Genomic DNA, 57,671 nt, shown 5'->3' on the forward strand with positions numbered 1-57,671 from the left:
GACTGTCCCCGGACGGGGAGACCGTCGTCGGCTACGTCGGCCGCATCGCGCCGGAGAAGCAGGTGGAGCGGCTGCGGACGCTGCGCGGCGTCGGTGGCGTCTCGGTCGCGATCGTGGGAGACGGTCCCGCGCGGGAGGCGGTCGCCCGCGAACTGCGCGGGGTGAACGTCCACTGGCTGGGCCGGCTCGGCGGGGACGACCTCGCCGCCGCCTACGCCGCCTTCGATCTGTTCGTGCACACCGGCTCCGAGGAGACCTTCGGCCAGACGGTGCAGGAGGCGCACGCTTCCGGGCTCCCCGTCGTCGCCCCGCGCGCCGGCGGACCGATCGACCTCGTCGAGCACGGTGTCGACGGTCTGCTCTACCGGCCGTCCGACGATCGGGCCCTGCGCGCGGCGGTCTCGATGCTCGTGCAGGACGGGGCCCTGCGGCGGCGGATGGGGGAGGCCGGCCGCCGAGCGGTGCTCGGCCGCAGCTGGGATGTCGTGTGCCGCGAACTCACCGGCCACTACGAGCACGTCATCGTGGACGCGGTCGCCGCGGCCGCCGCGAGCGGCGTACAGCCTTCCACGGGGTCGCGAGCGTACAGTTAGGTGGCCCATCCGGGCCGTCCACCGTCGTTTGCGACGTCCGCTCCTGGAGCACCCTGGAGGTGACCGATGGCCAACCAGAATCGACGCGGCATCCCGATGCCCTTCGTGACGCGCACCCGCCGGGTCGAGCCTCCGTCTCCGCGGGTCGTGCAGCAGCCGCAGGAGGCGGCGCCCGGGCGCCGCAGCATGGTCGACAGCGCGATCTACGCGAACGGCGTGCGCGTCGCGTCCCCGACGACGCTGGCCGAGACGTACGCCGCGCTCGACCGGACGCCGGGCGGCGTCGCGTGGATCGGCCTCTACCGGCCCACCGAGCAGGAGCTCATGTCGCTGTCGGAGGAGTTCGAGCTCCACCCGCTGGCGATCGAGGACGCGATCGTCGCCCACCAGCGCCCGAAGCTGGAGCGGTACGACACCGTCCTCTTCGTCGTGCTCAAGGCGGCCAACTACCTGGACGTGCCCGAGGAGGTCGACTTCGGCGAGCTGCACCTCTTCGTCGGCCCGAACTTCGTCATCACCGTCCGACACAGCGAGTCGCCCGACCTCTCCCACGTCCGGCAGCGGATGGAGGGCGAGCCCGAACTGCTCGCGCTCGGCCCGCAGGCCATCCTCTACGCGATCATCGACGCGGTCGTGGATGCGTACAGCCCGGTCGTCGCCGGTCTCGCCAACGACATCGACGAGATCGAGACGCAGGTGTTCGGCGGGGACGCGCTGGTCTCCCGCCGTATCTACGAGCTGTCGCGCGAGGTGATCGACTTCCAGCGGGCGACGCATCCGCTCTCCGCGGTGATGCTCGCGCTCGAGCGCGGCTCGGCCAAGTACGGCGTGACCCAGGAGCTGGAGAGGCGCCTGCGCGACGTCGCCGACCACCTCACGCAGGTGAACGAGCGCGTCGACGGATTCCGCTACCTGCTGCGCGACATCCTCACGGTGAACTCCACGCTCGTCTCCGAACGCCAGAACGAGGAGATGACGCGTCTGGCACACTCCAGCAACCGGCAGGGCGAAGAGGTCAAGAAGATCTCGTCGTGGGCGGCCATCCTGTTCGCGCCGACCCTGATCGCCGGCATCTACGGGATGAACTTCACCCACATGCCCGAATTGGAGTGGCCCCTCGGCTACCCGCTGGCGGTGCTCGCGATGGTCGGGCTGAGCGGCCTGCTGTACGGGATCTTCAAGAAGCGCGGCTGGCTCTGACCGACCCTCCCCGAACGGGTGACAGCGTGCTCGAATGAGCGCGTGCCAATCGCGTGAGCGTTTGTAACGCTTGCATGAAGAAGCCGGATTTTCGAACGGAGCGGTTCGTCACATTCGGTAACGTGAACCGCACAAGCCTGCGAGCACCCGCACAGGCTTACGCATCTTGGAGGAACAACCTTGTCAATCACAGCCCGAAAGGCCGGTCTCCTCGGCCTCGCGGCGGTCGGCGTCATGTCGCTGCTCGCCGCCTGCTCGGCTGCTCCGTCGGACAACTCGACCGGTGCCGCGAAGAGCGACTTCCTGCCCTGCATGGTCTCCGACTCCGGTGGATTCGACGACCACTCGTTCAACCAGCTCGGCTACGAGGGTCTGCAGCAGGCCGCGAAGTCGCTCAACGTCACGCCGAAGTCGGCCGAGTCGAAGAGCGAGAACGACTTCGCCCCGAACATCCAGAGCATGGTCGACGCGAACTGCAACCTCGTCGTCACCGTCGGCTTCCTGCTCAAGGACGCCACCGAGAAGGCCGCGAAGGCCAACCCGGACGTGAACTTCGCGATCATCGACGACAACGAGATCCAGGCGAAGAACGTCAAGCCGATCATCTTCGACACCGCGCAGGCCGCGTTCCTGGCCGGCTACGCGGCCGCCAGCTACTCGAAGACCGGCATCGTCGGCACCTTCGGCGGCATGCAGATCCCGACCGTCACCATCTTCATGGACGGCTTCGCCGACGGCGTGAAGTACTTCAACGACCAGAAGGGCAAGTCGGTCAAGGTCGTCGGCTGGGACGTCGACAAGCAGAACGGCTCCTTCACCGGTGGCTTCGACGCCAACGAGACCGCGAAGAACACGGCTCAGGGCATCATCGACCAGAACGCCGACGTCATCATGCCGGTCGGCGGCCCGATCTACCAGTCGGCCGCGCAGGCGATCAAGGACTCCGGCAAGCCGATCGCGATGATCGGTGTCGACGCCGACGTCTACGAGTCCGACCCGACCGTGAAGGACCTGCTCCTCACCTCGGTCATGAAGGGCATGAAGCCGGCGACCAACGACGTCGTCACCCAGGCTGCCAAGGGCAAGTTCGACAGCACCCCGTACGTGGGCACGCTGAAGAACGACGGTGTCGGCATCGCGCCGTTCCACGACTTCGAGTCCAAGGTCGACTCGGGTCTGCAGGGTGAGCTCGACAAGATCAAGGCCGGCATCATCGACGGCTCGATCAAGGTCACCTCGCCTTCGTCGCCGAAGCAGTAATCAGCGACAGAACGCTCGACGGGGAGGTCAGCCACGGCTGGCCTCCCTGTTGCGTTCCGCTCTTGTCATCGCTGCTCATCTGCGCACACACTGACAAATGTGCAAGCAGGTATCGTGAAGACGCGCGTCGAGGCCACCAGCCGTTCCGCGCTGTCTTCGCTCACGGGCGAGTAGAGAAGGAAACCCACCCGAAATGAAGCTCGAACTCCGCGGCATCACCAAACGGTTCGGTGCCCTGGTCGCGAACGACCACATCGACCTCACCGTAGAACCCGGCGAGATCCACTGTCTGCTCGGCGAGAACGGCGCAGGCAAGTCCACCCTCATGAACGTGCTCTACGGCTTCTACCAGGCCGACGAGGGCGAGATCCTGCTCGACGACGTCGTCCAGCACTTCTCCGGCCCGGGCGATGCCATGAAGGCGGGCATCGGCATGGTGCACCAGCACTTCATGCTCATCCCTGTCTTCACGGTCGCAGAGAACGTCATGCTCGGCCACGAGCAGACCAAGTTCGGCGGCCGCCTCGACCTCAACGCCGCTCGCGCGAAGGTGCGCGAGATCTCGGCGCGGTTCGGGTTCGACGTCGACCCGGACGCGCTCGTCGAAGACCTGCCGGTCGGCGTCCAGCAGCGCGTCGAGATCATCAAGGCGCTGTCGCAGGACGCGAAGGTGCTCGTGTTCGACGAGCCGACCGCCGTCCTGACCCCGCAGGAGACCGACGAGCTGATGGCGATCATGCGCCAGCTCAAGGAGCAGGGCACCGCGATCATCTTCATCACGCACAAGCTGCGCGAGGTGCGCGAGGTCGCCGACCGCATCACGGTCATCCGCCTCGGCAAGGTGATCGGCGAGGCCGAGCCCACCGCGACCAACGTCGAGCTGGCGTCGATGATGGTCGGCCGCGCGGTGTCGCTGACGGTGTCGAAGGAGCCGGCGACACCCGGCGGTCCCGCGCTCGTGGTCAAGGACCTCTCGGTGATCGACCAGATCGGCCAGATCGTCGTCAACAACGTGAGCTTCGAGGTCCGGGCGGGCGAGATCCTGGCCATCGCGGGCGTGCAGGGCAACGGGCAGACCGAGCTGACGGAGGCGATCATCGGCCTCCAGCCGCGCGTGCAGGGCGAGATCCTGCTGGACGGCACGCCCATCCAGGGTCACAGCGTCCGCAAGGTGCTCGACGCCGGGGTCGGCTTCGTGCCAGAGGACCGCAACGAGGACGGCCTGGTCGGCGAGTTCACCATCCAGGAGAACCTGATGCTCGACCGCTCGACCGGCGACCCGTTCGTCAAGGGCGGCAACATCCAGTTCTCCTACCTCAAGGACTTCGCCGAGGAGAAGGTGCGCGAGTTCGACGTGCGCACCCAGTCCATCGACACCAAGGTCGGCCGGCTGTCGGGCGGCAACGCGCAGAAGGTCGTCCTCGCCCGCGAGCTGAGCCGCGAGCTGCGGCTCTTCGTCGCTGCGCAGCCGACCCGCGGCCTCGACGTCGGATCGATCGAGTTCGTCCACAAGCGCATCGTCGAGACCCGGGATGCGGGCGTGCCCGTCATCGTCGTCTCGACCGAGCTGGACGAGGTGGCCGCGCTCGCGGACCGCATCGCCGTGATGTACCGCGGCGGCATCGTAGGAATCGTGCCGGGTGACACGTCTCGTGACGTGCTCGGCCTCATGATGGCCGGCGAGACGCCGGAGCAGGCAGGAGCAGCAGCATGACCGGGACCGACACGGCGCCGGCCCAGCCCGTGAACCCGCAGACGCCGGCCCCCGCGCCCGCCGGCGACAAGGACGACTCGCGCTGGAACCAGGCGATCCGCGACATCATGGGCGGTCCGGTGATCATCTCGATCCTGGCCGTCGTGCTCGCGCTGATCGTCGGCGCGATCCTCATCGCGATCACCGACCCCGGGGTGCAGCGCGCGGCCGGGTACTTCTTCGCACGCCCCGGCGACACGTTCTCGGCGATCTGGACCTCGGTCTCGAACGCCTACGTCTCGATGTTCCAGGGCGCGATCTACAACTTCCGCCGCCCGTCGTTCGCGGCCGGCATCCGTCCGCTGACCGAGACGCTGACGTTCGCCACTCCGCTCATCGTCAGCGGTCTCGGCGTCGCCCTGGCGTTCCGCGTCGGCCTGTTCAACATCGGCGCTCAGGGCCAGATCCTCATCGCGGCCGCCGCGTCCGCGTGGGTCGGGTTCTCGTTCAACCTGCCGCCCGTGATCCACCTGGTGCTCGCCGTCGTCGCGGGCATCGTCGGCGGCGCGATCTGGGCCGGCATCGTCGGCGCGCTGAAGGCGCGGACGGGCGCCCACGAGGTGATCGTCACGATCATGCTCAACTACATCGCGTTCTACCTGATCGCGTACATGCTGCGCACGCAGGGACTCCTCCAGGCGCCGGGCTCGAACAACCCGAAGGCGCCGCCGGTGAAGGCGAACGCGATCTTCCCGCCGCTGTTCGGCGAGCAGTACAACCTCACCTGGGCGTTCGTCGTGGTCATCGCCGCGACGGTCTTCGTGTGGTGGCTGATCAACCGCTCCAGCCTCGGCTTCCGCTTCCGCGCGGTCGGTGAGAACCCGAACGCGGCACGCGTCGCGGGCATCAACGTCAAGAACATCTACCTGTACGCGATGCTCATCGCGGGTGGCCTCGTCGGCATCGCCGGCGCCAGCCAGGCTCTCGGGGTGTTCCCGCAGGGCATCAGCTCCGGCGTGGATGCGGGCATCGGCTTCGACGCGATCACCGTCGCGCTGCTCGGCCGGTCGCGGCCGTGGGGCGTGTTCATCGCCGGTCTGCTGTTCGGGGCGCTCAAGGCCGGCGGCTACACCATCCAGGCGGCCAACGACATCCCGATCGACATCATCCTGATCCTGCAGTCGCTGATCGTGCTCTTCGTCGCGGCCCCGCCGCTGGTGCGCGCGATCTTCCGCCTCCCGACACCGGGGAGCACGCCCCGGAGACCGCGTCCCATCGTCACGAAGGAGGTGGAGGCCAAGTGAGCACCACCGCCCCCGTCGTCCCCGACTCCTCGCCGATCGTCCTCGAGAAGGCGGAGATCCGCTCCTGGAAGGCGCCGATCGCGCTCGCGGTCTTCGTCGTCATCAGCTTCGTGCTGTTCTTCGGCTTCGCCCGGCACGGCCAGAGCACCTTCCGGTTCTCGGAGACGTCCGACGTCGTGAAGATCGCGAACCTCACGGTCGACACCTTCGTCACCACGACGATCGTCACCATCCTGCTCATCGTCCTGACGGCGCTGAGCGCCTGGTACTCGTACCGCGCGCAGAAGACGCCGATCTGGCTCGTCATCGTCTTCGCCCTGCTCTTCATGTTCGGCTTCCTCGCCTGGGCCGGATCGGGCGAGCTGCCCGTCCCGGTCACCGGCCTGCTGCTCGGTACGATCAGCCTCTCGGTGCCTCTGGTCTTCGGCGCCCTCGGCGGCGTGATCTCGGAGCGCGGCGGCGTCGTCAACGTCGCGATCGAGGGCCAGCTGCTCGCCGGCGCCTTCGTCTCGGCCATGACCGCGACGCTCACAGGCAGCTGGGTGGTCGGCCTGCTGGCCGCGCTCGTCGCGGGCGTGCTCGTCTCGTTCGTGCTCGCCGCCTTCTCGATCAAGTACCTGGTCGACCAGGTCATCGTCGGCGTGGTGCTGAACGTGCTGGTCACCGGCCTCACGAGCTTCCTGTACTCGCAGGTGCTCGCCGGCAACCCGCAGCTGCTCAACCACCCGCCGCGCCTGCCGGAGTGGCCCATCCCGGTCCTCAGCGAGATCCCGATCATCGGCCCGGTGCTGTTCCGCCAGACGATCATCGAATACCTCATGTACATCGCGGTCTTCGCCGTGTGGTTCGGACTGTTCAAGACTCGCTGGGGCCTCCGCCTCCGCTCGGTCGGCGAGCACCCCGAGGCCGCGGACACCGTGGGCATCAACGTCAACAGCACGCGGTTCTGGAACGTCTCGCTCGCGGGCGCCGTCGCCGGCCTCGGTGGCGCGTACTTCACGCTGGGCTCAGTGGGAGCGTTCTCGAAGGAGATGACCGCCGGCCAGGGCTTCATCGCCCTCGCCGCCGTGATCTTCGGACGCTGGGACCCGATCCGCGCGACCCTCGCCGCCCTGCTGTTCGGTTTCGCGTCGAACCTGCAGAACGTGCTCGGCATCATCGGCTCGCCGGTCCCGAGCGAGTTCATGCTGATGCTGCCGTACGTCGTCACGATCTTCGCGGTCGCGGGCCTCGTCGGGCTCTCGCGGGCCCCGGCCGCCGACGGAAAGCCGTACATCAAGTCATGACCGAGCTCCCGAACGCAGAGTCCATCGACTGGGAGGCCCTGCGCGCCGCCGCCACCGACGCCATGCACCGCGCGTACGCCCCCTACTCGAACTTCCCGGTGGGAGCGGCCGCGCTCGTCGACGACGGACGCATCGTCAGCGGCTGCAACGTCGAGAACGCCAGCTACGGCGTGACGCTGTGCGCCGAGTGCGGCCTGGTGTCGTCCCTCGCCATGACCGGCGGCGGCCACCTCGTCGCCTTCACCTGCGTCGACGGCGACGGCGCGACGCTCATGCCGTGCGGCCGCTGCCGCCAGCTGCTGTACGAGCACTCGGCCGAGGGAATGCTGCTGGAGACCGTCTCCGGCATCCGCACCATCGACCAGGTGCTGCCCGACGCGTTCGGGCCGCGCCAGCTCGCCGCCTACGCGGCCGAGCACGAGAACGACTGAACAGGAACACCTTCGTGACCGACCTTGCAGGAGAGGTCGAGGCGTTCGACGCCGTCGACCTGATCAGGACCAAGCGCGACCGCGGCGAGCTCAGCACCGCCGAGATCGACTGGCTGGTGGACGCGTATACGCGCGGCTACGTCGGCGACGAGCAGATGTCGGCGATGACCATGGCGATCTTCCTCAACGGGATGACCCGCCGTGAGATCAAGGACCTCACCCTCGCGATGATCGCGTCCGGCGAGCGGATGGACTTCTCCGGCCTCGGCAAGCCGACCGCCGACAAGCACTCCACCGGCGGCGTGGGCGACAAGATCACCCTGCCGCTGATGCCGCTGGTCGCGACCTTCGGCGTGGCGGTCCCGCAGCTCTCCGGCCGCGGCCTCGGTCACACCGGAGGCACCCTGGACAAGCTGGAGAGCATCCCGGGCTGGCGCGCGAGCCTCAGCAACGCGGAGATGTTCGCGCAGCTGCAGAACGAGGGCGGCGTCATCTGCGCCGCCGGCTCCGGCCTGGCGCCGGCGGACGGCAAGCTCTACGCGCTGCGCGACATCACGGGGACGGTCGAGGCCATCCCGCTGATCGCATCCTCGATCATGTCGAAGAAGATCGCCGAGGGGACGAGCGCGCTCGTGCTAGACGTGAAGTTCGGCTCCGGCGCGTTCCTCAAGGACATCGAGCGCTCCCGCGAGCTCGCCCGGACGATGGTCGAGCTGGGCCGGGACGCGGGCGTCGCGACCTCCGCGCTGCTGACCGACATGAATGTCCCGCTGGGCCTCACGATCGGCAACGCGAACGAGGTCCGCGAGTCGGTCGAGGTGCTTGCGGGCGGGGGACCGGCCGACATCGTCGAGCTGACCGTCGCCCTGGCGCGCGAGATGCTGACCCTCGCCGGGCGCCCGGACGAGGACGTCGAGGCGGCCCTCAAGGACGGCCGCGCGATGGACAAGTGGCGCGAGGTCATCCGCGCGCAGGGCGGCGACCCCGACGCGCCGCTGCCCGTCGCGACGGACACGCACACGGTCGTGGCGGACGAGGACGGCATCCTGGTCGAGCAGCAGGCCCTGCCGTTCGGCATCGCCGCCTGGCGCCTCGGCGCCGGCCGCGCCCGCAAGCAGGACCCGGTGCAGCACGCCGCGGGCATCGACCTGCACGCGAAGCCCGGCGACGCGGTCCGCAAGGGCCAGCCGCTGTTCACCCTCTCAGCGGACGAGCCCGCCCGCTTCGAGCGCGCGCTCGAGGCGCTGGAGGGCGCCTACCGGATCGCGCCGACGGGCACCCCGTTCGAGCGCGGCCCGCTGATCGCCGACCGGATCGCCTAGGGTTGACCTCATGAGCGACGCCTGGAACGAGTACGCGCTGGCCGACGGCACCGAGATCCGTCCGCTGCCCAAGGTCTCCCTGCACGACCACCTCGACGGCGGCCTCCGCCCGGCGACGGTGCTCGAGCTGGGCGCCGAGATCGGACTGGAGCTGCCGGCGCAGGATGCGACCGAGCTCGGCCGCTGGTTCGCCGAGAAGTCGAACTCGGGCTCGCTGGTCGAGTACCTGAAGACGTTCGACCTCACCACCGCCGTGATGCAGACCCGCGAAGGGCTCAGCCGGGTCGCCCGGGAGTTCGTCCAGGACCTCGGCGACGACGGCGTCGTGTACGGCGAGATCCGCTGGGCGCCGGAGCAGCACCTGAGCCGGGGGATGTCGCTCGACGAGACCGTCGAGGCCGTGCAGGAGGGTGTCGAGCAGGGCATCCAGGACGTGCGGAACGCCGGTGGACGCATCCGCGTCGGCCAGCTGGTCACCGCGATGCGGCACAACGACCGCGGACTCGAGATCGCCGAGCTCGCCGTCCGCCACCGCGACCGCGGCGTCGTCGGCTTCGACATCGCCGGCCCGGAGGCGGGCTTCCCGCCCTCGAACCACCGCGCGGCGTTCGACTACCTGGCCGCGCAGTTCTTCCCGGCCACCGTGCACGCGGGCGAGGCGGACGGCCTCGACAGCATCCGGAGCGCCCTGCTCGACGGGCGCGCCCTGCGGCTCGGCCACGGCGTGCGCCTGGCAGAGGACATCACGATCGAACGCCAGGACGACGAGAACACCTATGTCACGCTCGGCAACCTGTCCCAGTGGGTAAAGGATCGCGAGATCGCGCTCGAGACGAGCCCGACCTCCAACCTGCAGACCGGCGCCATCGCGGCCTGGGGCGACGACATCCTCGACCACCCGTTCGACCTGCTCTACCAGCTGGGCTTCCGGGTCACCGTGAACACCGACAACCGCCTGATGAGCGGCACGACGCTGACGCGTGAGCTCAGCATCCTGGCTGACGCCTTCGCCTACGACCGCACCGACCTGGAGATCTTCCAGCTCAACGCCGCCGCGGGCGCCTTCCTCCCGCTGGAGGAGCGTGAGGAACTGGCCGAGATCATCACAGCAGGTTTCGAGGGTTCGTGAACCCCCGGGCGCTACTGTAGAAATATGTCACTGCCACCGCTGCCTGATTCCGCCATCACCGTCGGCGCGCACGCCGACGACTGGCGTCGGGCGGTCGAGCTGGCCGGTGAGGCGCTGGCACGGTCGGGGGCCACGGAGCAGGGCTACGCGCAGCGGATGATCCAGGTGATCGAGGAGTTCGGCGCCTACATCGTGATCGCGCCCGGCCTCGCGCTGGCGCACGCGCGCCCCGGGCCCGACGTGAACACGGACGGCCTGTCGGTCGTCACCCTCGACGACCCGGTGGTCTTCGGCCACCCGCACAACGACCCGGTGTCGGTCGTTCTCGGGCTCGCGGTGTCCACACCCGAAGCGCACGTGACGAGTGTCGCCGAGCTCGCGAACGTCTTCAACGACCCGGAAGCGATCCCTGCACTGGCTGCGGCGACCGACGTCGCCGACGTGCAGCGCATCCTCACGCTCAGCGAAGAAGAGGCGTCGCGGTGAAGATCGTCGCGATCTGCGGCGTGGGTGTCGGCACCTCCGGCATCCTGAAGGTGAACGCCGAGCGCGTGCTCGACCGGCTCGGGATCGACGCGGACGTGACCGCATCCGACGCGGCCCACATCGGCGAGGCGGCGGCGGACGCGCAGGTCGTGCTCACATCGCCGGAGCTGGTGGACCGGATCGGCAAGACGAACGCCGACGTGATCGTCGTGCACAACTACTTCGACCTCGAAGAACTCGAGCAGAAGCTCGACGAAGCCCTGGGCTAACCGCGCAGCAGCGCTTCGATCAGACCGGGGAACCGCTGGTCGAGCTCGTCTCTGCGGAGCTGGATCTCGTGCGTCCGGCCGCTGACGATCGTCCGGGTGACGCCGGCCTCGCGCAGCGTCTTGAAGTGGTGCGCCATGGTCGACTTCTGCACGTCGACACCCCACTCGGTGAGCGTCTTGGGGTGCGGCCTGCCGTCGGCCAGGACCCGCACGATCTGGAGCCGGATGGGGTCGCCCACCGCGCGCAGCACGTCGACGAGCTGCACGTCCTGGATGTCGGGGCTGGGATAGTCGGTCATGCTCACCACAAATTGTTTGACAATCATCGAACAATAGTCGTACCTTAACGGTATGACGTTCGTCGAACAATCGTACCGCAAGACCCTCCCGGCTCTGCTGGTACTCGCTCTGGGGCTCTTCGTCGTCGGCACGAACGCGTTCGTGATCGCCGGCCTGCTGCCGCGCGTCGCCGCCGGGCTCGGTGCCACCGCGACGCAGGTCAGCTGGTCCATCACCAGCTACTCGCTCGTCGTGGCCGTCGCCGCCCCTGCCGTCTCGATCCTCCTCCCGCGCGTCCCGCGGGCGACCCTCATGGCCGCAGGCCTCGCGGTCTTCGCCCTCGGCACCGCCGTCTCCGCGCTGGCGCCCGACCTCACGGTGTTCATCGCCGGCCGCACGTTCTCCGGCCTCGGGGGAGCGGCCCTCGTCCCGACGGCCACCGCGGCGGCCGCATCCCTCGCCCGTCCGGAGAAGCGCGGCCAGGCCCTCGCCATCGTCGGCGCCGGCTTCACTCTGGCGACGGCCGTCGGCTCGCCGCTCGGCACCGCGCTGGGCGGTATGGCGGGCTGGCGCTTCGCGCTGTGGTGCATCGTCGGGATCGCCGCGGTGCTCGTGGTCGCCATCCCCCTGGTGGTGCGGGACGTGCCCGTCCCGCCCGCGGTAACGCTCAAGCGACGGCTCGCCCCGCTGGCCGACCTGCGCATCGTCGCCCCGCTCGGGACGACCCTGCTCATGATCGCCGGGTTCAACATCGTGTACATCTTCTCGGCGGCCGTGACCCACGCGTCCACCGGAGGTTCCGGGACCCTGCTCGCGGTGCTGCTGCTGGCCTACGGCGTCGCCGGGATCGCGGGCAATGCGATCGCCGGGCCGCTCACCGACCGGTTCGGCAGCCGTCCGGTCGCGCTGACCGCGCTCGGCGCGCAGGCGCTCACGCTCGTCGTGCTGGCGTTCTCCGAGGCGTCCTTCGTGGCGACCATCGTCGTCTTCGCGGTCTGGGGCGTCGCGGCGTTCGCGATCGCCATCCCGGTTCAGCACAGGCTCGTGCACGTCGACCCGGGCAGCGCCGCACTCGCGCTGTCCTGGTACTCGACCGCGATGTACGTCGGCATCGCCATCGCGCCCCCGATCGGGACGCTGGCGCTGGCCGCCGGGGGAGCGGTCGCGGTCCCCCTCGCCGGCGCGGTCGTCACGGTCGCGGCGCTCGCGGTGTTCCTGCTCGGGTATCTCGCGCGCACGCCGCGAACCGTGACGGCCTGAGCCGCAGCCGTCCTAGGCCGTCAGCAGTCGCATCGCCTCGGCGAGGGCGGCCACCCGCGAGGTCGCGGTCGCGCGCCGCTCCTCCAGGCTGCCCTCGTCGCTCGAGGCGTCGATGTAGATCTTGAGTTTCGGCTCGGTACCGCTCGGGCGGACCATGACACGGGAGCCGTCCTCGAGCAGGATGCGCAGCACATCGCTCGGCGGGAGGCCGCCGAAGCCGTCCTTCAGGTCGTCGATCTGCGCGACCTTCACCTCGCCGAGGTGGCTCGGCGGGGTGGACCGCAGCGCAGCCATGATCTCCCCGATGCGCGAGAGGTCCGTGACCCGGAGCGAGATCTGATCGCTGGCGAAGAACCCGAAGCGCTCGGCGAAGGCGTCCAGGTGCTGGGCCACGCTGATCCCGTCGGCGGCCAGGCCGTTCGCCAGGTCGAGGAACGCGACAGCGGCCGAGATGCCGTCCTTGTCGCGCACCGTCTCCGGGTTCACGAGGTAGCCGAGGGCCTCCTCGTAGCCGTAGATCAGGCCCGGCGCCCGCGAGACCCACTTGAAGCCGGTCAGCGTGTCCGCGAAGTCCAGCTTGTAGGCGCGGGCGACGGAGGCGAGGGCGGGGGAGGAGACGATCGAGCAGGCCAGCGTGCCGATCGGCCCGCGGTCGTCCGCCCGCGCCTCGGCGAGCTCGGCGGCGCGCCAGCCGAGCAGCGCGCCCACCTCGTTGCCGGAGAGCCGGCGGTAGCCGTCCGCGCTCGACGGGTCGGGGATGGCGACGGCGAGCCGGTCGGCGTCCGGGTCGTTCGCGATCACCAGGTCGGCCCCCGCCTCCCGGGCGGCGGCGAACGAGAGATCCATCGCGCCGGGCTCCTCCGGATTCGGGAAGGCGACCGTCGGGAACGCGGGGTCGGGATCGATCTGCGCGGTCACCGGGGTGGGCTCCGCGAAGCCGGCGCGGGCGAAGACCTCGCGCGCGGTGCGCCAGCCGACGCCGTGCATGGCCGTGTAGACGAAGGAGACGGCGTCCCGCGGGGTCTCCGTCGCGGCGACCGCGACGGTCGCGGCGATGTACGCGTGCTCCACGTCGTCGGAGGCGACCTCGTAGCGGTCGGAGCGCGGCAGGTCGGCCACGCTGCCCTGCGCGACGTCGAGGATGTGCGCGGCGATCTCCGCGTCCACCGGGGACACGATCTGCGAGCCGTGGTTCTCGCCGCCCAGGTAGACCTTGTACCCGTTGTCGTTCGGCGGGTTGTGGCTGGCGGTCACCATGACGCCCGCGCTCGCGTCCAGGTGCCGGACGGCGAAGGCGAGCACCGGTGTCGGCAGCAGGCGAGGGAGCAGGATGGCGTGCACGCCCGCGCCGGCCATCAGCTCGGCGGTGTCGCGGGCGAAGACGTCGGAGTTCTTGCGGCCGTCGTAGCCGATCACGACCGACGGCGTGCCGCCCTCGGCGTGCTCGAGCAGCCAGCGGGCGAAACCGGCGGCGGCCTGCGCCACGAGCACGCGGTTCATCCGGTTCGGGCCCGCGGCGATCGCGCCGCGGAGGCCGGCGGTGCCGAAGGCCAGGCGCTCGTCGAACCGCGAGTGCAGGTCGGCGACGGCCTCGGCGGAGCCCGCCTCCGCGGCGACGATCAGCGACTCCAGTTCGTCCCGCGTCTCCGGGTCCGGGTCCTGCGCCAGCCAGGCGCGGGCGTCGGTGAGGAGCTGCGGGGTGTCCTTCGTCGCGTCGCTCACAGCGCCTCCACGATCTGGGCGAGCAGGGCGCTGATCACCGGTTCGGCGGCGCGGCCGGCCTCGATGACCTCCTGGTGGCTCAGCGGGGTCTTCTGGATGCCCGCGGCGAGATTGGTCACGAGCGACATGCCCAGGATCTCCATGCCGGCCTGACGCGCCGCGATCGCCTCGAGGGCGGTGGACATGCCGACGATGTGCCCGCCGATCGCCTTCGCCATCTGCACCTCGGCCGGCGTCTCGTAGTGCGGGCCGCGGAACTGCGTGTACACGCCCTCGTCGAGCGATGGGTCGATGGTGCGGGCGAGGTCGCGGAGCCGCTGCGAGTAGAGGTCGGTTAGGTCGATGAAGGTCGCGCCCTCCAGCGGGGAGTCGGCCGTCAGGTTGATGTGATCGCTGATGAGCACCGGGGTGCCGGGCTTCCAGTGGTCCTTGATGCCGCCCGCGCCGTTGGTGAGGACCATCGTGGTCGCTCCGGCCGCGGCCGCGGTGCGCACGCTGTGGACCACGCGGCGGACGCCGTGGTTCTCGTAGTAGTGGGTGCGCGCGCCGATGACGAGGGCGTGCTTGCCGTTCGTCAGGCGGATCGAGCGCAGGGTGCCGACGTGTCCCTCCAGGGCGGGCTTGCTGAAGCCGATGATCTCGGTGGCCGGGACGGTCGCGACGGTCTCGCCGATCAGGTCCGCGGCCTTGCCCCAGCCGCTGCCCAGGGTGAGCGCGATGTCGTGGCGCTGCACGCCCGTCTTCTCGGCCAGCTGGGAGGCCGCTTCGCGCGCGATCTCGAAGGGGTCGGCCGCGGGGTCGTCGAGGGGGTTGGTGAAGGAATCCGACATGCCCCCAACTCTACTGAGCCGCCGGTTGTCCACAGCGGCGGTCCCGGATGCGCATCGGTGCATCCCATGCGGAAGAATGGTGCCCATGTCGTATGAATTCGAGCGCAAGCAGCGGCTCGCCGTGCTCGGCGGCGGTCCCGGCGGGTACGAGGCGGCGCTCGCGGGCGCCCAGCTGGGGGCCGACGTGACCATCGTGGAGCGCTCCGGGGTGGGCGGCTCGGCCGTCATCACGGACGTGGTGCCCTCGAAGAGCCTCATCGCGACGGCCGAGGCCACCAACTCCATCGGCGAGGCGACCGACCTCGGTGTGCAGTTCTTCTCGCGCGGCGAGACCGGCAAGCCGGTGCGTCCCGAGATCGCGGTCAACCTGGCGGCGGTGAACAAGCGGCTGGTCGGGCTCGCACGCCAGCAGTCGGAGGACATGCGGGCCGAGCTCGTGCGCTCCGGCGTCCGGATCGTGACCGGGGAGGGGCGCCTCGACGGCTCCGGCGCCGTGATCGTGTCCACGGGCAAGGGCGACTCGGGCACCGACTTCGACCGCGTCGAGGCCGACACGATCGTGGTCGCCGTGGGTGCGGCGCCGCGCGTCCTGCCGTCGGCGGTGCCGGACGGGGAGCGCATCCTCACCTGGACCCAGCTGTACGACCTGCAGACCGTGCCGTCGCACCTGATCGTCGTCGGTTCCGGTGTGACCGGTGCGGAGTTCGCATCCGCCTACAACGCACTGGGTTCGAAGGTCACGCTCATCTCGTCGCGCGACCAGGTGCTGCCGGGCGAGGACGCGGACGCCGCAGCCGTCATCGAGAACGTCTTCCGCCGCAACGGCATGCAGGTGCTGTCGAAGTCGCGCGCCGAGTCGGTCGTCCGCACCGAGGACGGCGTGGTCGCCACGTTGACGGACGGGCGCACCATCGAGGGCTCGCACTGCCTCATGGCGGTCGGCTCGGTGCCGAACACCGCCGGGATCGGCCTCGAGGAGGCGGGCGTGCAGGTGACGCCTTCCGGTCACATCCGGGTGAATCGGGTCGCGCGCACGTCCATCCCCAACATCTACGCGGCGGGCGACTGCTCCGACTCGCTGCCGCTCGCGTCCGTCGCCTCTATGCAGGGCCGCACCGCCGTGTTCCACGCGATGGGTGACGCCGTGAACCCGATCGAGCTGCGCAACGTCAGCTCCAACATCTTCACCCAGCCCGAGATCGCGACGGTCGGCTGGAGCCAGAAGCAGATCGAGGAGGGCATCGCGCAGGGCGACATCTACAAGCTGCCGCTGAAGTCCAACCCGCGGGCCAAGATGCTCGGCATCCGCGACGGCTTCGTGAAGCTGTTCGCGCGCACCGGGTCGGGCACCGTCATCGGCGGTGTGATCGTGGCGCCGCGCGCGTCCGAGCTGATCTTCCCGCTCGCGCTCGCCGTGGAGCAGCGGCTCACGGTCGACCAGGTCGCCCGGGCGTTCACGGTCTACCCGTCGCTGTCGGGGTCGATCACCGACGCCGCGCGGGCCATGCACATCGTGCTCTGACGGAAGGCATCGGGGGATGGAGACCGCGCTCGTCATCGGCGTCCTCGCCGTCCTGACGATCGCGGCCGCCACCACCATCGGGCCGAAGTTCGGGGTGGCGTCGCCGCTCATCCTCGTGGTGGTCGGCATCCTGGTGAGCCTGCTGCCGTTCGTGCCGGCGCTGGTCATCCAGCCGGAGTGGGTGATCGCCGGCGTGCTGCCGCCGCTGCTGTACTCGGCGTCGGTGTCGATGCCGGCCATGACCTTCCGACGCGAGTTCGGGGCGATCGGCGGCCTGTCGGTCATCCTCGTCATCGTCAGCTCGGTCGTTCTGGGTCTCTTCTTCGCCTGGATCATTCCCGGCCTCGGTCTCGGCTGGGGCGTCGCGCTCGGGGCGATCGTCAGCCCGACGGACGCCGTGGCGACCGGCATCGTGAAACGCGCCGGCGTGTCCCCGCGCGTCGTCGCGATCCTGGAGGGCGAGAGCCTGCTGAACGACGCGACCGCGCTGGTGCTGTTGCGCGCGGCGGTCGCGGCGGCGGCCGTGGCGACCTTCACGGTGGGCGCGGTGACGCTGTCGTTCGTCTATTCGGTCGTGATCGCCGTCGCCTTCGGAGGCCTCGTCGGCTGGCTCAACCTGCTGGTGCGGGCCCGGGTCAAGGATGCGACGGTCAACACGGTGATCTCCTTCACCGTGCCGTTCCTCGCGTCCATCCCCGCAGAAGCGCTCGGTGCGTCGGGGCTGGTGGCCGCCGTGGTCGCGGGGCTCGTCACCGGCTTCCGTGCGCCGCGCGTCCTGTCGCCCGAGCACCGGTTGTCGGACGCCCAGAACTGGCGGACGGTCGAGCTGATCCTCGAAGGCCTGATCTTCCTCACGATGGGTCTCGAGCTGTTCGGCATCCTGCAGAAGGTGCAGCAGGACCATTCCGGCGTGGCGCCGGCGATCGGCATCGCAGCGATCGCCCTGGTGCTGACGATCGTGGTGCGCGCGGCCTTCGTCGCGCCGCTGCTGGCGCTGCTCGCACGGCGCCACCGTCGCGGTCAGCGGATCCGGCCGCGGCTGGAGCAGATGCAGGAGCACCTGTCCGATCCGGAAGCGGTGCAGCGCGGGATCGCCCAGCGGATCGCGCCGGCCGAGACGCCGGCGATCACCGCCGGCGACGGCGAGCGCGCCGCGCCGGTCGCGGATCTGACGCCGTTCACCGGCCCGGACCCGGCCCGGCCGGTCTCGCCGAAGCAGGCCGAGCGACGACGGCGGCGCCTCGCCCGCCGCGGTGTCCCGACCACCGAGAACCTGGCGCGGTTCGGCACGCGCGTGCGGCGGCTGATCGCGGACATCGAGTACTTCACCGGCGCCCCGCTCGGCTGGCGCGAGGGCGCGATCGTCGTGTGGGCCGGGATGCGCGGCGCCGTGACGGTCGCGGCCGCCCAGTCGCTTCCAGGCGATACCCCGGGCCGCTCCGTGCTCGTCCTCATCGCGTTCCTCATCGCAGCGGGGTCGCTTCTGCTCCAGGGCGGAACGCTGGGGCTCGTCCTGCGGCTGGTGAAGCCCGCCGCGGCGGACCCTGCGGCCGAGAAGGAGGAGCGGCGGCGGCTCATGGAGCTGCTGTACGAGGCGGGTAAGTCCGTTCCTCAGCCGACCACCCGGGAGCGGACACCGGAGGCCTTCGCGGAGCACAAGGCCGCGCGCCTCGCCCGGCTGCGCGCCCAGCGCGACGCCCTCCTCGACGCCCGCGACGACGGCACCTTCAGCGCCGACGTCCTCGCCGGCGCCCTCACCAACCTCGACGCCGACGAGATCAGCATCGACCTCAAGGGCGACCCCACCGAGGCCACCGGCTGAGCCGCCGCCGCCGGCGTGCCGGCCCCTCTCGCTGCCGGGCGAAAACGGAGGACATCCGTCGGTCGCGGGCGACCGATCTCCTCCCATTTCCTACATCGCGCGGCGTGTCGACTCCGATCTCCTCCCTTTCCCCCTCCAAGCCGAAACGGAGGAGATCCGTGGCGAGGGCGTGGCAGTTCCCCTCCCTTTTTCTACATCGCGCGGCGTGTCGTGCTCGATCTCCTCCCTCCCGAACGCGTCCACAGGCCGAAGCTGAGGCGACTTCTCCACAGATTCCGAGGTCGGCCCGGGCCACCGCGGGGGGCTCGCGACGATGGATTCATGAACTGGAACGAACGACTCGAGCGCTGGGGAGGCGCAGCCTCAACGCGTCAGCTCCGGAGCGCCGGAGCAACGCAGCGCGAGCTGACGGCGGCGGTCGCCTCCGGGCATATGCTGCGGCCGCGCAACGGCCGTTACGCCTCTCCGATGGCGCCCCATCCGACCCTCCTCGCGCTCTCGAAAGGGTCGCGGCTCTGCTGCGTCTCCGCCGCGCGCACGTACGGGCTCTGGGGTGGGACGGACGAACGCATCCACCTCGTCGTTCCCCCGAACGCCGGCCGATCGGGCCGCTCTGATCCGCGGACCGTTCGCCATTGGCGGCGCGTCTCCGATCATCCCGAGATCTGGCGGGTGTCGTTCCCTGACTGTCTTCGCACGGTGGTGCGCTGTGCCGATGATCTCACCGCCGTCGCCGTGCTGGACACTGCTCTGTCATCGGGTCGGGTCTCACCGTACGGCCTCGACCGGATATTCGCCGGGGAGCCTCAGCCGTCGCGTCGGCTCGCCGACCAGGCGCGACCCGGCTCGGAGTCCGGGGTGGAGTCGATCCTCCGGCAGCTGCTCGAGACCCGGGGCCATCGGGTCGAGCAGCAACTGCAGGTCTCGGGGGTGGGGCGCGTCGACATGCGGATCGACGGGATGCTCCTCGTCGAGGTCGACGGCTTCGCCTTCCACCGGGACCGCGGCGCGTTCGAGCGTGATCGCGGGCGGGATACCGCGCTCGCGCTGCGAGGGATGCGGTGGCTCCGTGTGCCCGCGCGGCAGGTCGTGAACGATTCCGCGGCGGCCGTGGGTGCGGTCGAGGGAATGCTGGGCTTGCTGAGAAGGGAGGAAGACCTTGTCCGCGCGGCGAGCTGAGACGCGAAAAGGAGGAGCCCTCGAGCCGGGTGGCTCAGGGACTCCTCCTTCTCGGAGGGCGCGCGGCGCGTGCCTGTGCGCGTCAGACGATGTTGAGCAGCAGGTGGCCGGAGGAGACCGTCTCGCCGACCGTGGCGTTGATGCCGGAGACCGTGCCGTCCTTGTGGGCGGTGAGCGGCTGCTCCATCTTCATCGCTTCGAGGACGAGCACGAGGTCGCCCTTGACGACCGGGTCGCCGTCGGCGACCGCGACCTTGACGACGGTGGCCTGCATGGGAGCGGTGACCGAGTCACCGGTCGCCGTCTCGACGCTGTGCGCCGCGCCGCGTCGACGCGGGGCGGGTGCGGCGGCAGCGGCCGCGCCTGCGGAACCGCCGCCGAGCAGGCGAGCGGGCAGCGACACCTCGATGCGCTTGCCCTCGACCTCGACCACGACGTTGCTGCGGCGCTCGGCGGCAACCTGGTCGCCCAGCTCACCCGTCCACGGCTCGATGTCGTTGCCCCACTCGGTCTCGATCCAACGGGTGTACACCGAGAACGGCTCGCCGTCCTGCGGGGCGAAGGCCGGGTCGCGCACGATCTCACGGTGGAAGGGGAGGACCGTGGGCAGGCCGGCGACCTCGAACTCGTCCAGCGCGCGGCGGGAGCGCTCCAGCGCCTCCTCGCGGCTGGAGCCGGTCACGATGAGCTTCGCGAGCATCGAGTCGAAGGCGCCGCTGATGACGTCGCCCGCCTGGATGCCGCTGTCGACGCGCACCCCGGGGCCGCCGGGAGCCTTGAACACGTGCACGGGGCCGGGGGAGGGGATGAAGTTGCGGCCGGCGTCCTCGCCGTTGATCCGGAACTCGAAGGAGTGTCCGCGCGGAGCCGGGTCGTCGTAGTCGAGCTCGCCGCCCTCCGCGAGGCGGAACTGCTCGCGCACCAGGTCGATGCCGGTGACCTCCTCGGAGACCGGGTGCTCGACCTGGAGGCGGGTGTTCACCTCGAGGAACGACACGGTGCCGTCCTTGCCGATCAGGAACTCGCACGTTCCGGCGCCCTGGTATCCGACCTCCTTGAGGATGGCCTTGGAGGAGGAGTACAGCTTCTCCATCTGCTCCGGGGTGAGGAAGGGCGCGGGCGCCTCCTCGACGAGCTTCTGGTGCCGGCGCTGCAGGGAGCAGTCGCGGGTGGAGACCACGACCACGTTGCCGTAGGCGTCGGCGAGGCACTGGGTCTCGACGTGGCGCGGCTGGTCGAGGTACTTCTCGACGAAGCACTCGCCGCGGCCGAACGCCGCGATCGCCTCGCGGGTGGCCGACTCGAAGAGCTCCGGCACTTCCTCGCGGGTGCGGGCGACCTTGAGGCCGCGGCCGCCGCCGCCGAAGGCCGCCTTGATGGCGACGGGAAGGCCGTACACGTCGACGAAGTCGAGCACCTCGGATGCGTCGGCGACCGGGTTCAGGGTTCCGGGGGCGAGCGGGGCGCCCACCTTCTCGGCGACATGACGCGCCGAGACCTTGTCGCCCAGGCGCTCGATGGCCTCGGGCGACGGGCCGATCCAGGTGAGGCCGGCGGCGATCACGGCGCGAGCGAAGTCCGCGTTCTCGGCGAGGAAGCCGTAGCCGGGGTGGACCGCGTCGGCGCCCGAGCGGCGCGCGACCGACAGCAGCTTGTCGATCACCAGGTAGGTGTCGGCGCTGGTGGTCCCGTCGAGGGCGTACGCCTCGTCGGCGAGGCGGACGTGGACGGCGTCGCGATCCTGGTCCGCGTACACCGCGACGGACGCGATGCCGCTGTCCTTCGCCGCACGGATGACACGGACGGCGATCTCGCCGCGGTTGGCGATCAAAACCTTGGTGATACGTGGCACAGTTCCCTAGCCTATTGCTCGATATCGAACGACATTTGGTTGATCCCCACAAAAATGGGGCGCCCAAGACTCCAGGAGCCTACAACGAGACGGGTCAGCGGTCTCGGTTCCACAGTGACGTCCACTCGACGCCGAGCTCGCGCACCAGGTCGCGCAGCGTCGAGAGCGAGAGCCCGACGACGGTGCTCGGGTCGCCCTCCACCCGGGTGATGAACGGCCCGCCGAGGCTGTCGACGGTGAACGCACCGGCCACCTCCAGCGGCTCCCCGCTGGCGACGTAGGCGTCGATCTCGACGTCGGTGATGTCGGCGAACGTCACGGCTGCGGTGGCGACGGCTCCGGCTGCGGCGTTCTCGCGGCCGTCGCGGTGGTCGATGAGCCAGTGGCCGGAGTGCAGGACGCCGGTCCGGCCGCGCTGCTGCAGCCAGCGCTCCCACGCGACCTCCGGCAGGTGCGGCTTGCCGTGGATGGCGCCGTCGATCGCGAACGCGGAGTCGCCCCCGAAGATCAGGCCGTCGAGGGGTTCGCCGTCGAGGGTGCCGCGCACCGCCTCCGCCTTGAGGCGCGCCAGCAGCTGCACCATGGCGTCCGCGCTCAATGGTCCGTGCTCGGCCTCGGCTGCGGCGACCGCGGCCGGCTCGTCGACGTGCGAGGGCACGACCACCGGCTCGATGCCCGCGGCGCGCAGCAGGGCGAGCCGGGCCGGAGAGGTGGAGGCGAGGTAGAGGCGCATGGTCACCTATGGAATGCTCGAAGGATGCCCCAGAACGATGAGGGAGACCTCGCGCAGCACGAAGTCGAGCTCGACATTACCAACGTCGCCCACGGCGGCGTGTTCGTCGCGCGGCACGAGGGCCGGGTCGTCTTCGTGCCCGACACGATGCCGGGGGAGCGGGTGCGGGCGCGCATCGGCGACACCCGGCACGCGAGCTTCTGGCGCGGGGAGGTCGTCGAGGTGCTGGAGGCGGCGCCCGAGCGACAGGAGCACGTCTGGGAGGCGGCAGGGATCGAACGTCCGCCCGCGCAGCGCGCGGGTGGCGCCGAGTTCGGCCACATCCGTCTGGAACACCAGCGTGAGCTGAAGCGCCGCGTGATCGAGGACGCGCTCACCCGCACCGCGAAGCTGTCGCCCGACGCCATCGCCACGGCGGGTGTCGGCGGCGGCCGGGTGACCGTCGAGCCCGTCGCCGGCGAGACCGGGGACGGCACGGGATGGCGCACCCGGGTCCGCCTGCAGGTCGACCGGCAGGGGCGTCTCGGACCATTCGCGCCGCGGTCCCACACCGTGATCCCGGTCGACGATCTGCCGCTCGCGACGGCGCTCGTCCAGGAGGCGACGCCGTTCGGTCAGCTGTTCCCGGGCGCGGAGTCGGTGGATGTCGTGGCGACGGGGCTCGGAACCTCGCACGTCCTCATCAACGACGCCCCGGACCGCCCCAGCGGCAACCGGAGCGCCACCGGCGACCGCGGCCGCGGCCGCAACCGCGCCTCGGTCCGGCCCTCGCGCCCGCGGTCCCGCCCGCAGCCGGTGCCCATCCGCGAGCGGGTCGGCGACCGCGAGTTCCGGCTCGACGCGCGCGGGTTCTGGCAGGTGCATCGCGCCGCCGCGCAGACCCTCACCGAGGCGGTGCAGTCCGCGGTCGACGAAGCGCTGTTCGACCCGCGCGCGGCCAACCTCGACCTGTACGGGGGCGTCGGGCTGCTCGCCGCCACGCTCGGCGACCGATTCGGCTCCACCCTCCGCATCACGTCCGTCGAGAGCAGTGAGACGGCCACCGACGACGCCGCCGAGAACCTGGCCGAGTGGGTGGGCGCCTCGGCGATCACCGACCGGGTGGAGCGGTACATCACCCGGGCCGCCGCGGACGCGTCGGCCGCCGAGCGCGCCCGGCTGCGGGCAGCCACCGTCGTGCTCGACCCGCCGCGGTCGGGTGCCGGGCGCGAGGTCGTCGACGCCATCTCGTCGCTCACCCCGGCCCAGGTCGTCTACGTGGCCTGCGACCCCGTCGCCCTCGCCCGCGACCTCGCGTTCTTCGCCGGACACGGCTACGAGCTGCGCGGCTTGCGCGCCTTCGACCTCTTCCCCAACACGCACCACGTCGAGGCCGTCGCCACGCTGACGCGCTGAGGTGGAGCACGCCCGAATGCATTCACCCCCTACGATGGTCTCCATGGTGCGGGTGGCAATCGTCGACGATCACGAGTCCGTGCGCCTGGGGCTGAAGGCGGCCTGTCAGGACGCGGGCTACGACGTGGTCGTGACCGCTCCGACGGTGGACGACTTCGTGTCCCAGCTCGGTTCGCAGGAGTGCGACGTCGTGGTGCTCGACCTGTCGCTCGGCGACGGATCGAAGGTCACCGACAACGTCAAGCGCGCGCAGGCGACCGGCGCGGCGGTGCTCGTGCACAGCATCGCGGACCGCGTGGCGAGCGTCCGCGAGGCCCTGGCGGCGGGTGCCGCCGGCGTCATCCCCAAGTCCTCTCCCACGACCACCGTGATCAGCGCCATCGCGACGGTCGCGCGCGGTGACGTTCTCAACAACCTGGAATGGGCCACCGCGATCGACGCCGACAGCGACTTCGCGAAGGCCCAGCTCGGGCGCCGCGAGCGCGACGTGCTCCACCTCTACGCGTCCGGGCTGCCGTTGAAGGCGGTCGCCGCGCAGCTCGGCATCGCCAACTCCACAGCCCGCGAGTATCTGGACCGCATCCGCGTCAAGTACGTCGAGGTCGGTCGGCCGGCCCCCACCAAGGTGGATCTCCTCCGCAGGGCGGTGGAGGACGGCATCCTCCCCGGGCTCGACCCGGAGACGGGCAATGAGCGTTCCTAGCGGGGTGCGCCCCGGGCTGCCCTTGGAGTCGGTCAAACCCCGCAACCCGCTGAGCCGCGCCCGAATCGAGCGCATCGCGGACCGCACCGTCTCCGCGTTCGGTCTCGTCTTCGGCCTGCAGACGCTCCCGACGGCCCTCGGGCAGCTGAAAGACCTCCATGAGCCGTGGGGCGTCGTGTGGATGATCGCGGTCTTCGGCGGACTCGCGCTCACGGTGATCCTCGCCGTCGTCCAGCGCGGAGTGAAGATCGCGATGGGCGTGCTCTCGGTCGTCTACCTCGCAGCCATCCTCACCTGGCCACTCATCGCCGACGACCCGGCCGCATTCCAGACCGACAAGCCGTGGGTCTGGTTCCTCTGCTCGGTGTTCACCGCATTCGCCGCCGTCGCGTACCCGCTGTGGCTGGCCATCGCCTACACGTTCCTCGTCCCGATCGCCTACGGCGTCGTGCGAGCGCTCCCCGCGGGAGGCGGCGTCGGCTTCGAGCTGGCCGCGCTGGACACCATCTACGCGATCATCCTCGGCGGCGTCATCCTCGCCATCATCGCGATGATGCGCCAAGCGTCGAGCGCCGTCGACACCGCGCAGAGCCAGGCGCTCGCGCGGTACGCCAACGCGGTCCGCCAGCACGCGACCGAGGTGGAGCGCGTCCAGGTGGATGCGATCGTGCACGACAGCGTCCTCACCACTCTGCTCTCGGCCGCCTCGGCGCGGACCATCGAGCAGAAGGAGCTCGCAGCGGCGATGGCGGCGGACGCCATCGGGCACCTCCACGCGGCCGAGGCGGCGACGCCCGAGGACCAGACGGCCGTCGGTCTCGACCGGCTGACCGAGCGGCTGGTGACAGCCGCGAACGCGTTCTCGTCCCCGTTCGCCGTCGATGTGCACGACGTGGAGGTGCACACGCTCCCCGTGAACGTCGCCGAGGCGGTCTACTCGGCCACGGTCCAGGCGATGGTGAACAGCATGCAGCACGCGGGCGGCCCCGAGGTGCAGCGAAGCGTCTCGATCCGCGGCGGCAGCCCTGCCGCGACAGTGGAGGTCGTCGTGCGCGACGACGGACGCGGCTTCACCGAGTCCGAGGTCCCCGCCGAGCGGCTGGGGCTGAGGATCAGCATCCGCGACAGGCTCGCCAAGGTCGGCGGCCGCGCGAGCATCGAGTCCGAGCCGGGTGCGGGCACGACGGTCACCATCCTGTGGCCGTCGGGCGACCAGAACGCGCTCGGCGGAACGTCCGCGGCGACCGCGCTGCACGACCCGCTGGCTCCGGCCGTGGCGACGGAGGCGGCCGAGTGATCACCCTCAACCGCGTCCTCTTCCTCAGCCTCGGGGCCCTCTTCTCGGCATACCACCTGTTCCTGGCGCTGTCGTCGCTGTCGACGCCCGCGGCAACGGGCCCGGTCATCGTGTCCATGGTTCTGTACGGGATCGCGACCATCCTCAGCCTGTGGCCCACCAGCCCCACGAAGATGCCGCTCTGGCTCGCCGCCTTCGACCTCGCCGTGAGCGTCGTGGCGACCATCCTGGTGACCAGTCAGCTCGATCCCGCCAAGGACAACGGCTACGCCACCTGGTACGTCGCGGCGGTCGGCACCCTGATGACCATCTGCGCGGTCCGCCGCCAGCAGGTCGTCGCGTGGGTCGGAGTGGGCTTCCTGGCCGTGCAGACCGTGGTCTGGGCCGGACCGGGTGCGCTCGCCGGGCTGGGTGTGATCGGTTCGATCGTCTGGGTCGGCGTCGCGGTCGTCATCTCGAGCTCGCTGGCGAAGGCGGGGCGCGATGCGCTCCAGTTCGCGCGCGCCGAGCGCGAGGCGACGGAATGGCAGGCCGCCCAGGAGGCGCACGTCATGGAGCGTCAGCTGCGGCTGCGGCAGACCTACCGTGTGGCAGCGCCGATGCTGGCCGAGATCGTCCGGCGCGGGGGAGACCTCACGGAGGCCGAGCGGCGCGAGTGCCGCTATCTGGAGGGCGCCATCCGCGACGAGATTCGCGGACGCAGGCTCCTGAACGACGACGTCCGCCGCGAGGTCATGGACGCGCGCCGCCGCGGCGTGGTCGTCAGTCTGCTCGACGAGGGCGGCATCGACGACCTCGACCAGCGGGGCCTGGAGGCGGTGCTGCGGCGGCTGGCGGAGGCGATCCGCGGCACGACCACGGACAAGCTCATCGTACGGACGGTGCCGCGCTCATCGAAGACGGCCGTGACGGTCGTCGGCCTGCGCATGTCGGACGACGGCGCGGCGAATGCGCTCGGGGCGGAGTCGGAGGACGACGAGGTCGACCTGTGGCTGGAGATCCCGCGTCCCGTGGCCTGACGCCGCGACGCCGGGCGGCAGCTCTGCGGGCTCGATCCGCCCGTTAACGGGAGAAAGGGGCCGACACCCGAATTGTCGGCCCCTTTTCAAACCCCGAGTCAGGGCGACAACCCGAATATCGCCCTGACTCGCCCCCAAAGCACTCGCCCGCTTACCCTAGTCGGCGAGTGATTGGCGGTGTGACTCACGAGGAGAGACACCTAGCAATATCTATAGTGGTGCGACGTCCAGAAAATACATAGTCGTCATTTTGGAGGACACCTGGGGGACACCTCACGACCCCTGTTCAGGGTGCACCCGCGACATCACGGCCGACCCGCTTTTGGGGGACAGATCAGTCGGGGTACAAACGCCGGACCTCAGGCCGAGAACGACCGCCACGCGCCGGCTCCCGGGCGCAGTTCGCCGCGTAGCGCGCGCTGGCTCCGAGCCCACGCGTCCGAGCCCTGTTCGGCCTGCGCTTCCTGGGCTGCTGCCGCCTGCTCGGCCGCAGCGGCGGCGAGCACCGCGGTCACGGCGGCCACCTCCTCCGGCGTCACGCCGCGCGTGAGGAACCGGAGCTGCGACGGGTCGAGCGGCGAGTCCGGGCTCGCCGCCGCTGCGTGCGCGCCGCTCACAGTGGGATGTTCCCGTGCTTCTTCGGCGGCAGCGAGGCGCGCTTCGTGCGCAGGGCCCGCAGCGCCTTGATGACCGACACGCGCGTGGCCGCCGGCTCGATCACGCCGTCCAGCTCGCCGCGCTCGGCGGCGAGGAACGGGCTCGCCACGTTGTACGTGTACTCGTTCGCGAGCTTCGTCCGCACGGCGGCGACGTCCTCGCCGGCCTCCTCCGCGCGCTTGATCTCGCCGCGGTACAGGATGTTGACCGCGCCCTGACCGCCCATGACCGCGATCTCCGCGGTCGGCCAGGCCAGGTTGATGTCGGCGCCGAGCTGCTTCGAGCCCATGACGATGTAGGCGCCGCCGTAGGCCTTGCGCGTGATGATCGTGACGAGGGGCACGGTCGCCTCGGCGTAGGCGTACAGCAGCTTCGCGCCACGGCGGATCACGCCCGTCCACTCCTGATCCGTGCCGGGCAGGTAGCCGGGCACATCCACGAGCGTCAGGATCGGGATGCCGAACGCGTCGCAGAAGCGCACGAACCGCGAGGCCTTCTCGCCGGCGTCGATGTTCAGCGTGCCCGCCATCGCGCTGGGCTGGTTGGCGACGATGCCGACCGACCGGCCCTCGACCCGGGCGAAGCCGATGACGATGTTCGGCGCGAAGAGCGGCTGCACCTCCAGGAACTCGCCCTCGTCCACGATGCCCTCGATGATCGTCTTGACGTCGTAGGGCTGGTTGGGGGAGTCCGGGATGACCGCGTTGAGCCGGCGGTCCGCGTCTGTGATCTCGAGCTCCGGCTCCGACTGGAAGGTCGGCAGCTCGGCGAGGTTGTTCTGCGGGAGGTAGCTGAGCAGGGTGCGCGCGTAGTCGAGCGCGTCCTCCTCGTCGCTCGCCAGGTAGTGCGAGACGCCGGAGACCTTGTTGTGGGTCAGCGCGCCGCCGAGCTCTTCGAAGCCGACGTCCTCGCCGGTGACCGTCTTGATCACGTCTGGGCCGGTGACGAACATGTGGCTCGACTTGTCGACCATGATCACGAAGTCGGTGAGCGCGGGCGAGTACACCGCGCCGCCCGCCGCGGGGCCCATGACGATCGAGATCTGCGGGATGACGCCCGAGGCGGCGGTGTTGCGGCGGAAGATCTCGCCGTACTTGCCGAGGGCGACCACGCCCTCCTGGATGCGCGCGCCGCCGGAGTCGAGGATGCCGATCATGGGCACGCCGGTCTTGAGCGCGTGGTCCATGACCTTGATGATCTTCTCACCGGCGACCTCGCCGAGCGAGCCGCCGAAGATGGTGAAGTCCTGGCTGAACACGGCGACATTGCGGCCGTGGATGGTGCCGACGCCGGTGACGACGGCATCGCCGTAGGGGCGCTTGGCCTCCATGCCGAAGGCGTGCGTGCGGTGGCGGACGAATTCGTCCAGCTCGACGAAGGATCCCTGGTCGAGCAGCAGGTCGATCCGCTCGCGAGCGGTCAGCTTGCCCTTGGCGTGCTGCTTCTCGATGGCGGCCTGCCCGCTGGCGGTCACGGCCTCGTGGAACCGTTCCTTCAGGTCGGCGAGCTTGCCGGCGGTTGTGGTCAGGTCGGGGAGCTGGTCGGTCTGACGGTCTTCGGTGTCGGTCACGCCGTTCACTCTACCGGCCAGTGGAACGGGCATGCCGTTGACGAAATCCTACAAATCCGCCCGTCCGCTCTGGGGGACGGAGCCAGTGCGACAGACTGGGCGCGTGGAGTTCCGACGCAGCCGTGCCATCGTCCCCGTGCTCGAGGTCCTGCCCGAGGCGGGATCGACCAACGACGTCCTGCGCGAGCGCGCCGGCGACCTGCCCGATCTCGCGGTGGTGGTCACCGACAACCAGACTGGTGGACGCGGGCGCCTCGGCCGCGAGTGGATCACCCCGCCGGGCACGGCGCTCGCGATCTCCGTGCTCCTCAAGCCGGTCGGGCTGCCGTCCGCGGCCTACGGCTGGTTCCCGCTGCTCGCCGGCCTCGCGATGAGCCGCGCGCTCGGCCCGCTCGTGCCGGGCGGCGTGCAGGTGAAGTGGCCCAACGACGTCCTCATCGAGGGCGACAAGGTGTGCGGCATCCTGGCCGAGCTGCTTCCCGACCTCTCGGGGCTGATCATCGGTGCCGGCGTCAACCTGGCGCAGACGCGCGAGCAGCTGCCCACGGAGACATCCACCTCCCTCGCGCTCGCCGGGGCCGAGGGTGTGGATGCGGACGCCGTGCTCTCCGCGTACCTCATCCAGCTGAGCACGGTCTACCGCGAATTCCTTGCCGCCGGCGGTGACCCGATCCGCAGCGCGCTGCGCGACGAGGTCGTGGAGGCCTGCCACACCGTGGGCCGCCAGGTGCGTGTTCAGCTGCCCTCGGGCGACGACCTGCTGGGGACAGCGGTGGGCATCGACGAGGACGGCCGTCTCGTCGTGGAGTCGGATGCGGGCCGCACCGCGGTGGCGGCGGGCGACGTGACGCACCTGCGGTATTAATGGAGCATGAGCAGCACCCCGGACGGGACCTCCACGCAGCCCGCCCAGCCGCCCGAGCGCGTCGTCGCCCGGCTGCGGACGAACGCTCGCCGGCTGTTCTGGCCGAGCCTGGTGCTGATCGCGGCCGCGGGCGCGGTCGGCTTCTTCGCCGGTCGGCTCGACGAGGTCTGGGAGATCGTGCTCCTGTGGACGGCCGCGGCCGTCGTCGTCCTGCTGCTGTTCCTGCTTCCGCTCGCCGCGTGGCTGAGCCGCCGCTACACGATCACGACGCGCCGGCTCATCATCCGCCACGGCTTCTTCGTCCGCGTGCGGCAGGAGCTGCTGCACAGCCGCGGCTACGACGTGAGCGTTCGGCGCACCTGGCTCCAGAGCGCGTTCCGCTCCGGTGACGTGCTGATCAATTCCGGTCTCGACCACCCGGTCGTCCTGAAGGACGTTCCCCAGGCCGGCCAGGTGCAGCGGGCGCTGTCCGAGCTGATGGACCACTCGCAGACGGTCGTCGCCGTCCGCCGTCAGCAGTCGGAGTCAGTCACCGATGAGACCACGGTCTGGGGCAGCCGCTAGCGTCGAGCCGGTGATCGGCGGCTTCTCGCGCGCGGTGCGTGGCGTGACGTGCGCACCGGACGGCAGGGGGCCGTGGGCTGCGGCGCGACGCTCGTCGCGGGCGGCCGCGCGCTCAGGAGAGAACACCCACCACCGGTAGAACGCGAAGCGGAACACCGTGCCGAGGGCGAGTCCCACGACGTTGTTGGCGATGTTGTCCGCCAGCAGGCTCTGGAAGCCCAGGAGGTAGTGGGAGACCCACACGCACAGCAGGGGGATGGCCATCCCGGCCAGGCTGACGACGAAGAACTCGATGCCCTCGCGGGTGGCGTCGGTGTTCCGGTTGCCCGCGAATGCCCAGTAGCGATTGCCCAGCCAGTTGGCGGCGATGGCGACGAGCGTCGCGATAGCGGTCGCGTACAGCGTCTTGTGCGGCACGTTCACCAGGACGAACAGCATCAGGACGTTGAAGACGACGAGATTGACGACGAAGCCGACGGCACCGACCGCGCCGAACTTGATCAGCTGCGGGAGCAGTCGCGCCTTGTGCGCTGAGGTGCGGGTCTCGGTCGTCATGCCCCTGCCTGAGATGCGGGATGATGGTCAGTGCGTTCTTCACGGTACGCGGACCAGGTTTCGCGTTCCTGTGAATCACCCTAACCGACATGAAAAGTATCAGAGAGGCGGCGGCCCATGGCTAGTCAGATCGTCGGAGTGATCGGCGGGGGCCAGCTGGCCCGGATGATGATCCCTCCCGCGATCGAGCTGGGCATCGAGATCCGCGTTCTCGAAGAAGCCGAGGGGATGAGCGCCGACATCGCCGCCACCGGCGTGGGCGACTACCGCGACCTGGACACCGTGCTGGCCTTCGCCGACACCGTCGACGTGATCACGTTCGACCACGAGCACGTTCCGCAGCCGATCCTGAACGAGCTGGTCGCGCGGGGCGTCCCCGTGCATCCCGGGCCGGACGCGCTCCTCTACGCGCAGGACAAGCTGCAGATGCGCGCCAAGCTGAGCGAACTCGGCCTCCCGGTCCCGGACTGGGCGGCCGTCGAGTCGGCGGACGAGCTGGGTGCGTTCCTCGCGGACCACGGCGGCCGCGCGGTCGTGAAGACCGCCCGCGGCGGGTACGACGGCAAGGGCGTCCGCGTCGTGTCCGAGGCGATCGGCGCCGACGACTGGTTCGCGGCCCTCGCGGAGGACGGCCGCGGCGGGGCGCTGCTGGTGGAGGAGCTGGTGCCCTTCCGCCGCGAGCTCGCGCAGCTCGTCGCACGGCGTCCCTCCGGAGAGATCGCCGCGTGGCCGGTCGTCGAGACAGTGCAGCGGGACGGCGTGTGCGCCGAGGTGCTGGCGCCCGCGCCGGGATCGGCGGGTCGCGTGGCGGAGGTCGCCGCCGACATCGCGCACCGCGTGGCGGAGGGGCTGGGCGTGACCGGCGTGCTCGCCGTGGAGCTGTTCGAGACGACCGACGGCCGCGTCCTGGTCAACGAGCTCGCGATGCGCCCGCACAACAGCGGCCACTGGTCCATCGAAGGCGCCGTCACCAGCCAGTTCGAGCAGCACCTGCGGGCGGTGCTCGACCTGCCGCTCGGCTCCACGGAGCCGCGCGCGGACTGGTCGGTGATGGTCAACATCCTGGGCGGCCCGGCCGAGGGGACCCTGCAGGACCGCTACCCGGCGGCGCTCGCCGCGCATCCCGAGGCCAAGTTCCACGGCTACGGCAAGGCCCCGCGCCCCGGACGGAAGGTGGGTCACGTCACCGTGGGCGGAGACGACCTCGACGACGTCGTGTACCGCGCCCGCGCCGCCGCGGCGTTCTTCGAGGGGTAGGCGCCCGCCCCGCGTGGCAACCGGCGGGGATGCGGACACGCCTTTAAAGTGTCTGCCATGCCGTCCTCCGCTTCACCGCTCATCTCCGTCGTGATGGGATCCGACTCCGACTGGTCCGTCATGCAGGAGGCCTCGCGCGTGCTCACCGAGTTCGGCGTCGCTCACGAGGTGGAGGTCGTCTCGGCCCACCGCACCCCCGAGAAGATGATCGCGTTCGGCAAGGAGGCTGCCGGGCGCGGTGTGAAGGCGATCATCGCCGGAGCCGGGGGAGCGGCGCACCTGCCCGGCATGCTCGCCGCCGTCACCACGCTCCCCGTCATCGGCGTGCCGGTGCCGCTCGCGCGCCTCGACGGGCTCGACTCGCTGCTGTCCATCGTGCAGATGCCGGCGGGTGTGCCCGTCGCGACCGTCTCCATCGGCGGCGCGCGGAACGCCGGGCTGCTCGCCGTCAAGATCCTGGCGACGTCCGACGACGCGCTCGCGGAAGCCCTCGCGCGGTTCGCCGCCGACCTCGAGGCCAGCGTCGAAGAGAAGAACCGGGCGCTCCAGGCGCAGCTGTGAGCAGGACCGCATGACCACGATCGCGACCCCGCTGCGCCATCCGGACGCGTCCTCGCCGCACACCATGACCCGCCGCGGCTGGTGGCTGGTGCTGATGAACGTCCTGCTGCCCGGGTCGGCGCAGCTCGTCGCCGGCAACCGGCGGCTCGGGCGGATCGGCGTGCTGTCCACGCTCGCGCTCTGGCTGCTGGCGATCGTCCTGCTCGTGCTGTATCTGGCGGCGCCGTCCACGGTCTACATGCTGTTCACGCAGTCCGCGAGCCTCACCGTGCTGCAGATCGCCCTCATCCTGTACGCCGTGCTGTGGGTCGTGCTCACGCTCGACACCCTGCGACTGGTGCGCCTGGTGCGCACCGCGAAGAACTCGCGCGGGTGGATCGCCGCCTTCGCCATCCTCGTCCTCGTCGGCGTGACCGGCACGGCCGGGTACGCCTCGGTCGTCGCGGGCTCGGCGCGCGGCGCCCTCGGCGACATCTTCTCGGCGGGGCCATCGCAGCCTCCCGTCGACGGCCGCTACAACGTCATGTTGCTCGGCGGCGACGCCGGCCCCGACCGCGACGGACTGCGTCCGGACAGCATGTCCATCGTCAGCATCGACGCGAACACCGGCCAGGCGGTCACCATCGGCCTGCCGCGCGACCTCGACCCGGTTCCGTTCTCCAAGAACTCGCCGCTCCACGAGCTGTACCCCGACGGCTACGGCTACGAGGACCGTTGCGACGTCGACGTCTGCCAGCTCAACTCCATCTACACCGAGGTGGAGCTGTACAAGCCGCAGCTGTACCCGAACGCCGCCAAGAACAAGAGCGAGCCGGGCATCGAGGCGATGCGGGACGCGCTCGAAGGCGCGACCGGGTTGAAGATCCAGTACTACGTGCTCATCGACATGCAGGGCTTCGCGGACCTGGTCGACGCGCTCGGCGGCGTCGACATCACCGTGAGCCAGCGCATCCCGATCGGCGGCGACGAGAACCTCAACGGCGTCGTCGAGTGGATCGAGCCGGGTCAGCGTCACCTCGATGGCTATCACGCGCAGTGGTACGCCCGGGCGCGGCACGGGACGAGCGACTACGACCGCATGGCGCGCCAGCGGCAGCTGCAGGACGCGATCCTCAAGCAGGTCAACCCGGTGAACGTGGTGTCGAAGTTCCAGGACATCGCCAAGGCGGGGTCGCAGGTGATGAAGACCGACATCCCGCAGTCGATGCTCGGGTACTTCGTCGATCTCGGCATGAAGACGCGCAAGCTGCCCATCTCTCAGCTGGAGCTGGTGCCGCCCACGATCGACCCGACCGAGCCGGACTACACGCAGATCCATCAGCTCGTCCAGCAGGCGCTGCACCCTGCGACAGCGAAGCCTGCCGGGAAGTAGGACGCCGGATCGCGTCCAGGTGACCCCTTAATAGGTCACAGGACCTGTCCAGCGCAACCCCGTATTTTCGACCGCCTATGACGGGTATTGGTGGAAGTGTGGGAGAGAAGACAGGACAGGCGACGGGCGGACGGCTGGCCGCACTCGACGGCCTGCGCGGCATCGCCGCTCTGGTCGTCCTGCTGCACCACGCCATGTACACGAACCCCGACTTCCCGGGAGCGCCGGGCGGCGGGAACGCGCCAGCGGGCTCTCCGATGTGGTGGATCAGCTACACGCCGCTGAAGCTGTTCACCGCCGGCGTGGAGTCGGTCATCGTGTTCTTCGTCCTCTCCGGCCTGGTGGTCACCCTCCCGGTCATCCGCAAGCGCGGCTTCGACTGGGTCGCCTACTTCCCCCGCCGCGCGGTGCGCCTGCTCGTGCCCGTGATGGCGTCCGTCCTCCTCGCCGCCGTCTGGGTGATGGCGATCCCGCAGAAGTCGACGCAGCCCGACGGAACCTGGCTCAGCAGCTCCTCCACGCCGAACTTCGGCTGGGAGTACATCGTCAAGGGCTGGGACCTCCTCGGCGGCGACGGTCAGATCAACAACCCGCTGTGGTCGCTGCGCTGGGAGCTCGTGTTCTCGCTCGCGCTGCCGATCTTCGCGGTGCTCGCTCTCGCCGTGCGCAAGTGGTGGATCGGCGGCCTGGCCGCGGCGTGCGCCCTCACCTACCTCGGCGTGCACGCCGGCTCGGGCGAGCTGCAGTACCTGCCGGCGTTCTTCGTCGGCGCTGTGATCGCCGTCCGCCTCGACGCGGTGCGCAACGTCGCGGAGCGCATCAACACGCACTGGTACCGCCACCTGCTCTGGGCGGCGATGACCATCGGCAGCCTCCTGCTGCTGATCGCCCCGTGGCTGATCGGCCCGAACGTCGGCGAGATGCCGGAGCTCGAGCCCGCCCTCAAGGGCATGGTGCCGCTCGCCGCGGCCGGTCTGGTCGTCGTCGCCCTGGGGTGGAAGCCGTTGCGCGCGGTGCTCGAGACGCGTCCGGTGCAGTTCTCGGGCACCATCTCCTTCAGCCTGTACCTGGTGCACGTCCCGATCATCATCTTCAGCACCTACCTGTTCGCCGACGCGGCCTGGTACGTCGGCCCGTTCCTCTTCGGGATCCCGGTGGCCGTCGTGATCGCGGTGGGCTTCACCTGGCTGATCGAGAAGCGCAGCCACGGCTGGTCGAAGGCCGTCGGCGCGTGGGCGTCGAAGCGCTACGCCACGTGGTTCGGGCGCGAGGAGGCCTCTTCCACGGCTTCGCGCGCGGACGCCGAGTCGGCGTCGTCGTCGCGCCCGTAGTGCTTCCGCCTCGCAATTGCCTTCATTGAGCGCCGCACTGCATCAGTAGGGCGGGAACTCCTCGTCTCCAAGGGTGAGGACGCATTTCAGCGTCTTCGGATCCTCCGACCCTGGGACGACCTTCGATGTTCTCGACTCACACCGCGCCTGATCGGCGTGTCGAACGCGATGCAGATCCCGCTCGCCTGGGGACCCGTCATCCTGCCGTCCCGGCTCGCTCCGCGAGCAGCTGAGCGAGCGGATGCGCAAGCTATCGCCGGGTCCTGCGGCGAGAAGGAAAGGAAGAGAAGGACTGCAATGAGGGAAAACACACGGCTCCGGGGGCGCGCGGCGCTCGCGGCGGGAACGGCGCTCTCGCTGGGTGTGCTCGGGGCTCTTGTGGGCGGCGCGGCCGCCACGGCCGCCCAGATAGACACCAGCCGGCAGGGTACGATCATCGTCCACAAGTACGCCAACCCGGGTAACGGCGATCAGCGGCCCGACGGCGGCGGCACCGGGCCGAACACCGCCCCCATCGCGGGCGTGGTCTTCGAGTACTGCGCGATCGCGGGGATCGACCTCCTCGGCGGCGACAACGCCGGTTGGGATGCGATCAACAACATCACGCCGGCCGAGAAGACGGCGTCCGCCAGGCAGGGCGTGACCACCCTCGGCTCCCACACGCTGACGAACTGCACGGCGCTCCCGGCCACAGCCGCCGACGGTAGTGCCTCGTCAGGGAGTCTCCCCTTGGGCGCGTACTTCGTCCGCGAGGTCTCGGCACCGTCCAACGTCGTCGCCCTGGCGGCACCGTTCATCGTCACCCTACCGACCCCGAAGAACCACAAGGTCGCGGACGGCGAGTGGCAGTACGACGTGAACGTGTACCCGAAGAACACGATCGCGTCCGGTCCGCAGAAGAACGTCGTCGATCAGGCGACGAACGGCGCGGTCCTCGGGTCGACCGTGACCTACCAGGTGACGCAGCTGGTCCCGGCGCTCGCGACGGGCGAGACCTACGACAAGCTCATCATGACGGACGACCTGGACGACCGGCTCGCGCCGTCCGTCAGCGTGCCGGTGAAGGTCAAGGCCAGCGCCACGCTGGTGGAGGGCCCCGATTACACCGCGACGTGGGCGGGCCAGAAGCTGACCGTGACCTTCACGGCCGCGGGCCTCGCGAAGCTCAAGGCGGGCGAGAATGTGGTCTACGAGTTCCAGGCGACGGTCACCAAGCTCGACACCGCAACGGGTACCGACGGCGATATCAAGAACACGGCGTACGTGAACCTGAACGACTTCGAAATGACTCCGGGCAAGCCGAATGGTCCGGATGGCTCGCCGACCGACGAGTTCTCCACGCGGTGGGGTGACCTCCTCGCCCAGAAGGTCAGCGCGGCCAACACGGCGCAGGGTCTCGCCGGCGCCGTCTTCCGAATCCACATGAGCATGACCGACGTCGCCGGCCAGTGCCGGAACGACCTCACCGGTCTGACCCTCGTCAACGACCCGGCCACGGGCAACCCGCTCGAGATCACGGCCGACGCCAATGGTGACGTCGAGTACTCGGGCCTGTGGATCGGTGACACCCAGAAGACGGTCGCCGCCGACGGCACCGTCTCGAACACGACCGTCCCCGGTCACGACCTGCAGCAGCGCTGCTACGTCCTCGAAGAGGTCAAGGCTCCTGCCGGATACGTCCTCCCGTCCGGCGCCGCCGCGTTGACGCCGGTGATGGTCAAGACCGGCGTGAACGGCCCGGCTCCGCTTGTCACGATCGAGAACGTCCAGCAGGGTGCGCCCGAGCTGCCGTTCACCGGTTCGAGTGCCCAGCTGGCGCTGACCATCGGCGGCATCGCGCTGCTCGTGGTCGCCCTGGGCGGCGTCCTGCTCGTCCGGTTCCGCAACAGCCGCCGAGACAGCGCCTAACCCGCGTCCCCGGCAGTGAGGGGGCGGCCCGACCACACGCAGGCCGCCCCCTGCACCCCATCAGACGAGATAGAACCGCCCATGCCCCGAAGCACGAAACGCGCAGCGCGCACCGGTCGCCGGTGGCGTCCCAGCTTCGTGCTGATCCTGACGGCGATCCTCGGCGTCATCGGTTCGGGGACGCTGACGTACTCGCCGGCCGCCAGCTGGTTCAACGACTACAACCAGTCACTCGTCATCAGCACATACAGCGACTCGATCAGGGACGCCGACCCGAGCGCCACCGAACAGCTCGAGCAGGCGAAGGCGTACAACGACGCGCTCTCGGCCGGTGCCTTGATCGAAGCCAACACCAACGTCCCCACCGGTGCGGGGACGAGTTCCGACGACAAGCTCGACTACTGGAGGATGCTGCGGACACCGACCGATGCGATGTCGCGCATCCAGGTGCCGAAGGTCGGCATCGACCTGCCGGTGTACCACGGGACCAGTGAGGCCTCCCTCCTTCGCGGCGCCGGCCATCTGCAGGGAACGTCGCTCCCTGTCGGTGGGAAGGACACCCACTCCGTCATCACTGCCCACCGCGGGCTCGCCGACTCCACCATGTTCACCGATCTCGACAAAGTCGGGGTCGGCGACCGCTTCATCATCACCACCTTCGGCAAGGTGCTCACCTATCAGGTCACCGACACCAAAGTCGTCGAGCCGTCGGACAGCAGCAGCCTCCGGCAGGAGGCCGGCCGCGATCTTGTGACGCTCGTCACCTGCACGCCGCTCGGCATCAACACCCACCGCATTCTCGTCACAGGCAAGCGCATCACGCCCACACCGGCCCGTGACCTCGACACGGCGAACAAGACCGCGGCGACCCTCTCGTTCCCCTGGTGGGCGGTCGCCTTCCTCGGTGCGCTCGTGCTCATCGGCCTCTACACCTGGTGGGGCGGACGGCTTCGTGGACGCCCTGGATCCGGTGGCGGACGCGGTCGGGTGGGCGAGCAGATCTCCTACACCTTCACCGCGACGCGCATGGGAGCATCGCCTCCGTCCGGAACAGCGGCCCGCAGCACCGGGCTCGCGCCGCTGACCTACCGGTGGCCGCATTCGCCCGGGACGCTGCAACCGGGGCAGCAGGTGACGGCATGGACGGGCGATCGGGCGACGGGACGCGGGGGCGCCGAGCAGCTGCTTGTCGGGGGCTTCGTCTTCACCGTCACGAACACCGGTGAGACGACGATGCACGGGGTGGACATCGCGCGGGGTCTGCCGGGGCTCGATTCCTTGGCGAGCGACTGGGCTGCAGCGCTCGCACCGCTCCCGCCCGGCCAGACGGCGACGGCGGACGTGAAGCACCAGCTCACCGAGGCCGACTGCACGGCAGCCGAGCCGGCGAGCGGCGCACCGAAGAATAAACGCGGACGCCGTGCGGGTCGGGGCCGACGTCGAGCACGTCCGAAGGACGCTGCTGTCTGACGACCGCGCTGCGACGCTGGCCGGGCCCAAGTGCTCGCGTTGGCGTACAGCCGGCGCCCGAAGGACGCTGCGGTCTGACGAAAGCGCCGCGACGCTGCCGGGGCCGGAGTGCTCGCGTTGACGTGCAGCGTGCCGGGGCTGGCGCCGATGCGTGTGCAGCCCCTACGAAACCACCGGTGATGACGGCAGCCCGGCCGCACGGATGCGGAGATCAGCGATGCGATCCGGGCGAGGTCAGAGGTCCGCGTGAAGCTGCCAGACGCGCTCCGCCGAGTCGCGCCAGCTGAACGCTCGGGCACGATCGGCGGCGAGTACGCGCAGTCGAGAACTGAGCTCGTCATCGGTCAGCACCCGTCCGATGGCCTCGGCCAGGCGCTCCGTGTAGGCCGCGTCGTCCTCCGTGCTCGCCGGGCGTTCCACCACGAGGCTGGACCCGGCCGCGACCTCTACCAGGGCGGGGTCGTCCGAGTGGATGACGGGGAGGCCGAACTTGAACGCCTCCACGATCGGCAGGCCGAAACCCTCCGCCAGGCTCGGGAACACGAACAGCGTCGCGCGGTCGAGCGCGACGGCGAGGTCCGCATCCTCCAACCGGCCGAGGGCACGGACGCGGTCCTCGGGCAGGCCGGCAGCGGCAGCCACGCCGGTGGCCGAGCGCTCGCCGACACGGTCCGGTCCGGCGATCAGCAGCGGGAGGTCCTGCACCTCCGGCCGTGCCATGGCGCGGATGAGGGGGGCCAGGCCCTTGCGCGGCTCGACGGAGCCCAGGGTGAAGGCGTAGCGCTCCGGGAGACCCAGGCGCTCGGCGCGCTCGTCGGCGTCTGCCGGGACGCGCAGCGTGGTGGCCGGGGCGCCGCCGATCACCCGGATGCGGTCGCCGAAGTCGAGCACGTCGGCCAGGCGGTCGGCGACCGCGTGGGTGGGGACGACGATCGCATCCGCGTGCTTGCGGGCGCGCTTCGCCATCGCCTTGGTCCACAGCGTGGTCGGGGTGCCGAGGGCGTCGGGATGGGTCCAGGCGAGCGTGTCGTGGATGGTGACGGCGACCTGTTCGGGCGCGTCCAGCTGACTGTGGCGCCGCAGGGGAGCGAGCAGGGTGGGCGCGTGCAGGATGCCGGGAGGGCCGCCGACGGCGAGACCGGACTGCCACGCGAGCGCGAGCTCCCGCCGCGCGAGGGGGAGTCGGGTCACCGTCGCGACACCGGGGAGGCGCGTGCGCACCTCGTCCAGCTGCTGGTCCGGGACGGCCGAGACGATCGCCTCCACGTCGCAGTTGCGGGGAGCGGTGAGGATGAGCTGACGCGTGAGCTCTTCGGTGTAGCGGCGTGCCCCTTGGGGTGCGTCGACGACGAGGTCGTCGACGATCACTCTGAGGGTGGTCATACCGCTCCTGTCTCCGTCCGGATGTCGGATCCTATGAAACCATGCTCCGGCCCGGAAGTCGCTGGAAGCGCACGCCGGACCGAATCAGCAGGAGGTGAGCGTGTTCAGCGAGGACCCCAGCACAGCGGTGCCGCCGAGCAGGAAGACCCGCTGCGCCTTCTGGGCGGCGAGGTCGGAGAGGACCGACCGCGGCACGCAGCCGCCGTTCGTGGTGAACAGCGGGGCACCCTTGACCGCGGCGAGGGCCGACCCCGCCAGGGCGTCGGGGAAGCCGAGCCCGCTGGCGAGGTAGGCGGTGGTGAACGTCGGGAACGACGCGCGTCCCACCTGCTCGGCCGTCTCGAACCGGTCGCTGCCCGACAGGCGGGTGACCGTCACGCCGTTCAGGCCGAGGCCGCTGAGGACACCGGGACTCACCACGTTATCCCCGCCGACGACTTTCACCGTCGTCGTGCCCTTCAAGAGAAGGTAGGCGGTGGTGAACGGGTCGATGGACGGCGCACCCCCGTTGACGAGCAGGACGGGCGCGCCGGACGCACCCGCGGCGGCACCCGCCGCGAGGGCGTCCGGGAAGTTCATCGCGGTGGCGACGAAGGCGGTCGGGATGGAGGCGCCGAACGCCGTCGTGGCGAGCCGGCGGGACGTCTCGAAGCGGTCCGAACCGGCGATGCGCGTGACGGTGGCGCCCACCTGCTTCGCGACGTCGTCGAGGGCGGATTCGATGGCGGGTGGAACGGCGTTGACGCCTCCGACGATGCGGATCTTCTCCGGGTGCAGCGACAGGATCTCGTTCCGCACCGCATCCGAGAGCGTGTAGGCGACGAGCAGTAGGGGGCCGCCCTCCTTCGCCGCCGCCGGTCCGGCGCTCAGGGCATCCGGGTAGTTGAGTCCGGTGGCCACGTACACGGTCTTCGCCGTCGTCGGGTACGCCTGCTGCGCGATCTTCACGCTGGTGTCGAAGCGGTCCGCACCCGCGATGCGCTGGGTCTGGATCGCGTCGATCGTGAGCGGTCCGCCGACGGCCGGGCCGACCGAGCGCGTGCCGTACGCCGCGCGGACGGTGAAGCTGGTGGCACCGCTGGGTGCGCCGACAAGGGACACGGACCAGGCCCCGTTGACGACGGTCGCCACGCGCGCTTTGCTCTCCGACGCCAGCTGCAGCCGCACGGTGGTACCGGAGGGGAGGGGACCGGAAGCCGTCCCCGAGATCGTGCCGCCCTGCGTCACATGGTTGCCCGCCGGCAGCGAGGTGACGGCGACCGTCGCTGTGACCGACACGGCCGGCTCCCACGACCCGGCGTACCGCGACATGACGCTGGATCCGCCGGTCGACGAGACGAGCGGGTAGAACGCGGTGAAGTAGTTCGGGTCACTGCACGACAGGTCGGGGCCCGCCGAGACGATGCCGACCGCCATGCCGCCGGTCATCGCCGCGCCCCCGCTGTCGCCGTGGTCGGCGCACGTGGTCGCGATGATGGAGTTCACGACGTGTGTGCCGTACTCGTCCTCGACCGAGACGGACACGTCCGTCTGCTCGATCGTGCCGCAGGTCCATCCGGTCGTCGAGCCGCTCTTGCACAGCGGCGCCCCGGCGACGGCGGCGCCGACGCTGGTGACGGTCATGGGAGCGCTGCCGAGCGGAGCGCCAGTGCCGTTGGCGCCCCAGCTGAGCGCCGAGGACTGTGGAGTGTGACCGGCGGTCAGCGCGATCAGCGAGGAGTCGGCGTCGCCGCCGAACTGGTTGGCGCCGCTCACCCACGACCCGAGCGGGGCGCCGACCGACCCATCCGAACCGGTGTACTTCTGCGGCTCGGTCATGGTGAGCTCGGAGGTCGTGGAGCCGGGCTCGACGCAGTGACCGGCCGAGAGCAGCTGCGGCGCGCCGCTCGCGACGCTGTAGCCGGGGAAGCCGGCGGAGCAGCGCCAGGCCCCGGAGGGGTTCTTGATCAGGTAGGGCTGCCCGCCGTACACCTCGCCCGACAGGGGCCGGAGCGCGACCTGGGGCACGGGCTGGTGCGGCGCGGCGCCGACGACCGCGGTCGCTCCCGCCTCACGGGCGAGGGAGGCGGCCTGCGCATCCGAGGCGTAGACGGTGACGGCCGTGCCGTCGAGGCGCGCGCTGACGGTCGCGCCGGTCCGGTCTCTCAGTGCGCCGACGAGCGCCCCCGCATCCTGAGCCGCTGCTGCCTGCGCAAGGTACTGCGCCGGGTCGATGTGGAGGTCGCGGCGGACCGCCTGGGCGACTCCGGGCTGGAGCTTGTCGGCGGCCGAGCGGAACGCCTCCGCGGATCGCGTGTGCAGCCGGGGGAGTGCGGGCGGCGTGGCATCCGTGTCCGGGCCGCCCGTGTCCTGCGGGGTCGCGGCCGCCGCGGTGGGCGTCGCGACGGCGACGGCGTGCGCAGGCGCCGACGTCTGTGCGGACGCGGGCGCCGGGGCCAGCAGCGACAGGCCGAAGGCAGCCGCCACGGCGAGGACAAGTGCTCGGTTCACGAAAGGGCATCCCTCGTCACAGGCGAGGGCGAATCGGGCACTTCGATCCCCGCGCGGATGGTGTCGCAGCAAACCTAGACGGCCGCGAAATCACCCGCAAATCCCCAGAGCGGGGTTCGTGCCCCCACGGAACGCCGAGGTCAGTCGAAGAGGCCGTCGGCGGTCGCGGCGTCGAGGGCGTCCTGCCACGCGCGCATGGGCTGCAGCCCGGCGCGCGACCACGCGTCGTGGCCGAGCACGGAGTAGGACGGACGGGGAGCCGGGCGGACGAAGGTGGTGCTGTCCGTCGGCTTCACGCGCTCCGGATCCAGGCCTGCGGCGGCGAAGACCGCGCGCGCGAAGCCGTACCAGGTCGTCTCGCCGGAATTCGTCCCGTGGTAGACCCCGGCCGGCGCGTCGCTGTCGACCAGCGCGACGATCTGGGCGGCGAGGTCGCCGGTCCACGTCGGCTGCCCGGCCTGGTCGTCGACCACGCTGACGGTCTCGTGGCTGCCCGCGAGCTTCACCATGGTCTTCGCGAAGTTCGGGCCGCCGGCGCCGTACAGCCACGCCGTGCGCACGACATAGGCGCCGTCGGGATGCGCGGCCAGCGCGAGCTCTTCGCCCGCGGCCTTGGTGCGTCCGTAGGCGTTCAGGGGGTCGCGCGGCGTGTCCTCGGCATACGGCTCGGTCGCTTCGCCGTCGAACACGTAGTCGGTCGAGACCGTGACGAAGCGTGCGCCGTTCCGTGCGGCGGCGATGGCCAGGTTCTCGGTGCCGAGCGCGTTGATGGCGTAGGCGTCGTCCTCGTGGGTCTCGGCGTCGTCCACCTTCGTATAAGCGGAGGCGTTGATCACGACGTCGTGCCCGGCGACCGCGGCGAGTACGGCCTCCCGGTCGGTCACATCCAGCTCGGCGCGGGACAGAGCCGTCACGTCGCGGCCGGCCAGCGCCTTCTGGAGGTCCTGGCCGAGCATCCCGGCCGCCCCGGCGATGAGGTAGCGCGTCATCAGTTGTCGAGCGCCGCGCGGGCCTTCAGCGGCTCCCACCAGGCGCGGTTGTCGCGGTACCACTGCACGACGTCGGCGAGGCCCTGCTGGAACGGCACCAGCGGCTCGTAGCCGAGCTCCGACTGGATCTTGGAGATGTCCACCGAGTAGCGCAGGTCGTGGCCGAGGCGGTCGGCGACGCGGTCGACGTACGACCAGTCCTTGCCGGTCGCGTCGAGGAGCAGCTGGGTGAGCTCCTTGTTGGTGAGCTCGGTGCCGCCGCCGATGTTGTAGATCTCGCCGGCGCGGCCGTTCACGAGCACCATCGCGATGCCGCGGGTGTGGTCGTCGACGTGCAGCCAGTCGCGGATGTTGTTGCCCTCGCCGTACAGCGGCACGTGCTTGTCGTCGATGAGGTTCGTGACGAACAGCGGGATGACCTTCTCGGGGAAGTGGTACGGCCCGTAGTTGTTCGAGCAGCGCGTGATCGAGAGGTTGAGGCCGTGGGTACGGAAGTAGCTGCGCGCGAGCAGGTCGCTGCCGGCCTTGGAGGCCGAGTAGGGCGAGTTCGGCTCGAGCGGGCGGTCCTCGGCCCACGAGCCCTCCGCGATGGAGCCGTAGACCTCATCGGTGGAGACGTGGACGAAGCGCTTCAGGTTGTTGCGCAGCGCAGCGTCGAGCAGCTGCTGCGTGCCGAGCACGTTGGTCTCGACGAAGATCGAGGCGTCGCGCACCGAGCGGTCGACGTGCGACTCGGCGGCGAAGTGCACCACCGCGTCCACGGTCGGGAACAGCTCGTCGAGCAGGCCGCCGTCGCGGATGTCGCCCTTCACGAAGGTGTAGCGCGGCGAATCGGCCACGGGCGCCAGGTTGGCGAGGTTGCCCGAGTACGTCAGCGCGTCGAGGACGACGACCTCGGCGCCCTCGAGGCCCGGGTACGCGTCCTGCAGGGTGCGCCGGACGAAGTTGGAGCCGATGAAACCGGCGCCGCCGGTGACGAGAATCTTCATGGGGATGGATGACCTGCCTCACGGAGTCGTGGATTACCGGGCGAGTCTACCAATGGGGCGTGAAAGCTCTTGATCTCCGACAACGATTTGCCGCTAGGCTGCGGATCATGGTCTCTGGGGGGAACCGCGCGAGAGTGCGCGCGATGGTCACTGCTGTCTTGTCGTTCGCGGTCGTCGCGGGGGTGCTGTCGGCGTCGCCGGCGGTGGCGGGCGAGGTCGCGCCGGGCGCTCCGCCGACCGCCGAGCAGCAGAACCGCTTCGTGGCGGAGGGACTCGCCGGCACCGTCTCGTCGCTCGCCGCCTCCGATGCGGATCCGTCCAAGTTCGTCGACGGCGACCTCGTGAGCGACGCCGTCTTCTTCAACGGCACGGCGTGGTCGGCTTCGACCGTCCAGTCGCTGTTGAACACAAAGGGCGCGAGCTGCCCGGCCGGGAGCAACCCGGTGTGCCTCAAGAGCGCGACGTTCACGACGCCGAGCAAGGCGGCGGGTGCCGCGTGCACCTCCGCCTACACGGGAGGCAGCGGGAAGACCGCCGCGCAGATCTTCGCCGGCGTCGGCGCCGCCTGCGGCATCAACCCCGCCGTGCTCGTCGCCCTGGTGCAGAAGGAGCAGGGTCTCGTCTCGACGTCGGCGCCCACCCAGTGGATGTACGACCACGCGACGGGCTGGAATTGCCCCGACGTCGGCGCCGATCCGCAGTGCGACAACACGCCGACCTCTACCGGTTTCTTCAACCAGGTCTACGGCGCGGCCTGGCAGTTCAAGCAGTACGGGGCCGATCCGTACTTCGCAAAGCGGTTCCCGGTCGGGAAGGTCAGCCCGATCGGCTACAACCTCGACGCGAGCTGCGGCACCAAGCAGGTGGCCGTCCAGAACAAGGCGACCCGCGCGCTGTACATCTACACGCCGTACACCCCGAACGCCGCGTCCCTCGCGAGCTACCCCGGAGAGGGCGACGACTGCTCGGCCTACGGCATCCGCAACTTCTGGATGCTGTTCAACGCCTGGTACGGATCCTCGACGGCGGGCTCGGTGCCCTCCATGAACCGCATCGCCGGTGGTGACCGCTTCGAGACGGCGGCCGCCATCTCGCGGGCGGCCTACCCCAGCCCCGGCGCAGGCGTGCCCGCCGTCTACATCGCCAACGGCCTCAACTTCCCCGACGCGCTCGCCGCCGCGCCGGCCGCCGCTGCGAGTGGCGGCCCGCTCCTTCTGGTGCAGACCACCGCCGTCCCGCAGGTGATCATGACCGAGCTGCAGCGTCTCAAGCCGAAGCACATCTACGTCGCCGGCGGCGTCAACGTCATCACCGACGCGGTGATCGGCCAGCTGGCGAAGGTCCAGCCGGCGATCACCCGGCTCGGCGGCTACGACCGATTCAACACCTCGGTCGTGATCGCGCAGCGAGCGTTCGGGACGTCGGCGAGTTCCGCCTACGTCGCGTCCGGACTCGGGTTCGCCGACGCCCTGTCCGCCGGCGGGGCCGCCGGCGCGAAGCGGCAGCCGGTCATCCTGGTGAACGGCGCACTCGGCACAGTCGACGCGGGCACCCTGCAGGGACTCCGATCGCTAGGCATCACCAACGTGACCATCGTCGGCGGCACCACGGTGATCTCCAGCGGGTTCCAGGCGAGCCTTGCCAAGAACGGGATCGCCATCACCCGGCTCCAGGGCTCCGACCGCTTCGCGACCAGCATCGCGGTGAACGCGAACGCCTTCCCCGGAGCGACCACGACGTCCTACTTCGCCTCCGGGACCTCCTTCCCGGACGCGCTGGCCGGCGCCGCGTGGGCAGGCAAGGCGGGAGGTCCTCTGCTCGTCACACCGGTGGGCTGCGTGTACCCGGGGGCGGCCGAGCAGGCGCTGCGCTCGAAGGCGATCGGGCTGCTCGGCGGTGTCAATGCGCTCGGGCCTCAGGTGGGGGCTCTGGCGGTCTGCCAGTAGACTCTCGGAGTGCAGATCCGCGAATTGACGATCCCCGACGCGTACGAGATCACCCCCAAGCAGCACGCCGACGACCGTGGCGTGTTCCTGGAGTGGTACCGCTTCGACCGGTTGGAGGAGGCCGTCGGCCACCGCCTCGACCTGCGGCAGGCGAACACCTCCGTGTCGAAGCGCGGCTCGGTGCGCGGCATCCACTTCGCCGACATCCCGCCGAGCCAGGCCAAGTACGTGACCGCGACCCGCGGCGCCGTGCTCGACTACGTCATCGACATCCGGGTCGGCTCGCCGACGTACGGCCAGTGGGACTCGGTGCTGCTCGACGACACCGACCGCCGCGCCATCTACATCGCCGAGGGGCTGGGCCACTGCTTCGTCGCGCTGACCGACGACGCCACCGTGAGCTACCTCGTCACCGACGTCTACAACCCGGGACGCGAGCACGGCATCAACCCGCTCGACCCGGACATCGCGCTGCGCTTCCCGGACGAGGCGGGCGAGCCGCTGCTGTCGCCGAAGGACACCGACGCGCCGTCCCTCGCCGAGGCCGCCGCGGCCGGCCTGCTCCCCACCTGGGACGCGGCCCGCGCGTATTACGCGTCGCTCGACGCGTCCACCGACAAGGGAGGCAACTGACGATGCGCGGCATCATCCTCGCCGGCGGATCCGGCACCCGGCTGTGGCCGATCACCAAGGGCATCTCGAAGCAGCTCATGCCCATCTACGACAAGCCGATGGTCTACTACCCGCTGTCGACGCTGATGATGGCGGGCATCGACGAGATCCTGATCATCACGACGCCCGAGTACAACGAGCAGTTCCGCGCACTCCTCGGCGACGGCTCGCACCTCGGCATCCGCCTCGAGTACGCCGTGCAGGAGTCGCCCGACGGCCTCGCACAGGCCTTCATCATCGGCGAGGAGTTCATCGGCGACGAGTCGGTCGCGCTCGTCCTCGGCGACAACATCTTCCACGGCACCGGCCTGGGCTCGTCGCTGCGCAACCACAGCAGCATCGATGGCGCGCTGATCTTCGCCTACCAGGTCAGCAACCCGACCGCGTACGGCGTTGTCGAGTTCGACGACGACTTCAAGGCGCTCTCCATCGAGGAGAAGCCGGCGAAGCCGAAGTCGAAGTACGCCGTCCCCGGCCTCTACTTCTACGACAACAGCGTGGTCGAGATCGCGAAGACCATCGAGCCCAGCGCGCGCGGCGAGCTGGAGATCTCGACCGTCAACGAGCGCTACCTGGAGGCCGGCAACCTGCAGGTCCAGGTTCTGGACCGCGGCACCGCGTGGCTCGACACCGGGACGTTCGAGTCGATGATGCAGGCGTCGGAGTACGTGCGCGTCATCGAGGACCGGCAGGGCTTCAAGGTGGGCTGCATCGAGGAGATCGCCTGGCGCGCCGGCTGGATCGACGACGCGCAGCTCGAGGCGCTGGCCGCTCCGCTCGTGAAGAGCGGCTACGGCAGCTATCTCATGCGTCTGCTGAGCGAGTAGCGCACTCTCCGTGCGTCGCGCCCGGGGTCTTGCGCAGCCCCGGGCTAGGCTGGCCCGCGTGACGCCGACTCGCCACCCCTTCCGCATGCTCGCCGCCGTGCTCTCGGTGATGGCGGTCGTGCTCGTCGGCGCCCTCGCCACGACGCCCCAGCGGGCCGAGGCGGCGAACGCGGCGGACTTCCAGCCCGGCTACATCATCAGCGACTCCAACTTCTACAACGGGAGCGCGGTCGACGCCGGCAACATCCAGGCGTGGCTCAACGTGCAGGTCCCGGCGTGCGACGCGGGCTACACCTGCCTGAAGGACTACCGCGAGTCGACGTACTCGCGGGCGGCGGATGCGATGTGCGCCGCCTACAGCGGTGTCGCGAACGAGACGGCCGCGACGATCATCGCCAAGGTCGGCGCCGCCTGCGGCATCAGCCAGAAGGTCATCCTCGTCCTGCTCCAGAAGGAGCAGAGCCTCGTCACCGACACCTCGCCGACGACCGGCCAGTACCAGAAGGCGACGGGCTTCGCGTGCCCGGACACCGGCGGCTGCGACACGACGACGCTCGGCTTCTACAACCAGGTCTACAAGGCCGCCTGGCAGTTCAAGCGCTACAGCAACCCGCCGGGGACGTCGCCCTACTTCAGCTGGATCCCGATCGGCCAGGCCAGCGCCATCCGCTACAGCCCGAACGCCGCCTGCGGCTCGTCCAACGTCGTCGTGCGCAACCAGGCGACCGCGGCCCTCTACTACTACACGCCGTACCAGCCGAACGCCGCGGCGCTCGCCAACCTCTACGGCACCGGCGACGGATGCTCGGCCTACGGCAACCGCAACTTCTGGCGGCTGTACGCCGACTGGTTCGGTTCGCCGACGTCCGGCGCGCAGCCCACCGGGAACTTCGAGGCCGGCACGCTCGGCGCGACCACCTTCTCGGTCTCCGGATGGACATTCGACCCGTCGCTGAGCACCGTGCCGCTCAACGTTCAGATCACCTGGAACACCCCATCCGGCACCAGCACGCAGACGGTCGTGGCGAACCTCAACCGACCGGACGTCGGGGCGGTGTACCCGATGGCGGGACCGGCGCACGGGTTCTCCGCCAGCGTCCCGCGCACCACGGACGGGCAGTACTCGGCGTGCCTCGTCGCGATCGCGGCGCCCGGCAACCCGGCAGGCAACAGCGACCTCGGCTGCCGCACGGTGCTCTACTCCAGCACCATCGGCGGGAGCCCGGCCAGCAGCAGGATCTCGGGCTCCGACCGATTCGACACGTCGGTGGCCGTCTCGAAGGCCGCCTACCCCGCCTCGGGCGTCCCCGTGGTGTACATCGCCTCCGGCATGAACTTCGCGGATGCGCTCTCCGCCGGGCCTGCGGCTGCCGCGCAGAAGGGTCCGCTGCTGCTCTCGACCGGCGCCGACGTCACCGCCAGCGTGCTGGCCGAGGTCAAGCGCCTGGCGCCCGCCAAGATCGTCGTCGTAGGCGGCGTGAACGCGGTGTCCGCCGCAGCGGTGGCCAAGCTCGCCGCTCTGCAGCCGAACGTCCAGCGCATCGCCGGCTCTGACCGGTTCGAGACGTCGCGCCTGCTCGCGCAGTACGCCTTCCCGGGTGTGAAGGGCGCCTACTTCGCCTCGGGTCTGAACTTCCCCGACGCGCTGTCGGCGGCGTCCGCTGCGGGGGCCGGCGGTCAGCCCGTCGTCCTGGTGACCGGATTCGGTTCGACCGACGCCGGGACCAGCGCCTACGCGTCCTCGGCGAAGCTCACCTCCGCGACCATCGTCGGCGGCACGACGGTCGTCTCGACGGCGCTGGACGCCTCCATGCGCGCCTCGGGCGCGACCGTGACGCGGATCGGCGGCTACGACCGCTTCGACACCAGCCACCTGGTCAACTCGCAGAAATTCCCGACCGCGTCGACCGCGTACGTGGCGTCGGGCGTCGACTTCCCGGACGCGCTGGCCGGCTCGGCTGTGGCCGGGGCGCAGAAGGCGCCGCTGTTCGTCGCCCGGTCCTACTGCGTCCCGCGGTCGATCGGGAACGACCTGGTCACGATGAAGACCACCAAGGTGGTGTTCATCGGCGGCACGACGGCGCTCTCGGCCGACACGGCGGCGTTCCGGCCCTGCTGACGCGCTGACGCCCGACGGGGCTCACGGCACGGCTCAGCGGCTGTCGTCGAGGTGCAGGTAGCGGTAGAACTCCGCCTTGCGCTCCGCGAGCGTGTGGTGCTGGTTCGTCTCGTCGAGGACGAACTCCACCGGGGTGTCGACCTTGCGCAGCACCCAGCCGCGCTTGCGGGCGTAGCCGCACATCCAGATGTCCTCGAGGAACGTGAAGTAGCGCGGCAGCTCGGTGAAGAAGGACAGGTCGGAGACGATGTCGAGGTCGCAGGCGCAGCCACCGGTGCCGACGTAACTGACGCGGTCGCCGGGCTCCGCGGGGGTGCGTGCCCAGTACTCGCCCTCCATGGTCCATGCCCAGTACCCGGCGATGGTCTTCGGGCCGGATGCGTCGAGCAGGTCCGTGAGGAATGTGTCGCTGACGTCCTGGTCGTCGTCGAGCATGACGAAGGTCCCGCGCTCGCCCGCGACCCACAGCTGCCGGGCGGCGAAGAAGCGGCCGAGACCGCCGACGTTGACCGGGCTAGAGAACAGGGAGACGGAGGCGAGCGCGCCGTGCGGGCGGTACGCGGCGATCCGCTCGCGGTAGTAGGTGTCGTCGGACGGCTTGTTGTTCCACAGCAGGAGGCGCACGCGGGTGCCCTGCTGAGCATCCAGCTGCGTGAGCACCGCGTCGATGCGCTCGCGCCGGTTCCACAGGCACATGATGACCGCCACCCCGTCCGGGTCGCCCGAGCGCAGCAGTTCGCGCATCCGGAAGCGGCCCGCGCGGTAGAGGCGCATCGCCGCTCGCCAGCGCACCGCGGAGACGGCGCGACGGGCGAAGGAGGCGGCACTCACCGCGACACCCACCACAACCGGCCCCAGAGGCCCAGTCGCACCGCGAGCCGCAGCGGCGCGAAGTACCAGGGGGAGTACTTGCGCGAGAGGTAGCGGTAGGCGCTGTCGTGGTGCGCCTTCTCCATGCGCTTCCGCTCCCGCGAGGTGGAGTGCGCGCCCGTGTGGGTCACGACGGCCTCCGGGACGTACACGTTGCGCCAGCCGGCCTTGCCGAGCCGGTCGCCGAGGTCGACGTCCTCGAAGTACATGAAGTAGCCGGGGTCGAACCCGCCGAGCTCGCGGTACGCCTCGCCGCGGATGAGGAGGCACGCGCCCGACAGCCAGCCGGCGTCGCGACGCGTCTCGGTCTCCCGCTCGGCGCGGTAGCGGACCGTCCACGGGTTCGAGGGCCAGAGGCGTCCGAACAGGGCGTGCGCCACGCCGGTGCGGAGCGACGGGAGGCGGCGCGCGGAGGGATAGACGGTGCCGTCGGCGTCCAGGATCTTGGGTCCGAGCGACCCGGCAGACGGGAGCTGCTGCCCGGCGGCGACGAGTGCATCCACGGCGCCGGGGGAGAAGATCACGTCGGGGTTGGCCACGAGCACGTAGTCCGGCTCGACCAGCGCCGCGTCGACCGCGCCGCGCACCCCGCCGCCGTACCCCTCGTTCTCCGGGAGCTCGACGAAGCGGTACCCGGCGGCCGTGACCGCCGCGCCGACTTCGGCCGCCTCGGCGGAGGCGTTGTCGGCCACGACGACCTCGTCGATGCGGCCGGCCGTCGCCAGGGACGACAGGAAGGGCCCGATGGTGTCGGCGGAGTTGTACGTGACCGTCACCGCGAGCACGCGCGGGGCGGCGCTCGCGGCGTCGCCGGTCGGGCCGCCGGTCACGCCGTCGGCTCGACGACCTCGGGGACGGCGTGGACCATCCCGACCGCGAGCGGGTAGTACGGCACGTCGAACGAGCAGGCCTGCGGCATGTCCGAGAGGTGGCGGCCGGCGCGGTCCATCAGCGACGCGTTCACGAAGTACTTGCCCGCGCCGAAGCGGGCGTCCCGCAGCACGAAGGCGACCGTGCGGCGCTCCTTCAGCCGGGACACGTCGGCGCCGATGCGCGCGGTCGTGGTGCCGTAGACGGGCTGGCCGAGGGTGTTGTCGATCTGGATAGCGGCCATCCAGTCGTCGATGCCCTCCTCGTGCTCGACGGTGACCTCGATGCGCAGATCGTCGCCCGGCTGGACCGGCTCGCCCGGCTCGCGCCCGTCGGCCCACGCGCGGGCCTCGATGACCCGGCCGTGCTCCAGCACCGGCTCGCCGTGCTTGGACGCGTGCACCGCGGCTTCAGCCTCGGCCTCGAGCACCCGGCGTCCCTCGAGGATGTTGCGGAACTCGGTGACCGCCCCGCCCGGCTCGCCGTCGTAGACGACCTCGCCCTTGTTGAGCAGGATGGCGCGGTCCGCGAGCTCGGTGACCTGGCTGAGGTTGTGGGTCACCAGGATGATCGTGCGGCCCTCCTGCTGGAACGACCGGATCTTGTCGAGGCACTTGCGCTGGAACGCCTCGTCGCCGACCGCCAGCACCTCGTCCACCAGGAGGAGGTCGGGGTCGGTGTGCACGGCGACCGCGAAGGCCAGGCGCACGTACATGCCGGACGAGTAGAACTTCACCTGCGTGTCGATGAAGTCGCCGATGCCCGAGAAGCTCAGGATCTCGTCGAAGCGCTCCTCGGTCTCCTCCCGGCTGAGGCCGAGGATGGAGGCGTTGAGGTAGACGTTCTCGCGTCCGGTGAGGTCGGGGTGGAAGCCGGCGCCGAGCTCGAGCAGGGCGGCGATGCGCCCGCGGCGTGCGACGCTGCCGCTGGTCGGGTCGATGATCCCGCCGATGACCTTGAGCAGGGTGCTCTTGCCGGAGCCGTTGTGCCCGATCAGCGCGACCGTGTGACCGGCCTGGATGCTGAGGGAGACGTCTCGGAGCGCCCAGAACTCCTCGCGGTGCTCGCGGCCTCGGCCGAAGGCGACCAGGCGCTCCTTGAGCGAGTTGTCCTTGCGGATCACGAACCGCTTGGAGACGTCGGCGACCCGGACGATCTCGGGGGTCTCGCCCTCGGCCTCGTCGCGGGCGACTGCTGTCGTGTCTGTCGTCATGTCACACCACCTGCGCGAAGTTGCCCTGCAGGCGCGCGAAGACGCGCTGGAAGCCGAACAGGAGGACGAGGCCGACCACGAACGCGATGCCCATGCGCAGCAGCAGGAAGTCGGGGTAAACGGCCGTTCCCTGGCCGCCCACCCACATAGCCTTCTGGAATCCGAGCACGGCGAGCGTCACCGGATTGTCGGTGTAGATGTCGAGCAGGATGCCGGGGCCCAGGGCCTTGGCGACCATCTCCCAGGAGTACACGATGGGGGAGGCCCAGAGCAGGAGCAGCAGCACGACCTCCACCAGGTACTGGACGTCGCGCAGGTACACGTTCACCGCCGCCAGCAGCAGGCCGAAGGCCGTTCCGTACAGCAGGAGCAGCAGCACCGACGGGATGAGGTACCAGGTCTCCGCGTGGAGCGGAGGCTTGCCGATGGCGATCGTCGCGACCAGGAGGATGGCGAACTGGATGAGGAAGTTGAACCCGGCGGATCCCACGCTGGCGAGCGGGAAGATCTCGCGCGGCAGGTAGATCTTCTTGATCAGTCCGGCGTTGCCGACGATCGACGCGGTCGTGCCGCCGATGATCTCGCTGAACAGCCCGTACGCGGTGAGGCCCGTGAAGACGTAGATCGCGAAGTCCGCGATGCCGTGCTCCGCGCCCAGGATCTTGCCGATGACGATCGCGTAGATCAGCAGCTGGGTCAGTGGGCGGACCAGCGTCCACACGAAACCGAGGACGCTGTCCTTGTAGCGCGACTTGAGGTCGCGGCGGACGAGGAGCGAAAGGAGTTCGCGGTGCCGGAGGATGTCCCGCACGGCGGCCCAGGAGCCGCTGGATTTGTCGTCGCCGCTGACCGTCACCATCCGCTCTTGGGAGAGCGCACGATATCGATCCAGTGCAGTCATTCAGTCGTCAATCTCTTCGGGCATTCGATGGATTATAGCTTGCGGCGCTTGGCGGAGACCCACTCCGAGGCCGCCCGGAGCGGTCGGGTGAGGCGCCAGGACGAACTGCTCTCGAGCCCGCGGATGCGCTTGTGCAGGTCGTTCGTGACGCGCGTGCGCTCGGAGACGATGCCCGCGACGCGGTCCGGCGCGGGCGTCGGGTCGGCGCAGTAGGCGACGAGAGGGCGCAGGGTGTGCTCCCAGGTGTGCTCCTGGGCGTACGCGGCGATGTTCGCCCCGATGCGTTCGCGCGCCTCGCCGTCGTACAGCAGCTCCTCGATGGCGGCGGCCAGCGCCTCCACGTCCTCCGGCGGTACGACGCGCCCGAGGTCGTTGTCGCGGATGATCGGGGCGAACGTGTCCCCATCGGTGCTGATGATCGGGAGCGACGCCCACAGGTAGTCGAGGATGCGCGTCCGGAAGCTGAACGCGGTCTCCAGGTGCTCGTAGTGCGTGCTGACGCCCAGGTCGGCGTCGAGCAGGAAGTCGGCGCGGTCGGCGTACGGCACCCAGGACTCGTTGAAGAACACGGCCTCGCCGGTGAGTCCGAGGGCGTCGGCGCGCTCGCGGGCCTGCACGGCCATCTTCATCGTGGGGATGTTCGGGTTGGGGTGCGCGGCGCCGAGGAAGAACAGCCGGAGGTCGGGGTGCGCGCGGCGCGCGACGGCGACCGCCTCGATGAGCGTGAGCGGGTCGAACCAGTTGTAGATCCCGCCGCCCCAGACGATCACCTTGTCGTCCGGCCCGATGCCCGGGACCGTCCCCTTGATGCCGTGGCGCTTCTGCACGGGCGGCTCGTTCTGCACACCGAACGGCGCGATGTCCAGCAGCGAGCGCAGGCTCGGGTCGCGGTCGTAGGTCGCCGGGTTGATGCGCGCGAGACCGGCGAGCTGGCCGAGCCAGAAGTCCCGCTGCTTCTCGGACGCGCAGACGAGGAAGTCGGCGCGCTCGAGCTGGTCGTTCAGCACCTCGACGGTGTCGATCGCGACCGCGATGCGCTCCTCGGACAAGAGGTCCTTGCCCTGCTCCAGCTGCTCCAGGTGCATCGGGTCGTAGATGTCGGCGACGATCATGGTGTCGGTCGCCTTGATCCACGGGTGGCTGCGCAGGATGTGGCCCTGGAAGACGAGCACGTCGGCCCAGTCCACGTGGGCGTGCAGACCCTCGTCGTCGGCGTAGGCCACGTGGAACCGGTCGTCCGAGATGTCGGAGACCCGGTTGGTCGAGATGAGGCGCACATCCCCGACGGCGCTGAGCGCCTTGGCGATCTCCCACGCGCGGATGGCGGGGCCGGCCATGAGCTCGCCCAGCGTGTCCGGGGTCACGACGAGGATGCGCCGCCGCGGGGCCGTCGTCGTGGTCGCGTCCGTGCCCGCGCTCGGATCGGTGGTCGGCATGGTGCTCCTTCTCACGTCATCTGGCGGGCCACCCTCGTACGGTCCGGGCTTGACCGAAGGGAGGCGACACCGCGGGGAGGCCTCTCGCCCGCGTACGGGTAAGCGCCGAGCACGAAAGCCGCTCGGAAGGTTACCACCCCAGTTCCGGAAGACGGTGTGAGAGCGGCGGTCTGTGCGGACTCTCAGCGGCGGCGCGGGAGGAGGCGCGCCGCGCGGTCGGTCAGCCGCACGATCCGGCGGCTGCGGAGCGCGCCGAGCTGGTCGTGCAGCGCACGGTTCTCCTCGCGCGCCGCGTGCAGCTCCGCCTCGGCGCGGGAGCGGTCGTCTCGCTCCTGGGCGAGCCGGGCGTCCAGGTCGGCGAGGGCGAGTCCGATCGCGCGGTCCACCGGCTCGGTCACGCCGTCGACCGGACGGTCGGGCACGGGGGAGGGGACGCGGTCGGCGATGCGCGTGTCGAGCATGTACTCGCCGGTCGCGACGCCCGCGGCCAGCTCCTCCTCGTCCGGGTGGCGGCAGAGGTACAGGGGATAGAGGACGCCGGCGAGCAGGCGCCGGTAGTCGCGCATCCCGTGGTGGTTCGGGCTCGGCGTCAGGTCCGAGTTCTCGTACGCGCTGCCCGCGTTGCGCACCTTGCGGCTGTACTGCTCCCAGGACCGCCATGGGAAGTGCAGCACCTCGACCTCGAAGCCCTCGGGGACCGGGCCGTTGTTCGGAAGGCTCACGAAGTGGTTGCCCTGCACGACCTCGATGGTGGGGTCGCCGATGTGCGCGGCGTCATGCGTGGCGTGCGCCTTCAGGCCGACACGGTGCAGCGCCTCGATCGAGCGCAGATCGCGGTAGGCGAGGCGCTGCAGGCCGGTGCCGGCCAGCGCGGCCGGTCCGATCATGTCGTGCACCGGTACGTCGAAGGCCTGGACGCTCTTCGGGATACCCGAGAACGCCTCCTTGAGGGGGAGGCCGTCGGCGCGCGGGAGCCAGAACTCGTCGGCGTCGGCGTTGATGACCCAGTCGGCGCCGTGCTCGATCGCCGCCTCGCGCGCCATCCTGGTCACGGTGACCGCCTGCTGCTTGCGGTGCTCCGGGTCGTGGTGGAGCACGATCCGGCCGTCGGCGGCGTACTGCTCCAGCAGCTCGGTGGTGCCGTCGGCCGAGCCGTTGTCGGTGACGATCAGCGTGTCGACGCCCTGGGCCAGGTGGTGATCGATCATCGCACCGACGATGTCGGCCTCGTCGCGCACCATCAAGGTCATCGCTAGTCTCACGGCGCCTCCTCTGCGCCCAGTCTAGGCGGGCGGGATTCGGCATCCTCCCAGCTAGACTTGCCCGGATGAATCCATGGATGAGCCACGCACAGCGCGCGCTCGGCCGGCTGTTCCCCCCGCAGTCCGGTCCAGGAAGGGTGCTTCGCGCCGGCAAGGACGCCGCCCGCACCTTCCGTTCGGAGCTGCGGCGCGACGTGCCGGGGGCGGAGCCCGCCGACCGCGGCGCCGGCCTCACGGACTACGCCGAGTGGCGTGCGCAGCAGCCGCCGCTCGAGCCGCTGCCCGCCGGGCAGACCACCACGTTCCTCGTCATCGTCGAGACATCGGGGTCCGGCGACGAGCAGGAGGCGGCCCGGGTCGCTGCGACCGAGGCCAGCATCGCGGCGCAGGTCGCGCTGGAGCCGCGGTCGCTGGTGCTGCGCTCCGGCACGCCGCTCCGGGAGGTGCTGCCCGACGTCCCGGAGGACTTCGTGCTGTTCGTGAAGTCGGGCTCGGTGCTCGACCCGCACGCCCTGGAGCAGGTGGCGAAGGAGCACCGGGTCGACCCGGTGCGCCGGGTGATCGCGTTCGACTCCGACCGGCTGACCGCCGGCGGTGCCCGCGTGTCCCCGCTGTTCCGGCCGGTCTGGTCGCCCGAGATCATGCTCGGCGTCAACTACTTCGGCCGCGCGTTCGCCATCCGGGTGCACGATGCGCGGAACGCGAGCGGCATCACGCTCGACGATCACGGCATCTGGCGGCTGCTGCTGCACTCGGAGCTGAGCGACGAGTCCGTCGGCCGGGTGCCGCACGTCCTGCTGTCGGTCCCGGTCGAGCCGGCTGCGCCGGCGACCCCGGAGGACGCGGCGATGGTGGCGCACGCGCTGAACGACCGCGGCGAGGCCGCGACCGCCGAGGTGGATGCCGGCATCGTCCGGGTGCGCTTCGAACCCGAGCGCTGGCCCACCGTGTCCATCGTCATCCCCACACGGCACTCGCGGACGAATCTGGAGCGGCTGCTGCCCAGCC

The 57,671-nt window shown here is 70.3% G+C and carries 50 protein-coding genes (2 of these 50 running past the window's edge); 32 read left to right on the forward strand and 18 right to left on the reverse strand.

The annotated features are described in order from the left end of the window. The 11 genes from AB0P25_RS12050 to AB0P25_RS12100 form a co-directional block, all read left to right on the forward strand. Positions 1-593, forward strand: partial view of a glycosyltransferase family 1 protein gene (locus tag AB0P25_RS12050; RefSeq protein WP_363807594.1) — the 3' portion only. It extends 577 nt beyond the left edge of the window; the window shows 593 of its 1,170 coding nt (coding positions 578-1,170); its start codon lies beyond the left edge, outside the window; the stop codon is at positions 591-593. Positions 594-659: 66 nt separating this feature from the next. Further along, positions 660-1,793 (forward strand): magnesium and cobalt transport protein CorA, encoded by a 1,134-nt coding sequence (locus tag AB0P25_RS12055; RefSeq protein ID WP_363807596.1) that lies wholly within the window; start codon positions 660-662, stop codon positions 1,791-1,793. A gap of 180 nt (positions 1,794-1,973) precedes the next feature. Beyond that, positions 1,974-3,053: a BMP family ABC transporter substrate-binding protein gene (locus AB0P25_RS12060; protein ID WP_363807597.1), complete on the forward strand. Its 1,080-nt coding sequence runs from the start codon at positions 1,974-1,976 to the stop codon at positions 3,051-3,053. Between the two features lie 193 nt (positions 3,054-3,246). Continuing rightward, positions 3,247-4,767: an ABC transporter ATP-binding protein gene (locus AB0P25_RS12065; protein ID WP_363807599.1), complete on the forward strand. Its 1,521-nt coding sequence runs from the start codon at positions 3,247-3,249 to the stop codon at positions 4,765-4,767. Continuing rightward, entirely contained in the window at positions 4,764-6,050 is a 1,287-nt protein-coding gene (locus tag AB0P25_RS12070) for an ABC transporter permease (protein WP_363807600.1), read from the forward strand. The genes AB0P25_RS12065 and AB0P25_RS12070 overlap by 4 nt, the downstream gene beginning before the upstream one ends. Further along, the gene (locus tag AB0P25_RS12075; RefSeq protein ID WP_363807601.1) at positions 6,047-7,336 is read left to right on the forward strand and encodes an ABC transporter permease; all 1,290 of its coding nucleotides are present in this window, start codon (positions 6,047-6,049) and stop codon (positions 7,334-7,336) included. Before AB0P25_RS12070 ends, AB0P25_RS12075 begins: the two co-directional genes overlap by 4 nt. Then, positions 7,333-7,767: a cytidine deaminase gene (locus AB0P25_RS12080; RefSeq protein ID WP_363807604.1), complete on the forward strand. Its 435-nt coding sequence runs from the start codon at positions 7,333-7,335 to the stop codon at positions 7,765-7,767. The genes AB0P25_RS12075 and AB0P25_RS12080 overlap by 4 nt, the downstream gene beginning before the upstream one ends. 14 nt (positions 7,768-7,781) lie before the next feature. Continuing rightward, positions 7,782-9,089: a thymidine phosphorylase gene (locus AB0P25_RS12085; protein WP_363807605.1), complete on the forward strand. Its 1,308-nt coding sequence runs from the start codon at positions 7,782-7,784 to the stop codon at positions 9,087-9,089. 10 nt (positions 9,090-9,099) lie between these two features. Then, positions 9,100-10,218, forward strand: a complete 1,119-nt coding sequence (locus AB0P25_RS12090; RefSeq protein WP_363807606.1) for an adenosine deaminase — start codon at positions 9,100-9,102, stop codon at positions 10,216-10,218. 24 nt (positions 10,219-10,242) lie between these two features. After that, entirely contained in the window at positions 10,243-10,704 is a 462-nt protein-coding gene (locus tag AB0P25_RS12095) for a PTS sugar transporter subunit IIA (RefSeq protein WP_363807608.1), read from the forward strand. Beyond that, entirely contained in the window at positions 10,701-10,973 is a 273-nt protein-coding gene (locus AB0P25_RS12100; protein ID WP_064111123.1) for a PTS sugar transporter subunit IIB, read from the forward strand. Before AB0P25_RS12095 ends, AB0P25_RS12100 begins: the two co-directional genes overlap by 4 nt. Here the strand turns inward: AB0P25_RS12100 and AB0P25_RS12105 are convergent. After that, entirely contained in the window at positions 10,970-11,272 is a 303-nt protein-coding gene (locus AB0P25_RS12105; RefSeq protein WP_363807609.1) for a helix-turn-helix transcriptional regulator, read from the reverse strand. The genes AB0P25_RS12100 and AB0P25_RS12105 overlap by 4 nt on opposite strands. Positions 11,273-11,324: 52 nt before the next feature. Here AB0P25_RS12105 and AB0P25_RS12110 point away from each other — a divergent pair, with 52 nt between their 5' ends. After that, positions 11,325-12,512, forward strand: a complete 1,188-nt coding sequence (locus tag AB0P25_RS12110; protein WP_363807610.1) for an MFS transporter — start codon at positions 11,325-11,327, stop codon at positions 12,510-12,512. 12 nt (positions 12,513-12,524) lie between these two features. Here AB0P25_RS12110 and AB0P25_RS12115 read toward each other — a convergent pair whose 3' ends face one another. Both AB0P25_RS12115 and AB0P25_RS12120 read right to left on the reverse strand, forming a co-directional pair. Continuing rightward, positions 12,525-14,234, reverse strand: coding sequence for a phospho-sugar mutase (locus AB0P25_RS12115; protein ID WP_363807611.1), 1,710 nt, complete (start codon positions 14,232-14,234; stop codon positions 12,525-12,527). Beyond that, complete coding sequence (locus AB0P25_RS12120) at positions 14,231-15,064, reverse strand: purine-nucleoside phosphorylase (RefSeq protein WP_363807612.1); 834 nt, start codon at positions 15,062-15,064, stop codon at positions 14,231-14,233. Before AB0P25_RS12120 ends, AB0P25_RS12115 begins: the two co-directional genes overlap by 4 nt. A gap of 85 nt (positions 15,065-15,149) precedes the next feature. On the opposite strand from AB0P25_RS12120, the gene AB0P25_RS12125 reads away from it, so the two are divergent. The 3 genes from AB0P25_RS12125 to AB0P25_RS12135 all read left to right on the forward strand — a co-directional run bounded on the left by AB0P25_RS12125 (position 15,150) and on the right by AB0P25_RS12135 (position 19,587). Then, on the forward strand, positions 15,150-16,586 hold the full coding sequence (locus AB0P25_RS12125) for an NAD(P)H-quinone dehydrogenase (RefSeq protein ID WP_363807613.1): 1,437 nt from the start codon (positions 15,150-15,152) through the stop codon (positions 16,584-16,586). Positions 16,587-16,602: 16 nt separating this feature from the next. Further along, a complete protein-coding gene (locus AB0P25_RS12130; protein WP_363807614.1) occupies positions 16,603-18,408 on the forward strand; it encodes a cation:proton antiporter in 1,806 nt (601 codons plus the stop codon). Between the two features lie 321 nt (positions 18,409-18,729). Then, entirely contained in the window at positions 18,730-19,587 is an 858-nt protein-coding gene (locus AB0P25_RS12135) for a hypothetical protein (protein ID WP_363807615.1), read from the forward strand. 82 nt (positions 19,588-19,669) lie between these two features. On the opposite strand, the gene AB0P25_RS12140 is transcribed toward AB0P25_RS12135, so the two are convergent. Together AB0P25_RS12140 and AB0P25_RS12145 are read right to left on the reverse strand one after the other, a co-directional pair. Beyond that, positions 19,670-21,439, reverse strand: coding sequence for a biotin carboxylase N-terminal domain-containing protein (locus tag AB0P25_RS12140; protein WP_363807616.1), 1,770 nt, complete (start codon positions 21,437-21,439; stop codon positions 19,670-19,672). 94 nt (positions 21,440-21,533) lie between these two features. Beyond that, positions 21,534-22,172, reverse strand: a complete 639-nt coding sequence (locus AB0P25_RS12145; protein WP_363808055.1) for a Maf family nucleotide pyrophosphatase — start codon at positions 22,170-22,172, stop codon at positions 21,534-21,536. 24 nt (positions 22,173-22,196) lie between these two features. Between AB0P25_RS12145 and AB0P25_RS12150 the strand changes: the two genes are divergently transcribed. From AB0P25_RS12150 to AB0P25_RS12165, 4 genes are read left to right on the forward strand one after another with little or no spacing between them, the layout of a single operon-like run. Beyond that, the gene (locus tag AB0P25_RS12150) at positions 22,197-23,567 is read left to right on the forward strand and encodes a TRAM domain-containing protein (protein ID WP_363807617.1); all 1,371 of its coding nucleotides are present in this window, start codon (positions 22,197-22,199) and stop codon (positions 23,565-23,567) included. A gap of 43 nt (positions 23,568-23,610) precedes the next feature. Then, positions 23,611-24,270, forward strand: a complete 660-nt coding sequence (locus AB0P25_RS12155) for a response regulator transcription factor (protein WP_064111132.1) — start codon at positions 23,611-23,613, stop codon at positions 24,268-24,270. After that, complete coding sequence (locus AB0P25_RS12160) at positions 24,257-25,567, forward strand: ATP-binding protein (RefSeq protein ID WP_363807618.1); 1,311 nt, start codon at positions 24,257-24,259, stop codon at positions 25,565-25,567. The genes AB0P25_RS12155 and AB0P25_RS12160 overlap by 14 nt, the downstream gene beginning before the upstream one ends. Continuing rightward, positions 25,564-26,586, forward strand: coding sequence for a hypothetical protein (locus tag AB0P25_RS12165; RefSeq protein WP_363807619.1), 1,023 nt, complete (start codon positions 25,564-25,566; stop codon positions 26,584-26,586). The genes AB0P25_RS12160 and AB0P25_RS12165 overlap by 4 nt, the downstream gene beginning before the upstream one ends. A gap of 359 nt (positions 26,587-26,945) precedes the next feature. Here the strand turns inward: AB0P25_RS12165 and AB0P25_RS12170 are convergent, their stop codons facing one another. After that, positions 26,946-27,203 (reverse strand): acyl-CoA carboxylase epsilon subunit, encoded by a 258-nt coding sequence (locus AB0P25_RS12170; protein ID WP_363807620.1) that lies wholly within the window; start codon positions 27,201-27,203, stop codon positions 26,946-26,948. Next, the gene (locus tag AB0P25_RS12175; RefSeq protein WP_363807621.1) at positions 27,200-28,846 is read right to left on the reverse strand and encodes an acyl-CoA carboxylase subunit beta; all 1,647 of its coding nucleotides are present in this window, start codon (positions 28,844-28,846) and stop codon (positions 27,200-27,202) included. The genes AB0P25_RS12170 and AB0P25_RS12175 overlap by 4 nt, the downstream gene beginning before the upstream one ends. Positions 28,847-28,916: 70 nt before the next feature. On the opposite strand from AB0P25_RS12175, the gene AB0P25_RS12180 reads away from it, so the two are divergent. Together AB0P25_RS12180 and AB0P25_RS12185 are read left to right on the forward strand one after the other, a co-directional pair. Beyond that, positions 28,917-29,678, forward strand: coding sequence for a biotin--[acetyl-CoA-carboxylase] ligase (locus AB0P25_RS12180; RefSeq protein WP_363807622.1), 762 nt, complete (start codon positions 28,917-28,919; stop codon positions 29,676-29,678). A gap of 6 nt (positions 29,679-29,684) precedes the next feature. Continuing rightward, positions 29,685-30,242, forward strand: coding sequence for a PH domain-containing protein (locus AB0P25_RS12185; RefSeq protein WP_363807623.1), 558 nt, complete (start codon positions 29,685-29,687; stop codon positions 30,240-30,242). Here the strand turns inward: AB0P25_RS12185 and AB0P25_RS12190 are convergent. Then, positions 30,204-30,797 (reverse strand): GtrA family protein, encoded by a 594-nt coding sequence (locus tag AB0P25_RS12190; protein ID WP_363807624.1) that lies wholly within the window; start codon positions 30,795-30,797, stop codon positions 30,204-30,206. The two genes, AB0P25_RS12185 and AB0P25_RS12190, sit on opposite strands and share 39 nt — an antisense overlap. A gap of 117 nt (positions 30,798-30,914) precedes the next feature. On the opposite strand from AB0P25_RS12190, the gene AB0P25_RS12195 reads away from it, so the two are divergent. From AB0P25_RS12195 to AB0P25_RS12220, 6 genes are all read left to right on the forward strand, one after another. Further along, positions 30,915-32,054: a 5-(carboxyamino)imidazole ribonucleotide synthase gene (locus AB0P25_RS12195; protein WP_363807625.1), complete on the forward strand. Its 1,140-nt coding sequence runs from the start codon at positions 30,915-30,917 to the stop codon at positions 32,052-32,054. Positions 32,055-32,111: 57 nt separating this feature from the next. Next, positions 32,112-32,615, forward strand: coding sequence for a 5-(carboxyamino)imidazole ribonucleotide mutase (gene purE, locus AB0P25_RS12200; RefSeq protein WP_363807626.1), 504 nt, complete (start codon positions 32,112-32,114; stop codon positions 32,613-32,615). Positions 32,616-32,625: 10 nt separating this feature from the next. Continuing rightward, positions 32,626-33,987, forward strand: a complete 1,362-nt coding sequence (locus AB0P25_RS12205) for an LCP family protein (protein ID WP_363807628.1) — start codon at positions 32,626-32,628, stop codon at positions 33,985-33,987. 98 nt (positions 33,988-34,085) lie between these two features. Further along, complete coding sequence (locus AB0P25_RS12210) at positions 34,086-35,318, forward strand: acyltransferase (protein WP_363807630.1); 1,233 nt, start codon at positions 34,086-34,088, stop codon at positions 35,316-35,318. Between the two features lie 297 nt (positions 35,319-35,615). Continuing rightward, a complete protein-coding gene (locus AB0P25_RS12215) occupies positions 35,616-37,226 on the forward strand; it encodes a SpaH/EbpB family LPXTG-anchored major pilin (protein WP_363807632.1) in 1,611 nt (536 codons plus the stop codon). A gap of 81 nt (positions 37,227-37,307) precedes the next feature. Beyond that, positions 37,308-38,696, forward strand: a complete 1,389-nt coding sequence (locus tag AB0P25_RS12220; protein ID WP_363807633.1) for a class C sortase — start codon at positions 37,308-37,310, stop codon at positions 38,694-38,696. Between the two features lie 234 nt (positions 38,697-38,930). Here the strand turns inward: AB0P25_RS12220 and AB0P25_RS12225 are convergent, their stop codons facing one another. The 4 genes from AB0P25_RS12225 to rfbB all read right to left on the reverse strand — a co-directional run bounded on the left by AB0P25_RS12225 (position 38,931) and on the right by rfbB (position 44,547). Further along, positions 38,931-40,079 (reverse strand): glycosyltransferase family 1 protein, encoded by a 1,149-nt coding sequence (locus AB0P25_RS12225; RefSeq protein WP_363807635.1) that lies wholly within the window; start codon positions 40,077-40,079, stop codon positions 38,931-38,933. Between the two features lie 84 nt (positions 40,080-40,163). Next, complete coding sequence (locus AB0P25_RS12230; RefSeq protein ID WP_363807637.1) at positions 40,164-42,569, reverse strand: cell wall-binding repeat-containing protein; 2,406 nt, start codon at positions 42,567-42,569, stop codon at positions 40,164-40,166. 140 nt (positions 42,570-42,709) lie between these two features. Further along, entirely contained in the window at positions 42,710-43,558 is an 849-nt protein-coding gene (rfbD, locus tag AB0P25_RS12235) for a dTDP-4-dehydrorhamnose reductase (RefSeq protein WP_363807639.1), read from the reverse strand. Continuing rightward, the gene (gene rfbB, locus AB0P25_RS12240) at positions 43,558-44,547 is read right to left on the reverse strand and encodes a dTDP-glucose 4,6-dehydratase (protein ID WP_018190037.1); all 990 of its coding nucleotides are present in this window, start codon (positions 44,545-44,547) and stop codon (positions 43,558-43,560) included. The genes rfbD and rfbB overlap by 1 nt, the downstream gene beginning before the upstream one ends. 143 nt (positions 44,548-44,690) lie before the next feature. Here rfbB and AB0P25_RS12245 point away from each other — a divergent pair, with 143 nt between their 5' ends. The 4 genes from AB0P25_RS12245 to AB0P25_RS12260 are packed head-to-tail and all read left to right on the forward strand — an operon-like array spanning position 44,691 to position 50,111. Beyond that, complete coding sequence (locus tag AB0P25_RS12245; protein WP_363807642.1) at positions 44,691-46,493, forward strand: cell wall-binding repeat-containing protein; 1,803 nt, start codon at positions 44,691-44,693, stop codon at positions 46,491-46,493. A gap of 9 nt (positions 46,494-46,502) precedes the next feature. Continuing rightward, a complete protein-coding gene (gene rfbC / locus AB0P25_RS12250; RefSeq protein WP_363807644.1) occupies positions 46,503-47,126 on the forward strand; it encodes a dTDP-4-dehydrorhamnose 3,5-epimerase in 624 nt (207 codons plus the stop codon). Positions 47,127-47,128: 2 nt separating this feature from the next. Then, on the forward strand, positions 47,129-47,992 hold the full coding sequence (gene rfbA / locus AB0P25_RS12255) for a glucose-1-phosphate thymidylyltransferase RfbA (RefSeq protein WP_363807646.1): 864 nt from the start codon (positions 47,129-47,131) through the stop codon (positions 47,990-47,992). Between the two features lie 58 nt (positions 47,993-48,050). After that, on the forward strand, positions 48,051-50,111 hold the full coding sequence (locus tag AB0P25_RS12260; RefSeq protein ID WP_363807649.1) for a cell wall-binding repeat-containing protein: 2,061 nt from the start codon (positions 48,051-48,053) through the stop codon (positions 50,109-50,111). 33 nt (positions 50,112-50,144) lie between these two features. Here AB0P25_RS12260 and AB0P25_RS12265 read toward each other — a convergent pair whose 3' ends face one another. The 6 genes from AB0P25_RS12265 to AB0P25_RS12290 form a co-directional block, all read right to left on the reverse strand. Then, positions 50,145-50,942, reverse strand: coding sequence for a hypothetical protein (locus AB0P25_RS12265; protein ID WP_363807651.1), 798 nt, complete (start codon positions 50,940-50,942; stop codon positions 50,145-50,147). After that, positions 50,939-51,811 carry a glycosyltransferase family 2 protein gene (locus tag AB0P25_RS12270; protein ID WP_363807654.1) on the reverse strand — a complete coding sequence of 291 codons (873 nt, stop codon included), beginning with the start codon at positions 51,809-51,811 and terminating at the stop codon, positions 50,939-50,941. The genes AB0P25_RS12265 and AB0P25_RS12270 overlap by 4 nt, the downstream gene beginning before the upstream one ends. Then, positions 51,808-53,064: an ABC transporter ATP-binding protein gene (locus AB0P25_RS12275; protein WP_363807656.1), complete on the reverse strand. Its 1,257-nt coding sequence runs from the start codon at positions 53,062-53,064 to the stop codon at positions 51,808-51,810. The genes AB0P25_RS12270 and AB0P25_RS12275 overlap by 4 nt, the downstream gene beginning before the upstream one ends. A 1-nt stretch (position 53,065) precedes the next feature. After that, positions 53,066-53,923, reverse strand: a complete 858-nt coding sequence (locus tag AB0P25_RS12280; protein WP_363807658.1) for an ABC transporter permease — start codon at positions 53,921-53,923, stop codon at positions 53,066-53,068. Between the two features lie 74 nt (positions 53,924-53,997). Continuing rightward, positions 53,998-55,401 (reverse strand): glycosyltransferase family 4 protein, encoded by a 1,404-nt coding sequence (locus AB0P25_RS12285; protein WP_363807660.1) that lies wholly within the window; start codon positions 55,399-55,401, stop codon positions 53,998-54,000. A 182-nt stretch (positions 55,402-55,583) separates the two neighbouring features. After that, positions 55,584-56,663: a glycosyltransferase family 2 protein gene (locus AB0P25_RS12290; protein ID WP_363807662.1), complete on the reverse strand. Its 1,080-nt coding sequence runs from the start codon at positions 56,661-56,663 to the stop codon at positions 55,584-55,586. Positions 56,664-56,740: 77 nt separating this feature from the next. Between AB0P25_RS12290 and AB0P25_RS12295 the strand changes: the two genes are divergently transcribed. Beyond that, on the forward strand, positions 56,741-57,671 hold the beginning of the coding sequence (locus tag AB0P25_RS12295) for a glycosyltransferase (RefSeq protein ID WP_363807663.1). Its footprint extends 2,003 nt past the window's final position; 931 of the gene's 2,934 nt are visible here — the first part of the coding sequence; it begins with the start codon at positions 56,741-56,743; its stop codon lies off the right edge, out of view.

The sequence above is a fragment of the Leifsonia sp. NPDC077715 genome (genome assembly GCF_040686855.1).
Classification (GTDB): domain Bacteria; phylum Actinomycetota; class Actinomycetes; order Actinomycetales; family Microbacteriaceae; genus Leifsonia.

Excerpts from the sequence above, each read along its gene's own strand:
- AB0P25_RS12055 (WP_363807596.1), top strand. The coding sequence starts at position 660 with ATGGCCAACCAGAATCGACGCGGCATCCCGATGCCCTTCGTGACGCGC.
- AB0P25_RS12065 (WP_363807599.1), top strand. The coding sequence starts at position 3,247 with ATGAAGCTCGAACTCCGCGGCATCACCAAACGGTTCGGTGCCCTGGTC.
- AB0P25_RS12070 (WP_363807600.1), top strand. The coding sequence starts at position 4,764 with ATGACCGGGACCGACACGGCGCCGGCCCAGCCCGTGAACCCGCAGACG.
- AB0P25_RS12080 (WP_363807604.1), top strand. The coding sequence starts at position 7,333 with ATGACCGAGCTCCCGAACGCAGAGTCCATCGACTGGGAGGCCCTGCGC.
- AB0P25_RS12090 (WP_363807606.1), top strand. The coding sequence starts at position 9,100 with ATGAGCGACGCCTGGAACGAGTACGCGCTGGCCGACGGCACCGAGATC.
- AB0P25_RS12095 (WP_363807608.1), top strand. The coding sequence starts at position 10,243 with ATGTCACTGCCACCGCTGCCTGATTCCGCCATCACCGTCGGCGCGCAC.
- AB0P25_RS12105 (WP_363807609.1), bottom strand. The coding sequence starts at position 11,272 with ATGACCGACTATCCCAGCCCCGACATCCAGGACGTGCAGCTCGTCGAC.
- AB0P25_RS12110 (WP_363807610.1), top strand. The coding sequence starts at position 11,325 with ATGACGTTCGTCGAACAATCGTACCGCAAGACCCTCCCGGCTCTGCTG.
- AB0P25_RS12120 (WP_363807612.1), bottom strand. The coding sequence starts at position 15,064 with ATGTCGGATTCCTTCACCAACCCCCTCGACGACCCCGCGGCCGACCCC.
- AB0P25_RS12125 (WP_363807613.1), top strand. The coding sequence starts at position 15,150 with ATGTCGTATGAATTCGAGCGCAAGCAGCGGCTCGCCGTGCTCGGCGGC.
- AB0P25_RS12130 (WP_363807614.1), top strand. The coding sequence starts at position 16,603 with ATGGAGACCGCGCTCGTCATCGGCGTCCTCGCCGTCCTGACGATCGCG.
- AB0P25_RS12135 (WP_363807615.1), top strand. The coding sequence starts at position 18,730 with ATGAACTGGAACGAACGACTCGAGCGCTGGGGAGGCGCAGCCTCAACG.
- AB0P25_RS12145 (WP_363808055.1), bottom strand. The coding sequence starts at position 22,172 with ATGCGCCTCTACCTCGCCTCCACCTCTCCGGCCCGGCTCGCCCTGCTG.
- AB0P25_RS12150 (WP_363807617.1), top strand. The coding sequence starts at position 22,197 with ATGCCCCAGAACGATGAGGGAGACCTCGCGCAGCACGAAGTCGAGCTC.
- AB0P25_RS12155 (WP_064111132.1), top strand. The coding sequence starts at position 23,611 with ATGGTGCGGGTGGCAATCGTCGACGATCACGAGTCCGTGCGCCTGGGG.
- AB0P25_RS12160 (WP_363807618.1), top strand. The coding sequence starts at position 24,257 with ATGAGCGTTCCTAGCGGGGTGCGCCCCGGGCTGCCCTTGGAGTCGGTC.
- AB0P25_RS12175 (WP_363807621.1), bottom strand. The coding sequence starts at position 28,846 with ATGCCCGTTCCACTGGCCGGTAGAGTGAACGGCGTGACCGACACCGAA.
- AB0P25_RS12185 (WP_363807623.1), top strand. The coding sequence starts at position 29,685 with ATGAGCAGCACCCCGGACGGGACCTCCACGCAGCCCGCCCAGCCGCCC.
- AB0P25_RS12190 (WP_363807624.1), bottom strand. The coding sequence starts at position 30,797 with ATGACGACCGAGACCCGCACCTCAGCGCACAAGGCGCGACTGCTCCCG.
- AB0P25_RS12195 (WP_363807625.1), top strand. The coding sequence starts at position 30,915 with ATGGCTAGTCAGATCGTCGGAGTGATCGGCGGGGGCCAGCTGGCCCGG.
- purE (WP_363807626.1), top strand. The coding sequence starts at position 32,112 with ATGCCGTCCTCCGCTTCACCGCTCATCTCCGTCGTGATGGGATCCGAC.
- AB0P25_RS12205 (WP_363807628.1), top strand. The coding sequence starts at position 32,626 with ATGACCACGATCGCGACCCCGCTGCGCCATCCGGACGCGTCCTCGCCG.
- AB0P25_RS12215 (WP_363807632.1), top strand. The coding sequence starts at position 35,616 with ATGAGGGAAAACACACGGCTCCGGGGGCGCGCGGCGCTCGCGGCGGGA.
- AB0P25_RS12220 (WP_363807633.1), top strand. The coding sequence starts at position 37,308 with ATGCCCCGAAGCACGAAACGCGCAGCGCGCACCGGTCGCCGGTGGCGT.
- AB0P25_RS12225 (WP_363807635.1), bottom strand. The coding sequence starts at position 40,079 with ATGACCACCCTCAGAGTGATCGTCGACGACCTCGTCGTCGACGCACCC.
- rfbD (WP_363807639.1), bottom strand. The coding sequence starts at position 43,558 with ATGACGCGCTACCTCATCGCCGGGGCGGCCGGGATGCTCGGCCAGGAC.
- rfbB (WP_018190037.1), bottom strand. The coding sequence starts at position 44,547 with ATGAAGATTCTCGTCACCGGCGGCGCCGGTTTCATCGGCTCCAACTTC.
- AB0P25_RS12245 (WP_363807642.1), top strand. The coding sequence starts at position 44,691 with ATGGTCACTGCTGTCTTGTCGTTCGCGGTCGTCGCGGGGGTGCTGTCG.
- rfbA (WP_363807646.1), top strand. The coding sequence starts at position 47,129 with ATGCGCGGCATCATCCTCGCCGGCGGATCCGGCACCCGGCTGTGGCCG.
- AB0P25_RS12275 (WP_363807656.1), bottom strand. The coding sequence starts at position 53,064 with ATGACGACAGACACGACAGCAGTCGCCCGCGACGAGGCCGAGGGCGAG.
- AB0P25_RS12280 (WP_363807658.1), bottom strand. The coding sequence starts at position 53,923 with ATGGTGACGGTCAGCGGCGACGACAAATCCAGCGGCTCCTGGGCCGCC.
- AB0P25_RS12285 (WP_363807660.1), bottom strand. The coding sequence starts at position 55,401 with ATGCCGACCACCGATCCGAGCGCGGGCACGGACGCGACCACGACGACG.